The sequence below is a fragment of the uncultured Hymenobacter sp. genome, assembly GCF_964243305.1.
Taxonomy (GTDB): domain Bacteria; phylum Bacteroidota; class Bacteroidia; order Cytophagales; family Hymenobacteraceae; genus Hymenobacter.
In genome coordinates, this window is record NZ_CAXTEF010000004.1 from 114,167 (window position 1) to 171,837 (window position 57,671).

Consider the following 57,671-nt stretch of genomic DNA (forward strand, 5'->3'; position numbering starts at 1 on the left):
TGCCGTGCAGGCCGAACGCCGGGAAGTCAAGCAGCTCGCGGCGGCCGAGCAGGCGTTTGGGGAGGCGAAGCATGAGGGTACGGACGGGCTGGGCGGCGTAAGGGGGGGGTAGGGAAATCAGGGCTCAACAAAGAACGTCACACAAAATCACCTGTCATCCTGAGCGCAGCGAAGGACCTTCTCCCGCCTGAACGATTATCGTAACAACGACTCGTTCAACAGTGAGAAGGTCCTTCGCTGCGCTCAGGATGACAGGTGATTCCCTACCCCCCGTAGCTGATGCGAAACACGGCGTCGCCCTGGTCGTCGCTGACGAGCAGGCTGCCGTCTTTGAGCACCAGAAGACACACCGGGCGGCCCCAGCTTTGCTGGCCTTGCAGCCAGCCTTCGGCGAAGGGGGCGTAGCTGAGCACCTTGCGGCCCGTAGCGTCGAGCTTGGCCAGCGAGATGCGGTAGCCGCTTTTCTTGCTGCGGTTCCAGGAGCCGTGCTCGGGGATGAATAGCTGGTTGCGGTAAGCGGCCGGGAACTGCTGGCCGGTGTAGAACTTCAGGCCCAGGGCCGCGACGTGGGCGCCGAGCTTGCGGGCGGGTGCCACGAAGTCGGCGGGTGAAGTGCCGGGGCCCAGCTCCGGGTCCATCACGTCGCCGGCGAAGTAGTAGGGAAAGCCAAAGTGCAGGCCGGCCTGGGGGGCGCGGTTCAGCTCGTCGGCGGGCAAATCGTCGCCGAGCATATCGCGGCCGTTATCCGTAAACCACATTTCCTTCGTGATGGGGTGCCAGTCGAAGCCCACCGTGTTGCGCACGCCGCGGGCCACGTTCTGAAAGCCCGTGCCGTCGGGGCGCAGGCGGTTGATGGTGCCGAAAATCGGCTTTTCGGGCAAACACGAATTGCAGGGCGCGCCCACCGGCACGTAGAGCAGGCCATCGGGACCGAAGGAGATGAAGCGGTAGCCGTGCCACTCCTTGTCGGGCAGCTGATTATACACCACGACCGGCTTGGGCGACTTGCTCAGGGTCTGGGCAATGTTATCGAAGCGCAGGATGCGGCTGATTTCGGCCACGTAGAGCGCGCCGTTGCGCACGGCCACGCCGTTGGGCGAGTTCAGGCCGCTGGCCACGGTGATGACCTGGTCGGCGCGGCCGTCGCGGTTGCGGTCGGGCAGCGCGTACACCTTGCCCGGCCCGTTCGAGCCCACGTACACAGTGCCGTCGGGGCCCTGCGCCAGCTCGCGGGCGCCCGGCACGCCCTGGGCAAAGTAGCTGATGCGGAAGCCCGGCGGCAGCTTGATGAGCTTGAGGCGGTCGGCGGCCTTGGCCGGAATGGCGGGGGTAGGGATTTTGCTGGTAGTGGCCGGCGCAGTCGTTTCAACCGCTTCAGGAGGCAGGGCGGGGCCGGTGGCGGCCAGCCACGCGGGCAGCGGCAAGAGCAATAAAGCCGGCAGGAGACGAGTCATTTTCATACCCCAGCAAACCCCGCTGCCGGACGCAAGGTTGCAGTTTCGCCGCCCGCAACGACCCGCGGCTACTGCCCGCCGCGCTGGCTGAGCAGGCGCGCATACTCGCGCTCGGCGAGGCTGGTTTGGCCGAACAGGCCGTAAGTGCTCAGGCCTTGAATGGCCAGGCCGAAGCCCCAGAAAAGAGCGGTGAACACCGGCCAGGGCAGCGGGTTCGCCTCGCGCCCCGTCGAAGCCCACAGCACCCACAGCAGCGCATTCACGGCCAGGTACACGAACGAGTGGGACTTGAACTTGGCTTGGGCTTGGGCGCGGGCCTGGCGCCAGAGCTGGGCGTCGCGGGCACCAGCAGCAAGGGGGGTAGGGAGGGCAGTGGTCATGGCGAAAAGGGGCTGGGAGGTGAACGATGGGCGAAAGGTAGTCGCCGCTCCTACCCCCTCGCCACTCGCTATTACCGAAGCCGCAGCTGCTCCTGCTGAAACCCTCCAAAAACAGGATAAACTGTTCTCACCTCCCTTAGCAACGCCACCCACCTTCAAGCGCCGGAGCCCTGCCTTGTTCGGCCACGCGCCCGCCAACCTACCTCTACAGCCGCACTAAATGCAGCACGCTGGCGCGAAGGGCCCGGCGAATGCGCAGCAGATAAGGTCCCGGCGGCAGCGGCTGGGCCGAGGCGGCGGGCGCCGGCAAGGTGTCTTCGGGCTGAGTTAAATTCTTCTCGGTGGCTGCCAGCGGGTAGCGCTTTCCCGCCGCGATGGCCGCCGCTCGCAGCCGGCGCGGGACTAACTTGGGCCGAAGCGCGAGCGGGGGCGACTGCCCGGCGGCGGGCGGCAGCACCAGGCGGGGATTGGCGTCGAGGGTGTAGACGGGCCGGCCACCGGTGGCGGCATCCTGGCGGTACTCTACCACCCGCGCGTAGTAGGAACGCTGCGGGTCGAGGGCGGGCAGTGGCGTGGTGCTGGCCACACCATTGGCTATTACGATGGTGCCATCGGCCAGGCGGCTGGCGGGGGGGTAGGCGGTGCCATCGAGGGGAAAAGCGGTGCTGGAGCTGCCAGCCTTGAGCAGCAGCAGGCGGTGGGTGCCGCTGCCATTGGTCCAGCTCAGTTGGGCCGGGGCCGCCCCGGCGGCAGAATCGGCGCGCAGACCGGCGGCGTTCTGGTCGGGCGCGAACAGGTCGTGGGCCGGCCAGCTAGTCGCGGCGGCCAGCCAATCCCAGCCCAGCGCCTGCAGCTCGCGCCAGAACTGCGCCGAGCCATTGGCCGTGTTCAGCAGAATCGCCCAGGTGTAGCCGCGCGCCGTGCGCATCAGCAGGCTGGCTGTGCCGTCGAGCTGCCCGGTGTGGTACCAGTTGTTAGCCCCATCCAGCATCCAGCCCTGGCCGTAGCCGGCCGCCGCCGCCGATGGCTGGGTCATGGCGTTGAGCGTGGCGGGCGCCAGCAGGTCGGGCCGCGAGCCGAAGCCATCGGCGGCCAGCGCCAGCCGGGCCAGGTCGCGGGCCGAGAACAGCCAGCCGCCGTGCGCGCTCATGGCTTCGAGCTGATAGCCGCCGTAGGCGGCCGGCACCTGCTGGCCGGGGTCGTAGCACGAGGTCATCCGGTAGCGGCTCAAATAGCTGCTTTCCCGCTCCAGCCGGTCGGCGGGCCGGTTGCGGCCCAGGTGCGCTTCGAGCACGCCGCTGGGCTGGAGCACGTGCGCGCGCACCCAGGCTTCGTAGGGCTGCTGCGTGACGGCCTCCAGCACCTTGCCCAGCACCAGGTAGCCGATGTTAGAGTAGGCGTAGCGGGTGCCGGGGGCATAGTTGAGGCCCTGGCGCAGCAGGTAGCGGATGAGCGTAGAGTCGCCGACGGGGTTGGGCACGTGCATGACTGCGGCCACGTGGGTCGGAAAGTCGATGGGGTCGCAGCCGTCGTGGTTGTCGCAGCCGACGCGGCGGTCCCAGCCGGCAGAGTGCTCCAGCAGGTGCTGCACCGTGATGTCAAGCAGGCGCGGGTCGTGCAGCTCCCGGCTGTAGGCCGGACCGCTCAGGTAGCCTTCGGGGCCAAAGACTTTGTGCGTCAGGCTGAGTTGCCCTTCCTCCACCAGCTTCAGGATGGCCAGGGCCGTCACGGTCTTCGAGACGCTGGCTACCCGCAGCAGCTGATAGGGCTGCAAGGGCACGGTGCGGGCCGCGTCGGCGTAGCCAAAGGCCCGGTCATACACCAGCCGGCCGTCTTTGGTCAGGGCCACCGAGGCGCCCAGCACGTTCCAGCGCTGCATAAACTGCCGCACGGTTTCGTCGACCGGCGCCAGCTCAGGCACCTCAATTCCGGTTTGGGCCAGGCCGCGCAGACAAGTAAGGCCCAGCAGGAAGAGCGTAAAAAGTAGTTTCAAGCAGCAGGAGCAACGCTGTCAACCCCTCGATTTCCGCTACCCTAGCTCATCGGTTTGACCGAAACAAAATTATTGCATTGGTCTAAGAATAAAATTTCAACGTTTTCGCAATATCTTTAATTTTTCTAAGACAGCATGATTTTTGATAGCTGATGAAGCAATCGGTTCTTTTCGCAATTTTTAGTGCGTACCGCAACGCTACGCAGCTATCAGGTCGCTTAACGACGGGCGGAAATTTTAAAATTACTCCAGCATAAGCTGGCACCGTCCAAAAATCCCTATTTTAATTATTCTGCGAAGAGCAGAACCAACCCGGCAGCATTTGGCCCGCGGGGCTACGCTGCGTGGCTTGTTCGCCGCCGGCCCGGTTGAGGCAAAAACGAGGGGGTAGGGAATTGGCTGCTCAGCCTTATTATAGATTATAGCGGTCAGCTCCGCCCACAAAAAAGGCCTGCTACTTCTCGTAGCAGGCCTTTTTAAAGACTCAAACCGTTGCGCCCATTCCTATGCCGGCACCGCCACACGGTCCCTGGTCGGAGCCTGGGCACCCACCGACACCTTGGCCGGTACCACCGTCACGACCACGTACTTCGAGGTGGGCGTGTTGCTGACCTTGGCCACGCTGTTGATGGCCACCAGCGGGTTGGCCTCCGGGAAGTAGGCTGCTACGTTGCCGCGCGGAATGTCGTAGGGGATGGCCAGAAACTTCTCCACCGTGCGCTGCTGCCCGTCGTAGTGGCTCGTGATGTCGAGCTGGTCCTGGGCTTTGAGGCCGCGCTCGGCCATGTCCTGGCGGTTTATGAACAAGACCCGGCGCTCGTTGTGGATGCCGCGGTAGCGGTCGTTATACTCGTAGATGGTCGTGTTGAACTGGTCGTGGCTGCGCACGGTCATCAGCACGAGCTGGCCGGGCTCCAAGGTATGCTTATGCAGCTCGGTGGTGCTGAAGTTAGCCATGCCGTTTTTGGTCGTGAACTTGCGCTCACGGGGGCCATTAGGCAGGTAGAACCCGCCGGGGTGGCGCAGCTGCTCGTTGAACTTCTCGAAGCCCGGAATCACGCGCGAGATGTGGTCCCGAATCACGTCGTAGTTCTCGGTCATGGCCACCCAGTCGGCCACGTTGGTGCGGCCCGTGGCGCCGAGCGTGGCAATGGCCACGCCGCTCAAAATAGCGACTTCGCTCAGCATCTCGCCGGCCAGCGGCACCAGGATGCCCTTGTTCTGGCTCACCACGCCCATCGAGTTCTCGCAGCTCGTCATTTGGTGTCCTGACTTTTGCAGGTCGATATCGGCGTGGGTGAAGCAGGGCAGCAGCAGGCTGGTTTCGCCGGTCACGAGGTGGCCGCGGTTGAGCTTGGTGCCCACGAATACCGTGAGCTTCTGCTTGCGCATGGCCTCGGCGATGAACTCGGTGTCGGGGCCGGCGGCGAGCAGGTTGCCACCCAGGCTGAAGTACACCTTGATGCGGCCCTCGTGCATGGCCTTGATGCTCTCCACCACGTCGAGGCCATCCTCGCGCGGCGCCTTAAAGCTGAACTCCTTTTCCAGCGCGTCGAGGAAGCCCGAGTGCACCCGCTCCCAGATGCCCATCGTGCGGTCGCCCTGCACGTTGGAGTGGCCGCGCACCGGGCAGGTACCGGCACCGGGCTTGCCGATGGCGCCCTTCATCAGGTGCAGGTTCACGATTTCCTGAATCGTCTGCACGCCGTTGCGCTGCTGCGTGACGCCCATCGCCCAGCAGGTAATGATTTTCTGCTTGGTGCCGATGAGGTTGGCCGCCTCCAGCAGCTGCGTGCGGCTGATGCCGCTCTGCTCCTCAATGTCCGCCCAGCTCGTGCTGCGAATGTTCTGCTCGAAGTCCTCAAAGCCAGTGGTGAACTCCTTGATAAAGGCGTGGTCCACGACCCGGCCGGGGTTGCGGTCCTCGGCCTCGAAAAGGTGCTTCATAATGCCGCGCAACAGCGCCATGTCGCCGTCGACCCGCACTTGCAGGTAGAGGTCGGTAATTGGGGTGCCGTCGCCGAGCAGGGCGCCCACCGCCCGCAGCGGGTTCATGAAGTCCTGCGGATTCTTGAACGCCACCAAGCCGGCCTCAATCAGCGGGTTGATGCTGATAATTTTGGCGCCGTTGCGCTTGGCCTTTTGCAGAGCCGTGAGCTGCCGCGGGTGGTTGGTGCCGGGGTTCTGGCCGATGATGAGGATGACCTCCGCCTCGTGAATATCATTGAGCGTGACCGAGCCCTTGCCCAAGCCCAGCGTCGGGCTCAAAGCCGAGCCGCTGCTTTCGTGGCACATGTTCGAGCAGTCGGGCAGATTGTTGGTGCCAAACTGCCGGGCGAAAAGCTGGAACAAAAACGCCGGCTCATTCGGCACCTTGCCCGAGGTGTAGAACGTGGCCTCATCGGGCGAGCCCAGCGCGTTCAAATTGTCGCCGATAAGCTGGAACGCCTCCGGCCACTCGATAGGCTCGTAACGGTCGGAGTTGGGGCGCTTCACCATTGGGTGGGTGAGGCGGCCGGCGTTGTTTTGGTCACGGTCAGTCAGCCGCGACAGCTCGGCGATGCTGTGCCGGGCAAAGAACTCCGGACCGGCGGCCTTGTCGTCGGCGTCGGAGGCGGCGGCTTTGGCGCCGTTCTCGCAGAATTCAGCCACCGAGCGGTGCTCGTCGGGGTCGGGCCAGGCGCAGGAGGAGCAGTCGAAGCCATCCTTCTGGTTCATGCCCAACAGCGCCTTGGTGCCGCGGCCCACGCCGTCCTGCCCCCAGCTGAACTGCATGGACTTGATGACGGCCGTCACGCCAGCCGCCATTTTGGCGCGCTGCTCCAGCCGCAGGCCAGTAAGCTGCTCCGGCGGCTGGGCCAGCACCGGGTAGCGGTACTTGGCGCCCGCCACGTCGGGCGCGACGATAGGCGCCTCGCTCACGGGGGCGTGGGCGTTGGCCTGATGCTCTTCCTTGGTCGGATTGTCCGCGTTCGGAATCTCGTAGTCGGGCGTGGGCGCGCTGCCCTGGTCGGGCCGCTCCCCGCTCTTGGGGGCGTTGCTGGCCTTTTGTTCCTCTACTTTGCCAGCCTTGCTGGGGTCGGTCTGGGGCGAATCTTCCATTCTTCAGAGTTATAAATTATGAGTTAGAAATGAGTTTTTCAGCAGATGCAGGACGATTATAGAGCTAGCTAATATGCATTATCAGCCAGCGATATGCCAACTCATAACTCATAGATTTATAACTCATAATTGCCTGTCAATGGTGCCAGTCAAGGTCTTTCTCAACCAAGATACGCAGCTTAGCAGTTTCGGAGACAATGATTTCGGCAGAAAATCCAGTTTGGCTGGTGCTGGTCCATTTATCGGCCAGCGGCGCCGGCACGAGCACCGTGATCTGACCGGGGGCGTAGCGCAGGCCAGCAGTATCGGCCTCAATGGCTTCGGGCCCGGCGGGGGGGGTAGGGATTTTGGGGGCGGTGCGCTCCAGCGCGTAGCTCAGCAGCTGGCCGGGGCCGGGGCCCAGCCGCGTGTCGGTGGCAATGCGGCCGGTGGCGGCGAAGGTTTCGACTTCGGGGCCGGAGAGGCGCAGGCGCAGGGTGTTGTCTTCGAGGCGGAGCTTCATGAGTAAGCGGCCAAAAGGTCTGAAAATCAGCAGTTGGGTGGGCGACGAAGACTAATTTAACTTTTGCTATACATTTGCTTAGCTCTCCTCAAAAATGAAAAACCGGCTGCTTTGTTCCATCTTCACCAGTGCGCTGCTGGGCCTGGGCGGCCGGGCGCACGGCCAGGCCACTGATTCCAGCGCCTGGGCCACCGCGGCCAGCACCCTGCGCCAGCGCTACGCGGCGGGCCTGCGCTACGACTCGCGCCTCTACGACGGCCCGGAATACGTCAATTACGTGAAAGGCTACGTCCGGGGGCATCCGTTTTTCGAGTCGGCCGAGGAGCAGGAAGCCACCATCGTCTACGGCGGGGCCACCTACGTGGGCGTGCCGCTGCGCTACGATTTGCTGCGCGGCCAGCTCGTGCTCGCGCATCCGCCCAGCGGCCAGCAGCTGCGGCTGGTCAATGAAAAGGTAGCGCGCTTTCGCCTGGGCGGCCACACGTTCATTCGCCTCGTGGCCGACTCTAACGCCCAGGAATCGGTTATTCGCACCGGCTTTTATGACCTGCTGGTCGAGGGCCGGACGCAGCTGCTGGCTTTCCGCCGCAAAAGCGCGCAGGCGCGCAACACGGCGGAAGGCCGCGAAGGCGAGATAAGCCAGAAAAACGAGTTTTTCCTGCAAGCTGAGGGCCGCTACTACTCCGTAACCAGCGCCAAGCAGGTGCTGCGGCTGCTGCCGGCCGACAAGGCCGCGCTGCGCCAGTTCAGCCGGGCGCAAAAGTTGAAATTCAGCGAGGCCAGCCGCGAACAGTCGCTAGTGGCGCTGTTGCGCTACTACGATTCCCTACCCCCCCGCCTGGCGCCAACGCCCGCCAGCGGCGGTTGAGCGAACCCTGGACCGAGCCCGAATAGGGTTGATTGAAGAGCAAACGTAAAAGCAAACGGCGCGAGTGCCGGGCGGGGGCGAGCCCCGCACCCTACTGTTTATATGACTACCCTCTACCGCATTATCCTCCTTCTACTACTGGTATGCGGCGGCACTTTGCGCAGCTACGGCCAGCAGGCCGAGCCGCTCATCAGCGGCAACTTTCAGGGCCTGAGCGTGACGCAGTTCGTGCGGCAGCTCGAAGCCCAGACGCCCTACCGCTTTTACTTCGACTCGGCCGCCGTGCGGGGGGTAGGGATTAACGTGCGGGCCGAGGCGCAGCCGCTGCGCAGCGTGCTTCAGCAGGCCTTCGGTGCCACGAAGCTGCGCTTTGCCGTAGACGAGGAAAACCACGTGTTCATCACCGCCGGCGAGGCCATTACCACCGCCCTGCCCGACGACTTTTTCCGGCCCGGCGCGGGCGCCGCGGCCAGCAGCCCCGATGACGAGGAGCCCGCCGCGCCGGCTGCTGCGCCCAAGGGCCGCGCGGTGGCAGCAGCGACCGGACCGCTCTACGAGATTGGGAAGGCGGGCACCGACCGCAACGGCCGCGCCACGCTGGCCGGCCACGTGCGCGAGGCCAAGTCGGGTGAGCCGGTAATTGGGGCCTCGGTCTATATTGAGTCGCCCTCGATTGGCGTATCGACCGACCAGTTCGGGCACTTTGCCCTGACCTTGCCGGTGGGCCAGCACGTGGTGTTCGTGCGCGGGCTGGGCATCAAGAACACCGCGCGCCGGATTCAGCTGCGCGGTGACGGGCAGCTGGAAATTGAGGTGGGCGAGGATATTACCTCGCTCAAGGAAGTGGTGATTGAGGCCGAGAAGGACAAGAACGTGGCCGGCCTGCAAATGGGCGTCGAGCGGCTCGACATCAAGACCATCCGGCAGGTGCCGACGGCGTTCGGCGAGACGGACATTCTGCGCGTGATTATGACATTGCCGGGCGTCAAGTCGGTGGGCGAGGGCAGCACCGGCATCAGCGTGCGCGGCGGCGGCACCGACCAGAACCTGATTCTCTTCAACGACGCGACGGTGTACAGCCCCTCGCACCTGTTCGGCTTCTTCTCGGCCTTCAACCCCGACGTGCTCAAGACCGTGGAGCTGTACAAGAGCGGCATCCCGGCCCGCTACGGGGGTAGGCTTTCGTCGGTGCTCGACATCACGACCCGCGACGGCAACAACAAGCAGTTTGCCGGCGCCGGCGGCATCGGCGTGCTCACCAGCCGCCTGACATTGGAGGGCCCGATTATCAAGGATAAAAGCTCGTTCATCATCGGCGGGCGCACCTCGTATTCGGACTGGCTGCTCCAGCGCCTGCCCGACCGTTCCTTGCGTGAGAGCGCGGCCTCGTTTTATGATTTGAGCGCCCACATCAGCCACACGGTTGACGACAAGAACACGGTTTACGCCACCGGCTACCTGAGCCGCGACCGGTTCCGGCTGGCCACCGATACGACGTATGAATACCAGAACCGCACGGCCAGCCTCAAGTGGAAGCACCAGTTCAGCAACCTGCTCTACGGCGTGTTCACGGGCACATTCAGCCAGTATCAGTACCAGATTTCGAATGAGCGCAACCCGGTGAATGCCGCGGCTTTGCGCTTTAATTTGATGCAGTTTGGCGGGCAGGCTGACTTTAGCTACTTCTACAATGCCAAGCACACCATCGACTTCGGCGTGAGCAGCCTGCGCTACCGCATCGCGCCGGGCCAGCTGAGCCCAATGGGCAGCGAGTCCCTGATTAGCGAGAATGAGCTGCCGCGCGAGCAGGCCCAGGAAAGCGCCCTTTACGTGTCGGACCGGCTCGATTTGTCGCCCCGGCTGTCGCTGTCGCTGGGGCTGCGCTACTCGCTGTTCCAGGCGCTGGGTCCGCGCGACGTGTACCAGTACGGGGCCGAGGCGGCGCGCACGGTGGGCGGCATCACCGACACCGTGCGCTACGGCGCGGGCAAGGCCATTGCCACCTACCACGGGCCCGAATACCGGGCCTCCGTGAAGTACTCGCTCTCCGACCGCGCCTCGGTGAAGGCCAGCTACAACCGTACCCGCCAGTACATCCACCAGCTCACCAACACGGCCTCCGTGTCGCCGACCGACACCTGGAAGCTGAGCGACACCTACGTACGGCCCCAGGTCGGCGACCAGGTGTCGGTGGGCTACTACCGGAATTTCAAATCGAACACCATTGAAACCTCAATTGAAACGTACTACAAACGATTGCATGACTTCGTGGACTACAAGAGCGGCGCGGTGCTGCTGCTCAACCGCCACCTCGAAACCGACCTCGTGAACGCCGAGGGCCGGGCCTACGGGGTGGAGTTTTCCATTAAGAAAGCCACCGGCAAGCTCAACGGCTGGCTCAACTACACCTACGCCCGCTCGCTGGTGCAAGTCAATCAGGGCACGCCGAGCGAGCAGATTAACGGCGGCCGTTCCTACCCCAGCAATTTCGACAAGCCCCACGAGGTGACCTTGGCCAGCAACTACCGCTTCAGCCGGCGCTTCAGTGCCTCGCTCAACTTCAACTACAGCACCGGCCGGCCCATCACGCTGCCGCTGGCCAAGTACACCGTCGATGGCGTGCCACGGGTGTACTACTCCGACCGCAACGCCTACCGCGTGCCCGACTACTACCGGCTGGATTTTGCCATGAACATCGAGGGCAACCACAAGGTCAGGAAGCTGGCCCACAGTTCCTGGACGCTGGCCGTGTACAATCTCACGGGCCGCAAAAACCCTTACTCGGTCTATTTCAAGGCGCAGAACGGGCAGATTAACGGCTACCAGCTCTCGATTTTTGGTCAGCCCATTCCGAGCGTCACCTATAATTTCCGGTTTTAATTGAACGCGCTATGTCGCCCTTGATTCGCCATTTCTCAGCCGGCTCACTTCATCAGCCCGGATGCCGGGATACAACTCATTACGGCTTGGCGTCCGGACTACTAAAGGGGGGTAGGGAGTTAGGGGCGTACTTTCCTACCCCGCCTCGCGGCGCTCACGCGGGCAGCCGACGCGAGCGGTTGCGTCTCTACCTCCGCCGTTGCGTTCCGACTACGGTTCTTGCCCTGCTCCTACCCCTACTGCTGAGCATCAGTGGCTGCACCGACCCATATGAGCCGGAAGTCATCAACTCCCCCAAAAGCTTCTTGGTAGTCAGCGGCTTTATCAATCTTAGTGGCGTCACCACCATCCGGCTTTCGCGCACCCAAAACCTGGCGGCCACGGAAGCACCACCAGCCGAAACCGGGGCCACCGTGACCATTGAGGATGCCACCGGCACCCGCTACGGGCTCACGGAGCAAGCAGGCGGCACCTACACCGCGCCGGTCCTGCCGCTGAGCGCCGGCCAGCAGTACCGGCTGCGGCTGCGCACGAGTGCGGGCCGCGAGTACGCCTCGGACCTGGTGGCGGCGAAGGCGTCGCCGCCCATCGACAAACTGACCTGGACGCAGGATGATCGGGGCGTGCAGGTTTATGTAAGCGCTCAGGACCCGGCCGGCACCACGCGCTACTACCGCTGGACCTACCAGGAAACCTGGGAGTTTCAGTCAGCTTACAACTCCTTTTTCGAGTACGTGAACGGCGCCATACAGCGGCGACAGGAGAATATTTATCAGTGCTGGGCGACGGCAAACTCCACCAGCATTCGCCTGAGCAGCACCGCCAAGCTGAGCCAGGATGTGGTAGCCAGCTTCCCGCTCACGCGGGTGCCGCTCAATTCGGCCAAGCTGCACTTTAAATACAGCATCTTGGTCAGCCAGTACGCCCAAACGCCCGAAGAGTATGCCTACTATGAGCTGCTGCAAAAGAACACCGAGAACCTTGGCGGCCTCTACGACCCGCAGCCGAGCCAGCTCACGGGCAACGTGCATTGCCTCACCGACGCGGCCGAAACCGTGATTGGCTACGTGGGCGCCACCGGCGTCACGGAGCGGCGCCTGTTTATTGCCAGTACCGAACTACCACCCCAGGGCCGCTACGAAACCGGCTACGAAACCTGCTCGGCGGATACCATACTGCTGCAAAATCTCTCATTTCGGTTCAACAACGCCGGCTACTTACCGATTAGCGGCGTGGGCGAAGGCAGGACCGGTACCCTCATCGGCTATAGCGGCGCCCCGGCTGAGTGCGTGGACTGCCGCCTGCGCGGCACCAATGTAAAGCCCAGCTTCTGGCCCTAGCGCGGATTGACTGGCCAGTTATATTCAAAATCCCTACCCCCGCCCTTCCGATGACCGCCCGCCGCCCACCGCGCCGTACCCACTCGCGCCCCCTGCCCCGGTTGCTGCTTCTGCTGAGTGGCTGGCTGAGCATTTTGCTGGGCGCCGGGCCGGGCGGCATGAGTCCGGCCTTCGGGCAGGCCGATTCGCTGGCGGGCCTTGCCCGGCAGTTTGCCAGCTACGGCCAGCGCGTGCCGGATGAGAAGCTGTTTCTGCACCTCGACCGGCCGGCCTACGTGAGCGGCGAAACCGTGTGGCTGGCCGTCTACGCCACCGAGGGTAGCACTCACCGGCCGCTGCCGGTGAGCAGCGTGGCCTACGTGGAAGTGCTCAACGCCGCCCAAAAACCAGTGCTGCAAGCCAAAATCGGGCTGCGCGACGCCGCCGGGCAGGGCTCCCTGGAGCTGCCGGCCACGCTGGCCTCGGGCCGCTACACCGTGCGCGCCTACACCGGCTGGATGCAGAACTTCGGCCCCGAAATGTTCTTTCAGAGCCCTATTACCATCGTCAATCCCCGCCGGCCGCTGGCCCGGCCCGCGGCCCGCCCTACCCCGCCGGCCGCGGCCTACGACCCGCAGTTTTTCCCCGAAGGCGGCTACCTCGTGCAGGGCCTGAGCAGCCAGGTTGGCTTCAAAATAACCGATAGCGCCGGCCGCGGCGTGGCCGCCGAGGGCGTGGTGCTGGACCAGGCCGGCGCCAGCGTAGCGCAGTTCCGCACACTGCGCTTCGGGCTGGGCAGCTTTTCCTTGCTGCCCACCAAAGCCGGCGCCGCCTACACGGCCGTCATCAAGCTGGCTAATCAGCAGACTATTACCTGTGCCCTACCCCCCGTTAGGGAACAAGGCTACGTGCTACGCCTAATCGATACCGACCCTCAGGTGCTGCGCATCCTGGTGAAAACACGCGGCGCGGAGCTGGCCAACGAAACCGTGTTCTTGCTGGGCCACGCCGGGCAGCAGGTGCTGGTGGCGGCCGGGGAGCAGCTTTTTGATGGGCAGGTCGCCTTCACGGTGCCGCGGCAGAAGCTGGCGGCCGGCGGCGTTTCGCACTTCACGCTCTTCAACAGCCGCCGGCAGCCAGTGTGCGAGCGGCTGTACTTCCGGCCGCCTACCCAGCGGCTGGCCCTCACCGCCCGAACCGACCAGCGCCAGTACGGCTTGCGCGCGCCGGTGAGCTTGCAGCTGAGCGCCGCCGGGCCGGCTCCGGCGCGCCTGTCGGTGGCCGTGTACCAGCTTGATTCGCTGGCGGCGGGCGGCGGAGCGGATATCGGCAGCTACTTCGGGCTGACCTCGGACCTGAAGGGCACCGTGGAAAGTCCCGCCTACTACCTCAGCGCCACCGGGCCGGAAGCCGCCCAGGCCGCCGACAACCTGATGCTGACCCAGGGCTGGAGCCGCTGGCGCTGGGCCGACGTGCTCCGCGCCCGGCCCGATTCCCTACCCCACCTGCCGGAGCCCAACGGCCCGCTGCTGCGCGGCCGGGTGCTGAGCCGCGGCACGGGCGCGCCGGCCCCGAACATTCCTATCTACCTGGCCACGCCCAGCCGCCACGTGCAGCTCTACACCGCCGTGAGCCGGCGCGACGGCAGCGTGCAGGTGGAGCTGCCCGATTTTTACGGGGCCCGGCAACTCATCGTGCAGCCCGACACCCAACGCGACAGCCTCTACCAAGTAGAGCTGTTCAGTTCTTTCGCGGGGCAGCCCGCAACTGGCCGGCTGGCCGGGCCGCTGGCGCTGAGCGAAGACCTGGCGGCCAGCCTGCGGCGCCGGCTCGTGCAGATGCAGGTGCAGCCCCGCTACTTCGGCGGCCCGGCGGCCCGCTACGATGCGCCGCGCACCGACAGCGCGGCCTTCTTCGGCCGGCCTGATGAGCACTACCGCCTCGACGACTACACCCGCTTCAAGGTGATGGAGGAGGTGATGCGCGAGTACGTGCCGGGCGTGGTGGTGCGGCGCCGCCCGGATGGCTTCCACTTTCTGGTGCCCGATAAAAACTCCAAAAACCTGCTCGACGGCCCGCTGGTGCTGCTCGACGGCGTGCCGGTGTTCGACACCGACCGCATCATGGCCTTCGACCCGCTGAAGGTGCAGCAGCTCGACGTCATCACGACCCGCTACGCGCTGGGCGCCCGGCTCTACAACGGCGTGGTGAGCTACACCACCTACCAGGGTGATTTGGCGGGCTTCACCCCCGACCCGCACGCGCTGCTCACCGACTATGAGGGTCTCCAGGGCCAGCGTGAGTTCTACGCGCCGCGCTACGACACCCCACTCGATAAGCAAAGCCGCCGCCCCGACCTGCGCAACCTGCTCTACTGGAACCCGGCCGTGCGCCCTACCCCCGGTACCGGCGCCCAACTCACGTTCTTCACTTCCGACCAGGCCGGCACCTACCGGGTGGTGGTGCAGGGCCTGACCGAAAATGGCCTCGCCGGCAGCACCAGCTTTGACTTCGAAGTGAAATCCGCGCTGTAGGGCGCGGGGCTGGCCCCGCCCGGCCAACACTCGCGCCATGAGGCAAGTATCTTTTCACGCGCTAAGCACCGTGACGGTTGTTCACCCGCCGGGCGGGGGCCAGCCCCGCCCCTACCCCAGGCGCCAGCCGTGGCAGTAGATGTTATAGCGGCCCTGGCGCACGAACCCCAGCACCGTCATGCCAAACCGCTCGGCGGCCTGCACGGCGAGGCTGCTGGGCGCGCCCACGGCGGCCAGCACGCCCAGGCCCGCCGCCGCCGCTTTCTGCACCAGCTCGAAGCTGGCCCGGCCGCTGACTAGCAGCACGTGCTCGTGCAGGGGCAGCTCGCCGGCCAGCAGCGCCGCCCCGATGAGCTTGTCAAGGGCGTTGTGGCGGCCCACGTCTTCGCGCAAGCGCAGCAGCTCGCCCTGGGGCGTAAACAGCGCCGCCGCGTGCTGCCCGCCGGTTTGCTCGAAGCCGGCTTGCGCGGCGCGCAGCCGCTCCGGCAGCTGGTGGATGACCTCATGGCTCAGGCGCGGGCCGGCGGCCGGCAGCACCGGGCAGCTGGCCGTCTGCACGGCGTCGATGCTGGTTTTGCCGCACACGCCGCAGCTGGAGCTAGTATAGAAATGCCGCTCCAGGCCCTGGAAATCAACCGGCACGTGGGCCGCCAGCTCGGCGCGCACCACGTTGCCGGCTTCCTCGGGCTTTTGCACGTCGGGGCAGGGGCGCACGCCCAGCAGGTCGGTTTTCAGGTGGATAATGCCTTCGGTGAGCAGGAAGCCGGCGGCCAGCTCCTCGTCCTGGCCGGGTGTGCGCATGGTCACCGACAGGGTGCGATGCTCGCGGCGGCCAGTTTCGGGGTTGAGGTAACCGAGGCGGATTTCCAGCGGCTCTTCGGCGGCGAGCTGGTCGGAAGCGGCGACGGCCGGCCCCGCGCCGCTCACCTTGTGAATGGTGGCAAACTCGTAACTGGCTGCGGGCAGCAGAATGGCGGACTCCATAGCAGAGGTGGTGAAGGAAGGGGGGTAGGGAAATCGGAACGCCAGCGGCCAGCAGGCACAAACGCGGAATAAGGCGGGTAGTTTATAGATAATGTACCAGTTAAACAGTAGACTTGTTCCTAAATTAAGAAAATCAAGAAAAGACGGTAGTCATAGTGAGCTTGTCGAAGCATCTCTGCCGGACGACACCCGAACGAAGCGGGAGAGATGCTTCGACAAGCTCCGCAGGACGTTCTATTAACTTTTTGCTAATTCAGGAACAAGTCTAGTACATTGCAGCGGGTGGTTTCGGACTTTTTGGTTTAGCTCTTTGAGCTGCACAGCCGGGGCTTACTGCCTTACTCACCTCTTTTTCCGCCCTTTCTTTCGTTTTTTATTCCGGCGTAGCTTATCTCCTTTTCCTGGTTTCAATGCAAGTGCTTCCGCTTTCGCCAGCCCGCACCGCGCCGCCTCACGCGGCCCGGGACGACGCGGCGCTGGTGCGGGCCCTGGCCCGGCAGGACGATGAGCTGGCTTTCGCCGAAATCTACGGGCGCTACTGGGCGCCGCTGCACGCGCAGGCCTGCCGCAAGCTCGGTGGCACCACGGAGGCGGAGGAAGCGGTGCAGAACGTGTTCGTAGCCCTCTGGCACAAGCGCCGCACGGCCGCCATCGAGCAGCTCGACGCCTATCTGTTCGCGGCCCTGCGCTACCGGGCCATCGACTGCATCCGGGCCCAGCTGGTGCGCCGCGCCCACGCTGCCCTACCCCCCCCGCCCGGCCCGACCGCAGCACCGAGGAAACCGTGGCCGCCGCCGACCTGGCCGCCGCGCTGGCCCAGAGCGTGCGCAGCCTGCCCGGCCACGCCCGGCAGGTGTTCCAGCTCAGCCGCCTGGAGCACCGCTCGGTGGCCGAAATCGCGGCCCACCTGCGAGTTTCGCCCAAGACGGTGGAGTACCACCTGGCCTGCTCGCTGAAGCTGCTGCGCTGCTACCTGCGCGAGTTTCTGGTGAGCGGCCTGCTGGTACTGCTCCAGGCTACTAGGCAGTAGCGCGGACTTAATAGTCCGCGAACCTGCCGCGTGGCCGCTCAACTCGCGGCCTACATGGCCTGCAACGTCTGCGCCACGGGGGGGCTTAGATGTAGATTGATTTCCGATACTCCTCCTTACTATGAACCTGAAAAGCCTGTCCCAGAACCTGACCCTGTGGGTGCTTACGGCCATCGTGGCGGGGGCGCTGCTGGGCCACTTCGCGCCCGCCACGGCCGTGCAGATGAAGCCCTTGGGCGAGAAGTTTATCTGGGTCGTGAAGCTGTTTATTAACCCGATTATCTTCCTCACCATCACGCTGGGCATCAGCACGATGGGCGACTTGAAGAAGGTGGGGCGCATCGGCGGCAAGGCCCTGCTTTACTTCGAGCTGGTGACCACGCTGGCCCTGGCCATCGGGGTGGGCGTGGCGGCGCTGGTGCGGCCCGGCGACGGCGTGGCCGTGAGCCAGCTCGGCGGCGAGCCGCCGGACGTGGGCGAGTTCACGAAGCGGGCGGGCGAGTTTTCCTGGGGCCACTTCCTGGCCGATAACCTGACCTTGCAGGTGCTGCTCATCGCCATCGCGCTCGGCATTGTCCTGAGCAAATACGCCGGCCGCAAGCCCGTTATCGACCGCCTCAAGTGGGCCTCGAAGTACGTGTTTCGCGGCCTGCACCTGGTCATGCTGCTGGCGCCCATCGGTGCCTTCGGGGGCATGGCCTTCACCATCGGCAAGTATGGCATTGCCACGCTGCTGCCCCTGGGCAAGCTCCTGGTGACGGTGTACCTGACGATGGCCCTGTTCATCTTCCTAATTCTGGGCGGCATTCTGCGCTACGCCGGCATCGGCATGTGGAAGTTCCTCAAGTACATCAAAGAAGAGCTGTTGATTGTGCTCGGCACTTCCTCCTCGGAGGCTGGCCTGCCGGGGCTGATGGAAAAGCTCGAGCGCATGGGCTGCGCCAAGCCCGTGGTGGGCCTGGTGGTGCCCACGGGCTACTCCTTCAACCTCGACGGCACCACCATCTACCTCTCGCTGGCCACGCTGTTTCTGGCCCAGGTGTTTCATATCGACCTCTCCGGAACGCAGATTCTGACCATGATGGGCATCCTGATGGTGACCAGCAAGGGCGCGGCCGGCGTGGCCGGCAGCGGCTTTGTGGTGCTGGCCAGCACGCTCACGGCCATGAAAGTGATTCCGGTGGAGGGTCTGGCGCTGCTCTTGGGCGTCGACTGGTTTATGTCGGAGGCGCGCTCCATCACCAACTTTATCGGCAACGGCGTGGCCACGGTCTTTCTCGCCCACAACGAAAACGCCCTCGACCACGCGCAGGCCGAAGCCGCGCTCGGTGGCCGGCTGCGCCCACTGCGCCTGCGCCGCCGGGCCGAAAACCTTACCAGCGGCGAGTTCCTGGCCGAAGTAGCCGAGAAGCACGGCGATTAATAATCAACGGTTAGTGATTAGTGGTTAGTGGCCGGTGAGCCCCATTGGGGCGGCCTGTCGGCCGCATCCCTACCCCCCTCCTCTGAGCCAAAGCCCCAACGGGGCGGCCCATCGGTAGAAAACAGGGGTAGGAAATCAATAAAGCCCCGGCGGGGCGACCCAACCGCTCGCGCATTTGCACGGGCGGGTTGGGGCGCTCCACGGGGGCTTTGGGGCGGAAGAGGGGGGTAGGGATGCTGCCAATGGGTTGCCCCACCGGGGCTCACCAGCCACTAATCACTAATCACTATCTCCTTCGTATCCAGCTTGATTTGGGCGATGAGTTCGCGCAGCAGCTGGCTGACTGACTCCACAAGCGGGTGCAGCGCCTCGGGCTGGAAGCTCCCTTCCCAGCGGTCCAACGTCTCGACGGGGGGTAGGAGGTGCAGGGCCCGCAGATGAATCAGGCTGGGCCGCAGGGTGTGGGCCGCCGTCTTTACCTGCTTGATATCCGCCTCCTGCATCCCCTGGGCGAGCTTGTGCAGGGCGTCCTCGCAGCCCTCCACGAAGGTGGCCAGCATAAAGGCCACGAAGTCCAGGTCGCCCTGCCCCACTTCCAGCAGCTCGACGGTCTGGTAGAGCGGTGGGGCGGCAGCCGGCGCGGGCGGCGCGGGTGCGGCAGGCGGCGCGGCGGGCAGTGGCGCACGCCGGCTGGGCGCGGGCAGCGGCGCTTCCTCAGTTAGCGGCAGCACCCACTTGCTCACCGTTTTGAGCAGCTCTTCTTCCTTGAAGGGCTTGGCCAGGTAGCCGCTCATGCCGGCCGCCAGGCACTTTTCGCGCTCGCCCTTAATGGCATTGGCCGTCAGCGCCACAATCGGCGTGGTCAGCTCCAGCTGCTGGCGCAGCAGCGCCGTGGCCGCGTAGCCGTCCATGACCGGCATCTGGATATCCATCAAAATCAGGTCGAAGCGCTGGTGGCGGGCCAGCTCCACGGCCACGGCGCCGTTTTCAGCCTCGGTCACCTGCACGTGGGCCTGATTGAGAAAGGTCTTGGCAATCTGGCGGTTAAAGCGGTTGTCCTCGACCAGCAGCACCTGCTTGTCGCGCAAATCCAGGCGCACGGGGCTGTCGGGCGGCAGCACTTCCTTGGGCAGCAGGTCGGCGGCCGTGCCCACGGGCAGGCGCAGGGCAAAGCGCATCTCGGTACCCTGGTTTTTCTCGCTTTCCAGGTCGATGTCACTGTCCATAAGGCGCAGCAGATTGCGCGAGATGCTCAGGCCCAGGCCCGTACCGCCAAACTTGCGCGTTACCGACGAGTCTTCCTGGCTGAACTCGGTGAAGATGTTGCGCATAAATTCCGGCTCAATGCCAATGCCGGTGTCAATGACCCGAAACACGACCTCGCCCGCCGCCCCGCCCGCGCAGCCCGCAAACTCATAGTCGCAGAAGATGAGCACCCGCCCGGTTTCGGTGAACTTGATGGCGTTGCCGGCTAGGTTGAGCAGCACCTGCCGGATGCGGTAGGGGTCGCCGAGTACCACGGCCGGCACGTTCGGCGCCAGCTGCGTGACCAGGCTCAGGCCCTTCTCCACGGCCTTGTAGTGCAGGGTCTGCTCGACTTCGGCCAGGAGCTGCGCGGGCTCAAAGCCCACATTTTCCAGCGTCATCTTGCCTGCTTCGAGCTTGGACAAGTCCAGAATGTCATCAATGATAACCAGCAGGTGCTCGGCCGACGTCGTGATGGCCTGCCGGTAGGAGTCCTGGTCGGGGGCGAGCGACGTTTTGGCCAAGAGCTGGCTCATGCCCAGAATGGCATTCATCGGCGTGCGGATTTCGTGGCTCATGTTGGCCAGAAACAGCTCGCGGGCCCGCACCGCCGACTCGGCCGCCAGCTTGGCGTGGCGCAGGGCCTGCTCGGTGAGCACCCGCTCGGTGATGTCGAGGCCGTAGGCCACGATGAGGTTGAGGCGGCCGTCGGGGTGAAAAACGGGCTGCAAGCACCGGAACTGGTGGCGTGTGCCTTCGGGCCGCTGAAACGTCTCCTCGAACGTGACGAGCTGCTGCCCGGCCACGGCCTCCCGAAAACGGGCGTGGCGCTCCTCGGCCAGGCTCAGCGGGTGCCCATACTGGGCGCAGTAGTCGAAATTGTCTTTGCCGATTACCCACTCGCGCCGGGCCGGGTCCTTGATGCCGGTCGCATTCACGAACAGGTAGCGAAACTGGTCGTCGAACACGCCGATGTCGCAGGGCATCTGGTTGAGCACAAATTCGTAGAACTCGCGCTGCTGCGCCAGCTTGTGCTCGATCTGCCGGCGCTCGGTCACGTTGACGCTCGTGCCTACCACCATGCGCAACGCGCCGCTGGGCCCGAGCACGGGCGTAAAATGGCGCCGTATCTGCCGCGGCCCGTCGGCCGAAGGCAGGCATTCTTCCCAGCTCACTTCCATGCCCGTGCGGGCGGCTTCCTCAAAGACCTGCCGGCGGTGCTGGGCCAGCTCGGTGGGGCGCTGCCGGTGGGCACAATAGGCAAAGTCGTCCTTGCCAATTATCCATTCCCGCATTGCCGGGTCGCTGAAGCACCGCTGGTTCACGAACTGATAGCGGTGCTCGGCATCAAATACGGCCACCTCTACTTGCAGCTGGTTGAGGATGGTTTCGTAGAAATCCTGCTGCTCGATCAGCTGCTGCTCGGCTTCGCGCCGGGCCGCCGCGTGCACCAGCGCTTCGGCCTGCGCGGCGGCCAGGGCGCGCTGCAGCTCGGCGAGCTGCGTGGTGGCCGGCTCATAAGGGACCCTCGGCGTCTCGTTCAGCTCGATGGTGGGCGGCGCTGAGGGAGTCACAAACTCGTATTTGTAAGAATCAAGCATAGAATATAACTCATCGGAATAACCAGGTATCAAATATACTAGAATTACACAGTCTAACCCACTTATTCACTTACTGTTATGAATTATATAAATGGTATTAATCCCTCAATTTATTTAACCATAATTCCTACCCCCCCCTCCCGGCCGCAACCCCAGCCCGGACTGCTTCCGGGCCCGGCACTCGCAATCAACGCGTTACTAAACCGGTGCCTGGGCCCCGGCGGCCGGCGGGGCCCAGGCAACCGCTGAGGCAACCGCGCCAACTAATTTTTGCTGCGCCGCGCCTAGCGCCGCTACCGGCCGCTCAACTCCCGCTCAACTCCCGCTCGGCGGCTTGGCGCTCGGCGGGCGTGTTGATGTTGCGCAACTCGTCGGGCCGGGGCGCTTGCAGCAGCTCGATGTCGGAATTGATGAGCGCCTTGCGCGGGCAAGAGTAGCCCAAGCTCAGAAAGCGCAGCAAGGTCGCGTAGCTGCGCGGCTCCCAGATGGTGATGAGCGGCTCCGGGAACTCGTCTCGCGGGCTCTGGAAGGCCGTGGCGGCGCGGCCGGGCTGGCGGTGGCGCACCAGAAACTCCAGCGTGTCGGCCGTGAGGAAGGGCAGGTCGCAGGCCAGCACGAGCCAGGCCGCGTTGGGGTCGGTCTGGAAGGCGGTGAGCAGGCCCCCGACCGGCCCCAACCCCAAGAGCTTGTCGGGCAGCGGCGTCAGGCTGGCGGGCAAGTCGGCCAGCTGCTCGGGCCGGCCGGAGATGTGCACATCCTGGCACACGGCGCCGAGCAGGGCCGCGGCGTGGGCGCGCTGCTCGGGCCGGCCGGGGTAGCGCAGGCGGCTTTTGTCAGTTTGCATCCGCTGGCTCAGGCCGCCGGCCAGCACCAGGCCGCGCAGCGGCGGCACGGCCGCGGCATACCAGCCTCGCAGCCAGTCCGCGATGCCGGCCACATCGTTGAGCCGGCGCTGGGGGGGTAGGGGCCGGCCGGTAGCTGCCAGGTGCGCTCGCAGGTAGTTGGGCAGCTCGGTCTGGCTATCGGTCAGTAGAATGAGCTGCACCTCGGTGAGGCGGTCGAGCTTGCGCTCCAGCGGCTTGCGCGGGTCGAGGATGATGACTTGCTGGCGGGCGCGAAAGTGGTTGCCATTGACGAGCACCAGGCTTTCGTGGGCCAGCAGCTCGGGCTGCGAAAACCGGTCCAGGCCGCGCCGCAGGTTCAGCTGCCGAAAACTGATTTTATCGGTCAGCTCCGCTGAAAAGGCGCTTTCGGCGAAGCCTGGCGCCATCATCTGCGCGGCCGTTTCCTGGTCGTGGCCGGCGTGATCGGCATCGACGTAGGCCACGCGCAGAGCCGGGCTCAGGCGGTGGGCCAGCTCGCGGGCCAGCTGTTGAATCAGGCCGCAGGGCGCGCCCAGGAAAGCCAGCTCGTGGCGGCCAAACTCGCCGAGGTCGGGGCGGGCCAGAGCGGCGTGCTTGGTTTTTTTGGAGATGATGTCGGACATGACAGGGGCTTGGGGTGAAGCGGTGGGGTCGGCTTACGCTAACTAATTTTCAGGGATGGAGTTCAACCCTCCGTCGCCCGTCCGGTGGCGGCTTCTGCCCGGCCATTCCCTACCCCCATGCTTTCCGCCCACGACGCCTTTGCCCTGGTGCTGGCCACGGCCCGCCGCCTACCGCCCGAAACCCGGCCCTTACTGGCCGCTGCCGGCCGCGTGCTGGCCCAGGACCTGCGCGCCGACCGCGACTTTCCGCCCTTTCACCGCGTGGCGATGGACGGCATCGCCGTGGCCCACCGCGCCTGGGCCGGCGGCCAGACCACGTTTACTGTAGCCCACACGCAATACGCCGGCGCCCCCGCCCTACCCCTCGCTGACTTGGCCACCGCCGCCGAGGTGATGACCGGCGCCGTGCTGCCGCCCGGCGCTGACACCGTGGTGCGCTACGAGGATTTGGACCTGGACGAAGCCGCGCGCCAGGCCACCATCCGCATTCCGGCCCCGCCGCGGCCCGGCCAGCACGTGCACCCGCAGGCCCAGGACCGCCGCCAGGCTGACTTGCTCTTGCCGGCCGGCACCCGCCTGGGCCCCGCCGAAATGGCCGTAGCCGCCGCCATCGGCGCGGCCGAAATCCGGGTGCTGGGGCCGGCGCGCGTGGCCCTGGTGAGCACCGGCGACGAACTGGTGGACGTGGCGGCCACGCCCCTGTCCCACCAGATTCGGCGCTCCAACGTGTATGCCTTGCACGCGCTGCTCACGGCGGCCGGGGCGGCCTGCACCCTGCACCACTTCCCCGACGACCCCGGCCAGCTGCACAGCGGGCTGGCGCCGCTTTTCGCGCCCGGCGCCTACGATGCCGTGGTGCTCAGCGGGGCCGTGAGCAAGGGCCGGGCCGACCATCTGCCGGGCATTTTCCGGGAGCTGGGGGTAGAAGAGATTTTTCACGAAGTCGAGCAGCGCCCCGGTAAGCCGATGTGGTTTGGGCAGAAAAAGGATGGCGGGCCAGCCGTGTTCGGGCTGCCCGGCAACCCGGTTTCGACGCTCCTCACCGCCTACCGCTACGTGCGGCCCTGGCTGCGGGCCAGCCAGCAATTCCCTACCCCCCCCGGCCCGGCCAAGGCCTCCGAAGCGTCCTGGCTGGCAGAGCTATGCGCGCCGGCCGTGCTGGCGGCCGATGTGGATTTTCGGCCCCGGCTCACCTATTTCCTGCCCGTGCGCCTCGAAATCGACGCCGCTGGCCGGCGCCTGGCTTACCCCGCTCCCACGGGCGGCTCCGGCGATTTGGCCGGCCTGCTCGGCGCGCAGGGTTTTGTGGAGCTGCCGCCAGAACCCACGCATTTCGCCGCCGGCGAGGTGTGGCCGTGCTGGATGCTGTGACGCGGCGCTTGGCGGGCAATGAGCGATGAACGATGAGCAAACAGGCGGTCATGCAGAGCGCAGCGAAGCATCTCGCTCGCAGCACTAATCAGCTTGACCGCACGATTGGATTACTTTCCCACGCGAGATGTTTCGCTGCGCTCAGCATGACCGCCTTCTTGCATGACCGCCTTTTTGCTCGCCTTGTCCGCCGATAACTACCCGCAAAGCGCAAAGCATCCGTATCTTCGTGCCAGCTGCTTATCCAGAAAGACCGAGGGACTGGGCCCTACGACGTCTTGGCAACCGGGCTTTGAGCCGGTGCCAACTCCCATTCTGACCGGTTTTTCGGTCAGATAAAGATGACAGCCGGAACCCGCGCCTTATCCGCGCGGCTTCTCTTTCTGGATTCGCGGCGCCCTGCTTTGCCCGCGCCTTATTCCTGAAAGACCTCCATGCTGACCGAAACCGACTGTACGACCTCCCGCCTGCCCGACATCCTGCGGCAGCGCCTGCTGATTCTCGATGGGGCGATGGGCACCATGATTCAGCGCCATCCGCTCGCGGAGGAAGATTTCCGCGGTGCCCGCTTTGCCAATCACGACCGGCCGCTGCGGGGCAACAACGACCTGCTGAGCCTGACGCGGCCCGACATCATCCGCGGCATTCACGCCGAATATTTCGCCGCCGGGGCCGATATGGTGGAAACCAACACGTTCTCCGGCACCAGTATCGCGCAGGCCGATTACGGGCTGGAAAGCATTGTGTATGAGCTGAATTACGAATCCGCCCGCCTGGCCCGTGACGCGGCCGACGAGTACTCGGCTCTGACACCGGAGCAGCCGCGCTTCGTGGCCGGTGCCGTGGGCCCCACCAACCGCACGGCCTCGCTCTCGCCCGACGTGAACCGCCCCGGCTTTCGCGCCGTGACCTTCGATGAGCTGGCCGCCGCTTACCTGGAGCAGGTCCGCGGCCTCGTCGATGGTGGTGTGGACGCGCTGCTGATTGAAACCATCTTCGACACCCTGAACGCCAAAGCGGCGCTGTTCGCGGTGCAGAAGTTCTTTGACGAGGGCGGGCGCGAGGTGCCGGTCATGATTTCGGGCACCATTACCGACGCCTCGGGCCGTACGCTTTCGGGCCAGACCGTGGAGGCGTTCTGGAACAGCATCCGCCACTTGCCACTGCTCAGCGTGGGTCTCAACTGCGCCCTCGGCGCCGACCAGCTCCGGCCCTACGTGCAGGAGCTGGCGCGAATTTCCGATGTGCACATCTCGGCCTACCCCAACGCGGGTTTGCCCAATGCCTTTGGGGGCTACGATGAGACGCCCCAGGAGTTCGCGGCCGTGGTGGAAGAGTATCTGAAAGATGGGCTGGTGACGGTGGTGGGCGGCTGCTGCGGCACCACGCCCCAGCACATCGCGGAGCTGAGCCGGCTGGCGAAGCGGTATAAACCACGGCCACAACCCCACCCCCCAACCCCCTCCCCTGCGGAGGAGGGGGAGATTAACGGGATTTCAAAGGAAGACAGAGGCGCCGCCGTGGCTCCCCTCCCCCGCAGGGGAGGGGCCGGGGGTGGGGCTACCCGCCTCGCCGGCCTCGAACCCTTCAACATCACGGAAAGCAGCCTCTTCGTCAACGTCGGCGAGCGCTGCAACGTGACGGGCTCGCGCGCCTTCGCCCGCCTCATTCGCAGCGGCGACTACGATGCGGCCCTGGCTGTGGCCCGCGAGCAGGTGGAGGGCGGCGCCCAGATTCTGGACGTGAACATGGACGAGGGAATGCTCGACTCCGAGCAGGCGATGACCACGTTCCTGAACCTGATGGCCGCCGAGCCCGACATCTCGCGGGTGCCGGTAATGATTGACTCCTCGAAGTGGACGGTGCTCGAAGCCGGCCTCAAGTGCGTGCAGGGCAAGAGCATCGTCAACTCGATTTCGCTGAAAGAGGGCGAGGAGGTGTTCTTGCAGCGGGCTCGCACCGTGCGGCAGTACGGCGCGGCAATGGTCGTGATGGCCTTTGACGAGGACGGGCAGGCGGATTCGTTGGAGCGGCGCAAAGTCATCTGCCAGCGCAGCTTCAATTTATTGAGGGGGGTAGGGTTTCCGGCCGAGGACATCATCTTCGACCCCAACATCCTGACCGTGGGCACGGGCCTGGACGAGCACCGCAACTACGCGCTCGACTTCATCGAGGCCGTGCGCTGGATAAAGCAAAACCTGCCCGGCGCGCTCACCAGCGGCGGGGTGTCGAACATCAGCTTCTCGTTCCGGGGCAACGACGTGGTGCGCGAGGCCATGCACGCGGCCTTTCTCTACCACGCCATTCGCGCCGGGCTGGATATGGGCATCGTCAATCCCAATCAGCTCGCGGTCTATGATGAGGTGCCCAAAGACCTGCTCGACCTCTGCGAGGACGTGCTGCTCAACCGCCGCGCCGACGCCACGGAGCGGCTGGTCGAATTCGCTGAAACTGTCAAGCAAAAGGACGTAGTAGAAGTAGTGGCCGATGCCTGGCGCAGCCTGCCGGTGGCTGAGCGACTCCAGCACGCGCTGGTGCGCGGCATCACCGAGTTTATCGATGAGGACACCGAGGAAGTGCGCCAGCAGGTGGCCCGCCCGCTGGAGGTGATTGAGGGCCCGCTGATGGCGGGCATGAACGTCGTGGGCGACCTGTTCGGGGCGGGCAAGATGTTCCTACCCCAGGTGGTGAAATCAGCCCGCGTGATGAAAAAGGCCGTGGCTTATTTAGAGCCCTATTTGCTGGCCGACAAGCGCGGGCAGGAGCGGCAGACGGCGGGCAAGATTCTGCTCGCCACGGTGAAAGGCGACGTGCACGACATCGGCAAGAACATCGTGGGCGTGGTGCTAGCCTGCAACAATTTCGACATCGTGGACCTGGGCGTGATGGTGCCGCTGGAACGCATTCTGGATGAGGCGGTGAAGCAAAACGCCGATGTCATCGGCCTCTCGGGCCTCATCACGCCCTCACTCGATGAGATGGTGTACGTGGCCGCCGAAATGCAGAAGCGCGGCCTGAAAACCCCGCTGCTTATCGGCGGGGCCACGACCTCGCGGCTGCACACGGCGGTGAAAATCGCGCCCGCCTACCCCGGCGGCGCCGTCGTGCACGTCAACGACGCCTCGCGCTCGGTGGGCGTGGCCGCCGGCCTGCTCGGCTCCGCCGAGACGGCCTACGCCCAGGCCGTGGCCGATGAGTACGCCACGCTGCGCCACGACTACGCCGGCCGGCAGCGCGACAAAAAATTTCTGACCATTGCGGAAGCGCGCGAAAACGGCTTCCAAGCTGACTGGGCAACGGCGCCCATCACTAAACCGAGCTTTCTGGGCACCAAAGTCCTGGCAGATTATCCGCTCGAAGAGCTGGCCCAGTACATCGACTGGACGCCGTTTTTCCATACCTGGGAGCTGAAAGGCCGCTACCCGCGCATCCTGGAAGACGACACGCTGGGTGAGGCCGCGACCCGGCTTTTCGCCGACGCGCAGTCCATGCTGGCGAAGATTATCCGCGAAAAGCGCCTGAGCGCCCGCGCCGTGCTCGGCTTCTGGCCGGCTAACACCGTAGGGCACGACACCATCGAAATCTACGCCGACGACGAGCACCGCGACGAGCCGGTATCGGCGTTTTTCACCCTGCGCCAGCAGTCCGAAAAGGCGCCCGGCATTGCTAATCTGGCATTTTCCGACTTCCTGGCGCCCAAAGAATCCGGCCGGCCGGATTACCTCGGCGGCTTCGCCGTGACGGCCGGCCTGGGCATCGAGCCGCTGCTCGAAGAGTACGAGCGCGACCACGACGACTACTCCAGCATCATGCTCAAGGCCCTGGCCGACCGCCTCGCCGAGGCTTTCGCCGAGCGCCTGCATCAGCGCGTGCGCGAGGAGTTTTGGGGCTACGCGCCGAATGAAAACCTCGGGGGCGACGACCTGATTCAGGAGAAATATCAGGGCGTGCGCCCCGCGCCCGGCTACCCCGGCTGCCCCGACCACACCGAGAAAATCACCTTGTTTGAGCTGCTGGACGCCGAGAATGCAACTGGCATCTCCCTCACCGAGAGCCTGGCCATGTACCCGGCCTCGTCGGTGAGCGGCCTCTACTACGCCCACCCGGACTCGCGCTACTTCGGCCTCGGCCGCATCGGGCGCGACCAGGTGGCGGACGTGGCCGCGCGCAAGGGCATGGCCCTGAATGAGCTGGAGCGCTGGCTGATGCCAAACCTGAACTACGAGCCCACGGCCGTCCCGGCGTAGGGGCGGGGCTAGTCCCCGCCCGGCGTCCGCGCCGCTTAGCAAAATCATTTATAAGATATCGTTCAACAACGGGCGGGGGCCAGCCCTGCCCCTACCCCCATGAAAGTCACTGAACACCTGAGCCGCGCCAACGGCAAGACCCTCTTCTCCTTCGAAGTCCTACCCCCCCGCAAGGGCGAGAACATCCAGACGCTGTTCGCCAACATCGAGCCGCTGCTCGAATTCAAACCGCCGTTTATCGACGTGACGTATCACCGCGAGGAGTTCGTCTTGCGCGAGCGGCCGGGCGGCGGCTTCGTGCGGCGGGCCGTGCGCAAGCGGCCGGGCACGGTGGCCATCTGCGCGGCCATCAAAAACCGCTTCGACGTCGACACCGTGCCGCACCTGATTTGCGGCGGCTTTACGAAGGAAGAAACCGAGAACGCGCTGATTGACCTGCACTTTCTGGGCATCGACAACGTGCTGGCCCTGCGCGGCGACCCAGTGAAAACCGAGGGCCACTTCCAGCCCCACCCCGACGGCCACGCCTACGCCGACGGCCTGATTGCCCAAATCGCGGGCCTTAACAAGGGGCGCTACCACGACCACGACGAAACCTACCAGGCCGAGGGCTGCGATGCCTGGGCCGCCAACTTCTGCATCGGCACGGCCGGCTACCCCGAAAAGCACTTCGAGGCGCCCAACCTGGGCGCCGACATGCGCTACCTCAAAGCCAAGGTAGACGCCGGCGCCGACTACATCGTGACCCAGATGTTTTTCGACAACGAGGAGTTTTTCAAGTTTGAACGGCGCTGCCGGGCGGCCGGCATCCTCGTGCCCATCATCCCCGGCCTTAAGCCGCTCACCACCAAAAGCCAGCTCACGATGCTGCCGCGCACATTTTTCCTCAACATCCCGGAGGAGCTGGCCGACGCCGTGCACCACTGCCCCGACAACGAGGCCGTGCGCCGCGTGGGCGTGGAGTGGTGCCTCAACCAGAGCCGCGAGCTGATGGCCCACGGCGTACCCTGCCTGCACTACTACAGCATGGGCAAGGCCGAGAGCATCCGCAAAGTGGCTAAAGAGCTGTTTTAAGTTAAGGAGCAAGGAGCAATTAACGAATAAGAACGTCATGCTGAGCGCAGCGAAGCATCTCGCGGGCAGCAGTAATCAGCTTCTGCAACGATTAGGTTACTTTCCCCGGCCAGATGCTTCGCTGCGCTCAGCATGACGTTCTTATTCGTTAATTGCTCCTTGTTAATTATCAATCGAAAAAAGCTTCCATGCCAACTGAACTCGACGAGCTGTTTGAGCGCCTGCGCACGGCCACGGCCCCGCTGGAGATTGAGGCGCTGCAAAGCGGCATCTGGCAAATCTGGCTCAGCACCGGCGAGCCCGGCCCGGACAAGCTGTTGGAGGCCGGGATGCGCGCTATGAGCGCCGGCGACCACACGCTGGCCATTGCCGAGTTCGATGAGCTTATCGCCGCTATTCCTGACTACGCCGAGGGCTGGAACAAGCGCGCCACGGCCTACTACCTGCGCGGCGAATACCGGGCCTCGCTGCGCGACATCGCCCAGACGCTGCGCCGCGAACCGCGCCATTTTGGGGCGCTGGGCGGGCAGGCCATCATCCTGCGGCAGCTCGGCGAGGTGCGGCGGGCGCTGCGGGTGCTCAACCGGCTGGCCGGGCTGTGCCCCCACCTGCCTGGCCTGGGCGAGCAGCGCCGCGAGCTGCGCGAGCGCCTGGCCGAAAACCGGGATGGAGAAATAGGGTAGGATTTTTGGGGAAGTGCGCGGCAAACAGTAACTTTCCGCTCTTACCGGCTTCTTGCTAGTAGGAATGGGCAATTTCTAATTTACTGGCACTATTACCTATGAAAAATACAAATTATTTTTACGCTCTTCTATTTATTCTTTTTATTCCGATTCAGGTATTCGCGCAGCAAAACCGCACTACTCAGTGGGAAAGCGGGGTGATGGATAAAAAAGAAAAGGTCGGCGTCTGGGAGTACTACGGCTACACCGCCTCAAAGCGGCAGGTGACCGTGCAGCGCTACGACCACACCGAGAAAAAGCTGCTCTTCTACCGCCCCGTGGAGCAGATGAACTACAACGCGGAGATGACGGCCGGCAACTGGGCCCGCCGCCTCGTAGACCAGCCGCCGCTTTACATTGGCGGTGATGCGGCGCTGGCCGCCTACACCTCGAAAGTGGTGTATCCGCAGCAAGCGCAGGACCAGCAGCTGCAAGGCAAGGTGATAGTAGGGATGATAATTGATACGCTGGGCCACGCTTCGGGGCACCACTTGGTGCAGCGCCTGGGCGGCGGCTGCGACGAAGAGGCCCTGCGCATAAGCCAGAAAATCCCGGACCAGTGGGTTCCGGCCCGCGTGGGCACGCGGGCCGTGCCGGTCGAGTTTGAGCTGCCCTTTACGTTTAAGCTGCTCACGCGCTAGGTCGCGGCGCGCCAAACCAGCAGTCGGCGCGCCTTACCCGCCGCGGGGGGGGTAGGGAGGCCGGTGCGGGCCAAACCAACCCGGAGCCGGAGTGATTCGTTGGGGGTAGGAAACTGGAGGCTTTTGCTGCCCGGTTTCCTATCCCCTTTGCTTTTTTCCTTTTGCTATGCCCCACGCTCTTAGCTGCCGCGCACTGGCGCTACTTTTCCTACCCCCCCTGCTGCTGCTCAGCGCCTGCGACTCGACCCCGCGCGAGCGGCAGGCAGTGGCCCGCGAGGGCCTGAGCAAGCTCGACACCGTGGCCCGCAGCGCCGGCCGCAGCCTGCGCCGCGTGGGCAGCGCCGCTGCCCGCCTTGACTCCAGCAACCGCGCCCGCAAAAGCCAGCCCCTGCAAACCAGCAAGCAGGTGGCCGCCGACCAATACCTGCTAGGCCCCTATCAAAACCAGCTTGGTGCCCTGACGCCCGCCACCATCGGCAGTGCCTACGCCCAACTGCTGCGCCAGACCCGCGCCAGCCGCCGGCAGTGGAGCGCCCGCGACTGGGACTACGCCGCCGACACCTATAAGCGCCTCAACGCCGAGTTGGCCCGCGTCCGCCTCGACCTGCCCGCCCGCGACGAGGTGCGCATTCGCGCCTGGCAGGCCGAGTTCAAGGCCCTGCAAGCCAACCGCAGCGTGAAAGAGCTGCGTACCCTGACCGGCTCGCCCCCAGCCAACGCGCCCGCCGCCCACCGCTGAGGACGCCGGTGTCCGCCGCCGAAACCGAGCCGCCGCCGGGCTACTATAGCTAATTAGCAAAGTTTCTAACTTCATAAACCTGAAACCCCGTAAAAGGCCGCTACCTTGCTGACGCTCAACCTGACCCGGTTAGGCGACCGGCAGCGCAGCGGGCTTTTCGCGTCTCAACTTTTGCCGGGCTGCCTCACTTGCTCACTTCTCACTCTTCATCCAAATCCCTACCCCCCCGCATGGCCGAAAACGCTTCTTCCTTTCTAGACCGCAGCCGCACCGTGGCCGGCCCCGGCTACAACCGCTGGCTGGTGCCGCCCGCCGCGCTCGCCATCCACCTGGCCATCGGGCAGGCCTACGCCTTTAGCGTGTTTAAAAAACCTATGGGCGCCCTCATTAGCGGCAACGTGGACCAGCCCGACGCCCTGGACTGGACGCCGGGCCAGCTGGCCGTGATTTTTTCTATCGCCATCGTGCTGCTGGGGCTCTCGGCGGCCGTGTTTGGCAAGTGGCTCGAGCGGGTGGGGCCGCGCAAGGCCATGCTGGCCTCGGCCCTGTGCTTTGGCGGCGGCTTCCTGATTGCCGCGCTCGGCGTGCACCTGCACAACCTCTGGCTCGTGTATTTCGGCTACGGCTTCGTGGGCGGCATCGGCCTGGGCATTGGCTACATCTCGCCCGTCAGCACCCTGATTAAGTGGTTTCCCGACCGGCCCGGCGTGGCCACGGGCATGGCCATCATGGGCTTTGGCGGCGGCGCCATGATTGGCTCGCCGCTGGCCGTGGCCCTCATGGCCTACTTCAAAGGCCCCAACGCGCCGATGGGCGTGGCGCCCACGTTCATCACGATGGGCATTATCTACCTGCTGTTCATGCTATTCGGTGTGTTCACCATCCGGGTGCCGGCCGAAGGCTGGAAGCCCGCCGGCTACGTGCCCAACGCCCAGCACAGCGCCCTGATTACGACCTCGAACGTGGACGCCGACAACGCCATCCGCACGCCGCAGTTCTGGCTGCTGTGGGTGGTGCTGCTCTGCAACGTGACGGCCGGCATCGGCGTGCTCGAAACGGCGTCGCCGCTTATTCAGGAAACCTTCTCGGATGCGAACCTGGGCGCGGGCCGGGGCGTGACGGCTGCCGCCGCCGCCGGCTTCGTGGGCTTGCTCAGCTTGTTCAACCTGCTGGGCCGCTTTTTCTGGTCGTCGGCCTCCGATAAGCTGGGCCGCAAGCCCACGTACATGATTTATTTCGGGTTGGGCGTTCTGCTCTACGCCCTGGCGCCCACCCTGATGGCGGGCGCCTCGCTCACCTTGTTTGTGGTAGTGTGCTGCGTTATTCTGAGCATGTACGGTGGCGGCTTTGCCACCATTCCGGCGTATCTGCGCGACTTGTTCGGCACCATGCAGGTGGGCGCTATCCACGGGCGGCTGCTCACGGCCTGGTCCACGGCCGGTATCCTGGGGCCACTGCTGGTCAATTACTTGCACGATAATCAGAAGGCCAAGGGCCTGACCGGCGCCGCCGCTTATCAGACCGTGTTTTACACTATGGCCGGCTTGCTCGTCGTCGGCTTCATCGCCAATATGCTCGTGACAGCCGTCAATGAGCGCTACGCTTATAAAGGCGTCGTGACGGCCGCCTCGGCCGGGCACTAAGCTCCCGTTTTCACTTGCCTAATCTCCTCTCAAGATGACTCCGCAAACCGATTCTTTCACGCCCGTGCCTTCCACGAAGGCGGCGGGCTCCGGCGGCTCAGCCGTATTGGCCTGGCTGTTCGTGGGCATTCCCCTGGCCTGGGGCGTTTCCCAAACGTTCATTAAAGCACTGGCCTTGTTCCAGTAAGTAGCGTAGACTCGGTAGTCCGCGCCCGTACCAGTTGAGTTGCCCAAGCGCGGACTACTAAGTCCACGCTGCTGCGAGAAAATCAAAAAAGCACCCGACCGGGTGCTTTTTTGTTACTGGTCCAATCCCTACCCCCTCCCCGCCGCCATGCCCGCCCACGCCATCGTCGTCCTGACTTCCTTCTACAACCTGATGAGCGCCCACGTGGCCCGTACCCGCCTCGAAGCAGCCGGCATCCGCTGCTTCCTGAGCAACGAAACCCGGCCCTACGGCGTCACCATCGGCGGGCAGGTGCGCCTGCACGTGCGCGAGCAGGATGCGGCCGAGGCCCAGCGCATCCTCAGTGAGGACGCAGCCCCGATGTTCGTGCTGCCCGACGAGGAATAAGCGCGCCACCCAGTCCGCTAGCCTTTGCCAAACCATTCGGGGCCGCCGCGGCTTCTAGAGCCGCATTTTCATTTCTCGCTTATGACAACGGATAAGAAAGTAGCGCTCATCACGGGCGCCAACAAAGGGCTGGGCCTCGAAATCGCCCGCCAGCTCGGCCAGCAGGGCATCAGCGTGGTGCTCGGCGCCCGCCAGGGCAAGGCTGAAGCGGCTGCTGCCGAGCTTCGCCAGGCTGGCCTCGATGCTTACGCCGTAAATCTCGACGTGACCAGCGCCGCCGACATTGCCGCCCTACCCCCCTTCCTGGAGGAGAAGTTCGGCCGGCTCGATATTCTCGTCAACAACGCCGGCGTGCAGCACGATTTCGACCAGGAAAATGGTGAGGTGAGCGTCGACTCGCTGCGTCAGACCTACGAAACCAACGTCTTCGGCCCCTACGCCATCACGCAGGCCGTGCTGCCGCTGCTGAAAAAATCGCCGGCCGGGCGCGTCGTCAATCACTCCTCCATTCTGGGCTCGATTTCAGCGATTAGCTCGGGGCAAGGCGGCACCTGGGCCACGCCCGGCTACACCTCCAGCAAGGCCGCGCTCAACATGCTCACGGCCGTAGCCGCCCAACAATTGGCTAATACAAATGTGAAAGTTAACGCCGCCCACCCCGGCTGGGTCGCCACCGATTTGGGCGGCCCCGGTGCCCCGCTCAGCCCCGCCGAGGGCGCCCGCACCGCCGTGCGCCTGGCCCTGCTGCCCGCCGAAGGCCCCACGGGCGGCTATTTTCATCAGGAAGAAACCCTGCCCTGGTAAGTACAAGGAAGTTAAAAGTGAGGAGTTAAAACCAGTTATCTGACTTTTAACTCCTCACTTTTAACTCAAAAAACGCCGTTCTCGCGCCATGATCTGGCTGGGAGAACGGCGTTTTCTACTGCTCCTGCTGGCCCCGACGGGCGCGGCAACGCCAACCCCGGCCCAAATCCCTACCCCCCATCCCACCGCCAACCCGGCTCAACCCACGCCGCTGCCGAACTCGGCCGCGCGGCTGGGCGCGGCGGCCGGGGCCTGATTGGCAGAGAATCAGCCCGTGGTGCTACCGGCGCTGTACTTCGGGCAAAGCCAGGCCCGGTGGCCCGCCGCCCTGCGCCAACGCCCCGGCCCGCGCCTCGAAGTGCAGGGCCACACCGACAACCAGGGCAGCGCCGAACTGAACCACCAGCTTTCGCAGCAGCGCGCCGAAGTGGTATGCCTCTACCCGGCGCCCACAGCGTGGCTGCGGAGTGCCGGCGGCCCCGAGGCTACGGCGGCGCTCCGGCGGCACCCAGCCCGTCGCTAAGTCGCCAACAACGCCGACCCCACCCAGCGCCCGCGCAACTGCCGCGCGGTACTTGTGCCGCTGCCGTGAGAACTAGGCGAAGACGCCCTACAGGCCAGCCGGAGCGGTTTGGCGCGGCCGACAGAAATTATTAGCTAGCGCTTCGGAACCTGCCGATATCGTGGCACGTGTTGCCTAATTTGCAAGGCAATCAGCCCTTGTTTAAATTGCTACGCCCCTATCAGCTCATTTAATGAAAATTCTGACGTTGCTGTTGCTGCTGGCACTGCTGGGCGCGCAGCCGGCCCTGGCCCAGCGCCTCGTCATTAGCGGGCAGGTGGTGGAGGCGGCTAGCGGCGAGCCGGTGCCGTTCGCGTCGGTGTTCGTGCCCGGCACCAGCAGCGGCGCCACAGCCAACTTGGGGGGTCGCTTTCGGCTGGTGCTGGCGCTGAGCGGGCCCACGCCCGATTCCATCGCGGCCTCGGCGCTGGGCTTTGCTACCCAGCGGCGCAAGCTCGCAATCGATACCAGTGCCACCACCCAGACCGTGCTTTTCCGGCTGCGGCCGGGCGGCGTGGCGCTGGCCGAAGTCGTCGTCTTGTCGCGCCAGCCCGAAAACCCGGCCTTCCGCATCCTGCGCGAAGTGCAGCGCCACCGCCCCCAGAACGACCGCGCCACGCTCCAGGCCGCCGAGTTCGACTCTTATAACCGCACCGAAGTAGCCCTGGCCAACCTGCCCGCCCGCCTGGCCAAGCGCAAGGCCGTGCAGGACATGCGGGCGCTGGCCGTGCGCCGCGGTGCCGCCGCCGCCGCCGACCCCGACGCGCCTCTGCCCATCTTCGCCTCCGAGGTCGGCTCGCGCATGTATCAGAAATACAGCCCCCTGCGTCGCCGCGAAGACATTCAGCACCGCCAGATGCGCGGCCTGGGCCCGCGCGAAGGCTCGGTGCTCTCGCAGCTGCTGGGCTCTAATATTCAGAACTTTGACTTCTACCCGAACTGGCAGAATATCCTCAGCAAGGACTTCATCTCGCCCATCGCCGAGGGCGGGCGCCTGACGTACGACTACGAGCTGGTCGACTCGGTGAATGTTGATAAGGATTGGTGCTATCAGATTGCCGTCAAGCCCAAACGCAGCCACGACTTGGCGTTTCGGGGCACTATTTGGATTACGGCCGGCACCTACGCCCTGCGCCGCGTGGACCTGGTAGCCAACGCCAATGCTAACATCAACTTCATCACCGATTTGCGCATCTTCCAGGACCTGACCCCGCCCGACCAGGGGCCGGGCCTGCCCACCCGCACCCGCCTCGTGTTCGGGGTGCAACCCTACCAGGGGCAGGCCGCCATGCGCGTGCGCCTGACCACCATCAACTCCAACTTCGCCCGCAACGTAGCCCACGAAGCCGGCTTCTACGATGTGCCGGTGAACGTGGCCGGGCAGGTGAGCGACCCGCTGAGCGCGCCCAGCGGCCCTGGCGACGACGCGCTGACCAGCGCCCTGACCGGCCAGGGCCCCACCGGCCCCGGCTACTTCGACCAGCACCGGCCCGACACGCTAAGTTTGAGCGAGCAGCAGACGTTTGCCGTGCTCGACTCGGCCAAGCAGCTGCCCTCGGTGCGCAATGTGCTCGACTACGTGGAGCTGTTCGTCAACGGCTACAAGCGGGTGGGCAAGCTGGAGCTGGGCCCGATACTAAACACCTACGCCTACAACGATTTCGAGGGCCACCGCTTCCGGCTGGGCTTCCGCACCACGCCCGACATCAGCAAGCGCACCGTCACGCAGGGCTACCTGGCCTACGGCACCCGCGACGGGCGCTTTAAGTACGGCCTGAAAACCAGCCGCATCGTCGAGCGCCGCCACTGGACGGTGCTGAGCCTGGAATACCGCCACGACGTGGAGCAGATTGCCTTGCTCGACAATGATTTTCTCTCTGACAACAACCTGTTCGTGGCCGCTTCGCGCTGGGGGCGCTTCCGGCAGGGCCGGCCGGTGCTGCGCGACCTGACGGCCGTCTCGGCGCAGCGCGACCTGTTTCACGGCTTCACCCAGACCCTCACGCTGCGCCACCAGCACTTCAATCCGCAGCACGATTTCGCCTATTATCCCGGCGGCGAGCCCCGGCCCGCGCCCGGTCCGGGCCCTACCCCCCCCGGCCTAGGCCGCGAGTTCAACCTGGCCGAGGTGGTGCTCGAATCGCGCTACGCCCGCGACGAAAACCTGGTGCAGAGCGAAAACCGCCGCCGCGCCATTGGCCTCAAAAAGTGGCCCGTGCTCACCTTGCGCTACACCATCGGCCTCAACCGGGTGCTCGGCGCCGACTTCGGCTACCACAAGCTGAACCTGCTGCTGACCCATAGCGTGGCCACCGGCCAGCTCGGGCGCCTGAGCTACCGCCTCGAAGGCAATTACATCCCGACCCCGGTTCCCTACCCCGTCCTCAAGACGCCGCTCGGCAATCAAACGCCCTTCCTGAATCAGAACTCGTTTAATCTGATGCGCTACTTCGAGTTCGTCACCGACCGCTCGGTGTCGGTGCGCGTCGAGCAGCACTTCGAGGGCCTGCTGCTCAATTCCCTACCCCTGGTCCGGCGCCTGAACTGGCGTCTGGTGGGCTCGGCCAACCTGCTCTACGGCGACCTGAGCGGCGCCAACCGCCGCCTCCTACCCCCCACCGACCAGGCCGGCCGGCCCCTCACCCGCCTCAATTCGCTGGGCCGGCTGCCCTACGCCGAAGTCAGCTACGGCGTCGAGAACATCTTCAAGGTAGTGCGCCTCGATTTCCTGCACCGCGTCACCTACCGCCACCTGCCCGGCGCCAACAACTTCGGCATCAAGGCCGGCTTCCAGTTCCGCCTTTGAACAGATTAGATTCATTCCCTACCCCCTGCCGTTGGCGCAGCCAATAGATAAATAAGCCGAGCAGCAACCACCCCGCTGGGTCAAGCCCCGAACCGCCCTGGCTCAGCCATAAAGCACGAAGAAGCCCCTTCCAAAACAAGTAGTCTCACTTGCTTTAAAAGGGGCTTCCCAGCTTGCTAAGCAAAGGCGCACGCGCCTTCACTTATTACCTTAAAACTGCGTGACGGCGCGCAGGGCGTTGATGCGGCCGTAGCCGTAGAACTCATCGCGGCCGGGCTTGCCTAGGTCGTCGGCCGAGGCCCGCAGCGTGGCTTCCACGCGGGCGGGGTCCATGTGGCCGCCGTTTTTGCCGATGATGAGGGCCGCTACGCCGGTGGCGTGGGGCGCAGCCATGCTCGTGCCAGCCATCCAGGTGTAGCCGCCGTTCTTGGCCGTGCTCAGCACCATGTCCAGGGCCCAGGTGTACTGACGCACGCCGCGGAAGACTACCAGTTCATTGGTGGGGTAGGCGAAGTCGCCGCCGGGAGCCGCGAAATCGATGGCCGACGTGCCGTAGTTCGAGTAAGAAGCGAAGCGGTCCAGGTTGGTGGTCAGCGGCGCATTGGCCCAGCCTATCGGGGCCGTCGAGGAGATAGAGATTACACCCGTCGCGTCAGCCGGGATGTGGGCCAGCGACTGGTCCTGGTTGCCGTTGTTGGCGTCGTTGCCGGCCGAGGCAATGATGGTAACCCCCTGCCGGGTAGCGTAGCCAGTGGCTTTGCTGATGGCGACCAGCAGCTCCTGCGTGGCTTTAGTATCGTTGATGATAAAGTCGTCCGACAGGTCGGTGGGCGTGCCGTTGTCGTCCAGGTACCGGCCATTGCGCGGAATGGCTGCGCCCAGGCTCATGTTGATAACGGCCGCGTTTTGCTGCACTGCGTACAAAATGCCTTGGATCATCCAAGAAAACGAGCCCGAGCCAGAATCACGCAGCACCTTGACCAACAGTAGCTTGGCTTTCGGGGCAATACCAATCACGCCCCGGCTGTTATCGACGGCGGCAATGGTGCCGGCCGTGTGGGTGCCGTGGCTGGAGCCCGCGCCCCGGAACTGCGCGCCTTCGCCAGTCACGAAGGAAGCACTGCCAACAATATTGGGCTGCAAATCGGGGTGGGTCAGGTCGAAGCCGCTGTCGAGGTCAGCCACCACGACGCCCTCACCCTGAGCGCCGGTGTTCCAGGCCTCAGGTGCCTGAATGGCCGTTGCGCCCCACTGAAGCGGGAAGAAGGGGTTGCTGTCGCCAGTGCTCGCCGGGTTGGTGTTGTCGGCTGTTGCGTCCACCGAGCGCTCTTTTTGCGGGTCGAAACCCTGGTAGGTGAAGTCGCGCACCACTGAGCGCACGCCCGAAATGCGGGCCGCTTTGGCCGCGAAGTTTGGGTCATCGGAACTGGCCGTAGCCAAGCCGATTTCGCTCAGCAAAGCCGTCACGGTGCCGTTAGCCGACTTGGTTTGCTCGGCAATGTCAGCGGGCAGCTGGTCGCCGCTGGCAATGATAATGTAGTTTTTGGCGTGCAGCGTCACCGCGGCAGCATCCTGGCTTACGGCCTGCTGCGTCGTGCGGGCAGTCGTATTGTCGGTGGGCTGCAAATCTTCTTTGCTGCATCCGAAGGTAAAGAGCAGGCCCAGGCCCAGCACAGGTAGAAATTTGTGAGTGGAGAACTTATTATTCATGTACTGAAGTAAGTGGTGGATGTTGCGCTGACAGACGTTGAAGAATTGCAGTAAAGTTTCCCAAAGTTTAAATTTATTTCTTAAATCACCTAATTATTTCAGGATAAATAGTAACTACAACTTTTGGTTATTTAATATTATAAGCAGGCCCACATAGCCTAAAAAACCCGAAAATGACACTATATATACTAAAAATTAATTTAATTTTACCTCGCTTGCCAATAAGCAAACTGTTTTACTTTCTCCTGCTACAAACAGTCACTTAATTAAATGTAAATTAATTAAGTGACTGTTTGTAGCAGTTATACTACTTAATTTTCAAGAACAAAATTTCAATGTCTGATTTCCCTACCCCCCTTAACTGGCTCAACGAGGCCCAGACCTTCGGCCGCCTGCACCTCGTGCAAGCCGATATTACCCGGCTCAATACCACGGCCATCGTCAACGCCGCCAATTCCAGCCTGCTCGGCGGCGGCGGAGTCGATGGCGCTATTCACCGCGCCGGCGGCCCGCAGATACTGGTCGAGTGCCGCGCCATCCGGGCCCGGCAGGGTGGCTGCAAAACTGGCGAAGCGGTTATCACGACGGGTGGCCGGCTGCCAGCCGAATACGTCATTCACACCGTTGGCCCGGTCTGGCAAAACGGCCGCCACGGCGAACCGGAATTACTGGCCGGCTGCTATCGCCACAGCCTGCGCCTGGCCGCCGAAAATGAGTTGGAAAGCGTGGCTTTCCCTGGCATCAGCACTGGCATTTACGGCTACCCGAAAGCCGAAGCGGCAGCCATTGCCGTGCGCGAGGCGCAGGCATTCTTAGCCGAAAATGACTTCCCCGGAATAGTAGTTTTCGTGGCTTTTGATGAGGCCAGCCGACAGTTGTATGAGCAGGAACTGAGTAGAATATCCACTTAATCTGCATTTCCTACCCCCTGCTGTTTGTCATGCTGACGAAGGAAGCATCTTCTCGCCGGAGAACGAGCGGCAATCGTTGATTACTGCGTGTTCTGACCTGATAAGATACTTCGCAAGCTCAGCATGACAAACGGCAGGGGGTAGGAAATGCCCGCCAGCTTTACACTGCCACCGGTGCCACGCGCCCGGCCACGCGCTCCATGAGCCAGAGCGGCGTGCTGGTGGCCCCACAAATGCCAACCGACTGTGCGCCCTCCAACCACTCATCGAGTACTTCGGCTTCGTTCTCAATAAAATAGCTGCGCGGATTCACCCCATTGACAACTGAGAACAGAGCCTTGCCATTAGAGCTTTTGCGCCCGCTTACGAATAAGATTACGTCGTGCTCGGCGGCAAACTTATTCAGGGCCGGCTCGCGGTTGCTTACCTGCCGGCAGATGCTGTCGTTGGCGTCGAAGCTGTCCAGTGACCCGCCGGCGGCCTGAATGCGGGCCTCCATCAGGGCCTTCATGCGGTAGAAGCCGGCCGTGCTCTTGGTGGTCTGGCTGAAAAGCGTGACGGGCCGGCTGAAATCGACCTGGTCGAGGTCAGCCTCGTTCATCACGATGAGGGCGCGGTTGCCGGTCTGGCCGGTCAGGCCCGCCACTTCGGCGTGGCCGGGCTGCCCGTAAATCACAATCTGGCCGTCTTGCCGCTGGCTGGCGTCGAAGGCGTGCTTGACCCGGTTTTGGAGCTTGAGCACCACCGGGCAGGAGGCGTCAATCAGCTCCAGGTTGTTGGCTAGAGCCAACTGATACGTTTCCGGCGGCTCGCCGTGGGCGCGGATGAGGACCTTGGTGTCGTGCAGCGTGCCGAGCTGCTCGCGGTCGATGATGCGCAAACCCAGCGCGTGCAGGCGTTCGACTTCCATGCGGTTGTGCACGATGTCGCCGAGGCAGTAGAGCTGCTGCCCGTGGGCCAGCTCATCTTCGGCCATCTGAATGGCGAACTCGACGCCGAAGCAGTAACCGGAATTCTTATCAATCGTGACTCTCATGCTGGCAGGATAACACCCCGCGCCGGGGCCGGGTTCGGGCCCCGCAAAGGTAGGGCCGGAAGTAGCGCGGAGTCTGCGAGCCCGCAAGTGGAAGTAGCGCGGACTCTGTAGTCCGCGGGTCAACGACACTAGCGGCGCACTCGCGGACTACAGAGTCCGCGCTACTTCCCTACCCCCCTTCCTTCAACCAAACAGCGCGGCCGACACCCGTTCCAGCACGAAATCGACCTGCTCATCAATCGTGATGTGCGTCGTGTCGAGCAAGACGGCGTCGGCGGCGCGGCGCAGCGGGCTTTCGGCGCGGGTCGAGTCGATGCGGTCGCGCTTGCGCAGGTTTTCGATAATGACCTCCAGTGGCACGATTTCGCCTTTGGCCGCCAGTTCCTCTTCGCGGCGACGGGCGCGCACCTCCACGTCGGCGGTCATAAATACCTTGACCTCGGCATCGGGGAAAACGGTGGTGCCAATATCGCGGCCGTCCATCACCACGCCGCGCCGGCGGCCGATGCGCTGCTGCTGGGCCACCATCGCGTGGCGCACCACCGGAATCACCGACACCTCACTCACGGCGTTGGAAATGCGCATCTGACGGATGTCGTCTTCCCGGATTTTGTCGTTGAGATACACCTCGTTGCGGCCGGTGCGGCGGTGGCGGCGGAAGCTGATGTGCAGCTCGTGCAAGGCCTGCTCGATGCGGGGTAAATCGTCGAAGCTGATGTTGTTTTCGAGCAAATACAGCGTCACGGCCCGGTACATGGCGCCCGTGTCGAGGTAGGCGTAGTGCAGCACGGCGGCCACCGCTTTGGCGGTGGTGCTTTTGCCGCACGAGGAGTAACCATCAATGGCGATGACGAGCTTTTTCAACGAGCTTTTTTGATAGGGTGCGCGGCCATTGGCCCCGCAAGATTACAAAATTCAGCCCTTACGCGGCGCCGCCCGCGCCGCCAGCCGCGCCGGCACCGACTGAAAAAAGGCCAGCACCGAAGCCTCTTCACCCTGGTTCAGGTGCCGTTCCACCAAATAAAACGGGTTGAAAAACAGCTGGCCCGCCAGCCCTACCCCCGTGGCCCCGCCGGGCCCGGCGGCCCACTCGGCCCCGTAGGTCTGCACCAGGCACTCGCCCAGAAAGCAGCCCAGCGCCGTCACCACGGCCTGATGCTGCTCGGTTTTGGGCCGTAGCTCCCGGCGCTCCACGGCCACGAAGCGCGCCAGCTCGGCCACGGCGGCGAGGTTATAGGCTGGCACGCGCAGCTGCTGGCGCACAATTTCGGCGGCGGCGGCTAGCTCGGCAGCCGGCGGGGGGGTAGGGGTCATCGGGCGGGCAGAAAAGGAGTCGAAAATGCCCGTTGAGGCGACAAATAGTGGGCGGTAGGCTGGCAAGTGGCTGGCCGCCGGGCCAGCCCGGCCGCGCCACGCACTGGCTTAGGCTGTGTGGTCAGTAAGTAGAAAGGTAGTTTTCAACGCAAAAAGAGCGTCATGCATCGCTCTGCTCAGCATGACGCTCTTTTTCCATTCCAGTCCACACTCTCTAGCTGGTAGCTAGCAGTCGTGCGTTGGGCAGGGAATACGGCCGCCGGGCTTGTGCTGGCGCTGGTAGCGCTGAGTTTTCTTCTGCTGGGCCGTGCGCGGAGCGCAGCCGCTCAGGGCGCTGCTGCCCAGGCCCAGCAGCAGGGAAAGCAGCACCAGCACCGACCAGGATTTTTTCATAGTGAGCAGCATTTACGTCAAAGTTAAGGTTCTTTGCCGGCCGGGCCGCCGGGTTTTTCGCTTTTCGCTCAACGCATGACTTCTGCCTTTTCGCTTGTCGCCAACGTCGTCGATATCCCGGGCCGCACCATTCGCCCGGCCAGGGTGCACGTCGCCGACGGCCGCATTCAAGCCATCGTCCCTACCCCCCTCGCCGCGCCCGGCCCGGCCCGGCCCTACGCGCTGCCCGGCTTCGTCGATGCCCACGTGCACGTGGAAAGCTCGCTGCTCGTGCCCACCGAGTTTGCCCGAATGGCCGTCGCGCACGGCACGGTGGCCTCCGTCTCGGACCCCCACGAAATCGGCAATGTGCTCGGCGTGGCCGGCGTGGAGTACATGCTGGCCAATGCGCGCCACTCGCCGTTCAAGTTTTGCTTCGGCGCGCCGAGCTGCGTGCCGGCCACGCCCTTCGAGACGGCGGGGGCCGAAATCACGGCCGCCGACATCGCGCGGCTGTTCGAGAACCCGGAAATCGGCTACCTGGCCGAGATGATGAACTGGCCCGGCGTGCTGAGCCGGGACGCGGGCGTGATGGAAAAAATAGCGCTGGCCCACCGCGCCGGCCGCCCCGTCGATGGGCACGCGCCCGGCCTGCGCGGCGCCGATGCGGCCCGCTACGCCAGCGCCGGCATCAGCACCGACCACGAGTGCTTCACGGCCGCCGAGGCCCGCGACAAGCTCGCCGCGGGCCTGAAAGTGCTCATCCGCGAAGGCTCCGCCGCCCGCAACTTCGACGCCCTGATTGAGCTGCTGCCCGAGCATTACCAGAGCCTCATGTTCTGCTCCGACGACAAGCACCCCGACACGCTGCTGCTCGGCCATATTAATCAGCTTGTGCGCCGGGCCGTGGCCCTGGGCCACGACGTGTTCCAGGTGCTGCAAGTGGCCTGCCTCAACCCCGTGGCGCATTACCGGCTGCCCGTCGGCCAGCTGCGCGAAGGCGACCCGGCCGACTTTATTCTGGTTGATAACCTGACCGATTTTCGGGTTCAGCAAACCTACCTCAACGGCGAGCTGGTGGCCGAAAGCGGCCAGGCCAAGCTGCCGGCCGCGCCGATTGAAGTCGTGAATAATTTCCACGCCCAACCCGTGCGGCCAGCTGATTTTGAGTTGCGATATGAGGAGTTAAGAGTTAAGACTGAAGAGTTAAAAATTCCTACCCCCTCTTCTTCCGGGCCTGAAGGGGGGGTAGGGATTTCGCTTAACGTCATCGAGTGCTTCGATGGACAGCTCATCACTGGCCGTTTTCCCTACCCCCCCCGCGTGGCGCAAGGCCGGCTCGTGCCCGACGGGGCGGCCGACGTGCTCAAGCTGGCCGTGGTGAATCGCTACGCGGCGCAGGCGCCGCCGGCTGTGGCGTTCATTCACGGCTTTGGCTTGAAGGCCGGCGCGCTGGCCAGCAGCGTGGGCCACGATTCGCACAACATCACTGCCGTGGGCTGCGACGACGAAAGCCTGGCCCGCGCCGTGAACCTGGTCATTGCGGCGCAAGGCGGTCTCGCGGCCGTAGGCCCCGACGGCCGCGAGCTGCTGCTCCCCCTGCCCGTGGCGGGCCTCATGTCCGACCAGCCCGGCCCGGCCGTGGCCGCCGCCTACACGGCCGTCGATAAGCTGGCCAAGGAGCTGGGCTCCGGCCTCGAAGCGCCGTTTATGACGCTCTCATTTATGGCGCTGCTCGTCATTCCCAGCCTCAAGCTCAGCGACTTAGGCCTGTTTGACGGCGAGGCGTTCCGGTTTGTGGGAGTGGTGGGAAGCTAAATGAAAAAAGGCGGTCATGCTGAGCGCCAGCGAAGCATCTCGCTCGGGGAAGTAATCCAGCTGCCAGAACAACGATTGGATTACTACCCGCCCGAGATGCTTCGCTGGCGCTCAGCATGACCGCCTTTATGGCAAATTATTGCTTTTCTAAAATCGCTTTTGCAGCAGCTTCTGCATCTTTTCCTCGGTCAGCGGCTTGGTCAGGTATTCCACATTCGGGTATTCGGCCACGCGGGCGGTGTCGGCGGCGTGCATGGAGGTGGTGAGCACGGCCATCACGGTTTTTTGCTGCACCGGCTCGGGCAGGTCGCTGTACATCTTCAGGAACTCGAAGCCATTGACGCCGGGCATCTTCAGGTCCACGAATACCAGCTCCGGCAAATCATTCGTGGCCTCGCCGCGAGCCGCCGCCTCGCCAAAAAGCTCCGTGAACGCCTCATCGGCCCGCGAGAAGGTTTGCACCTCCTCGGCTACGTCGAGGCGGCCCAGCAGGCGGTTGTTCAGAAAGCTGGTTGTCTCGTTGTCGTCAATCAGCACGACGTGGCGGAGTTTGGTCGTCAGGGACATAGGCCGTACAATGCAGAAGTTACCGCAAATCAGACGCGCTCGAACGCGCCTTTCCAACGGTGAAGGTACGCCAAAACCAGCTAAAAGCCAACTCTACTCCAGCCAGCCCTGCGCCCGCATCCAGTCGTCGTTGTAGATTTTGGCCAGGTAGCGGGTGCCGTGGTCGGGCAGCACGATGACCATCGTGTCATCCTCTTGTAAGTGCTCGCGCGCGTATTCCAGCGCCCCAAACACGGCCGAGCCGCACGACCAGCCCACGAACAAGCCCTCCTCGCGGGCCAGGCGCCGCGTCATCAGGGCCGCGTCCTGGTCGGCTACTTTGATGAAGAGGTCAATCTGGTCAAAATCCACATTTTTCGGCAGAATGTCTTCCCCGATACCCTCCGTTTTGTAGGGGTATATTTCGTTGGGGTCGAAGATGCCGGTTTCCTTGTACTTTTTGAACACCGAGCCGTAAGTATCGATGCCCACGGTGACCAAGGTTGGGTTTTGCTCGCGCAAATATTTGCTCGTGCCGCAGATGGTGCCACCCGTGCCGACGCCGCAGGCAAAGTGCGTGATTTTGCCCTCGGTTTGCTGCCACAGCTCCGGGCCGGTGCCCTCGTAGTGGGCGGCGGTGTTGGAGAGGTTGTCGTACTGATTGGGGTGGAACGAGTTGGGCGTCTCGCGGGTCAGGCGCGCGGCCACCGAGTAGTAGGAGCGCGGGTCGTCGGGGGCCACATCGACGGGGCAGACCACCACCTCGGCGCCCACGGCGCGCAGGATGTCCTGCTTTTCCTTGCCCTGCTTGTCGCTCATCACAAAAATGCACTTGTAGCCCTTGGCAATGGCGGCCAGCGCCAGTCCGAAGCCAGTGTTGCCGCTCGTGCCCTCGATGATGGTGCCGCCGGGCCGCAGGCGGCCGTCCTTCTCGGCGTCGGCTATCATGCGCACGGCCATGCGGTCTTTCACCGACTGGCCGGGGTTAAAGTACTCAACCTTAGCGAGAATAGTGCCGCGAATGCCGGCCGCGACGCTGTGCAGCTTCACCAGCGGCGTCTGGCCGATGGCGTCAATTACGTGCTCGAAATACATTAATAAGCTATGGGGGTGGGATAGGCAAATGGAAAGGGCAAAGGTACGGCGCCTGGTTCCGCCGGGCCGGCTCAACGGTATTCCCTACCCCCTGCCCACCTGTTCTGTCATCCTCATCTGGCGTCCGCAAAGCGAAGGACCTTATCACCGTCGAACGACTTGCAATAATCCATTGCTTAGTGCTCGCCCTCACCTGAAAAGGTCTTTCGCTTTGCGGACGCCAGATGAGGATGACAGACGGGGTAGGCGGCACGGGGGCGAAACGGAGTTTCGCGGTACTGGTTCTACTTTTGCCCCACCAATCCCCCATCCCTACCCCCCTCCGTATGTCCGTACTCGTTCATAAAGATTCCAAAGTCATTGTGCAGGGCTTCACCGGCGCCGAGGGCTCGTTCCACGCTGGGCAGATGCTCGATTACGGCACCAACGTGGTGGGCGGCGTGACGCCCGGCAAGGGCGGCACCCAGCACTTGGAGCGGCCCGTGTTCAACACCGTGGCCGAGGCCGTCGAGAAAGCTGGCGCCGACACCAGCATCATCTTCGTGCCGCCGGCCTTTGCCGCCGACGCCATCATGGAAGCGGCCGACGCGGGCATCAAGGTCATCGTCACCATCACCGAGGGCATTCCGACCAAGGACATGATTGCGGTGAAAAACTACCTCCAGAACTTTCCCGACACCCGTATGATTGGCCCCAACTGCCCCGGCGTGATGACGGCCGGCGAGTGCAAGGTGGGCATCATGCCGGGCTTCATCTTCCAGAAAGGCAAAATCGGCATCGTCAGCAAGTCGGGCACGCTAACTTATGAGGCGGTTGACCAGCTCACCAAGGCCGGCCTGGGCCAGACCACGGCCATCGGCATCGGCGGCGACCCCATCATCGGCACCACCACTAAAGAGGCGGTGGAGCTGCTCATGAACGACCCCGAAACCGAGGGCATCGTCATGATTGGCGAAATCGGCGGTGGCATGGAAGCCGAAGCTGCCCGCTGGATTCGCGAAACCGGCAATCAAAAGCCCGTCGTGGGCTTCATCGCCGGGCAGACCGCCCCGCCCGGCCGCCGCATGGGCCACGCCGGCGCCATCGTCGGCGGTGCCGACGACACGGCCGCCGCCAAGATGGCCATCATGCGCGAGTGCGGTATCCACGTCGTGGATTCGCCGGCCGAGATTGGCGAAACCATGCTGCGCGTGCTGAACGGGTAATAGTCAGCCAGGCCTTCCTTTATTTCAACGAAAAGCCTTGGTTTACACCAGGGCTTTTTTGGCGCCTGGCATTTTATATTTGGCACCTACGTTACTTGACTCCTACCCTATTCTCTTCGCTATGTCTCGCACTGAACAACTCATTCAGGAAATCAGCCAGCTTACGGACCGTGAGGCGCAGGCTGTGTATGAGGCACTAGCACAACGCTTGGCCCCGCAAAACCGGGTCGCCCAACTCTTGGCACAGGTAAGCGGCAGCGGCGCCGGAGTCTGGGGCCTGGATGCGCAGCAGTACGTGACCGAGATTCGGGAAAATGACCGTTTCTAGCGTCTATTTTGATACTTCTCCCTTCATCTATCTGGTAGAAGGCCATTCTCAATTTGCTCCTGTGGTAGCCGCTTTCGTTCAGGAATGCGTTGCTGGCAATACCATGTTCAGCACCAGCGTGCTCACTGTTATGGAGTTTGGGGTAAAGCCTTTGCAGCTAGGCCGCACCGATTTGCTTGGAAAATTCGATGAGTTAATTCGCGAATTAAATTTTATTGTGCAGCCAATAACAGAGGAAATTGCTTTTAACGCGGCTCAGTTGCGTGCTTCGTATTCATTTTTGAAATCGCTGGATGCCCTGCACCTTGCCGCCGCTCAGAAAATGAGCTGCGAACTATTCTTGACTAACAACTGACAACTTACCCAGGTCCGTAGCATCAACGTTAGGCTTTTGACCGACATAGTTTAGTCAGCGTAATCAAATCTGTTTCTTGTCAATTTTCTACTCGGTGGCCTGCCCACCCAGGTTGATAATCAAGCCGACCTGAAACACGGAGTTGGCCGCTTTCAAGTACTTATTGCGCTTGAGGCCAATGTTTTGCCCGCTCATGAGCTGCAATTGCAGCGGGCCCGTCAGGTGCAGGCGCGTGAAGGTGATGGGCTCGAAGAACACGTTGGTGGCCGGGTCTTGCAGCTGGCCGTTAATCTTGAAGTTGGTGAGCTGCACGTGGCTCAGGCGCCAGGCCGCGCCGTAGCTCAGGGGCAGGTCGCGGCCGAAGAGGTGGACGGGGCGCTGCTTTTTCTTGGCATAGTTGACTTGCACGAAAAACTTGGTCAGCGACCCGTCGAGCTTGGTGCCGGGGACGGTGGGCGTGTCCTCGTCGGGGCGGTCTAGGCGCTGAGTGCGGCCGGCGCCGAGGCCGCCGTAGATTTCCAGCACCCGGCGGTCGGGCAGGCGGGTGAAGTAGCCCAGGGCAGCCTCGCCAAAGTCGTAGTTTTCGGTGCGGCGCTTGCGGTTGTTGTGATACGAGGAGAACGTGCCCGCCGCGGCCACATGATCAGCAAAGGCGTAGGCGCCCTGCACGGCAAAGTTGCCACGCTGATTGGTGCTTATTCCGCCGTAGAACTCGCCTTTCTGGGTGAGCAGCGAGGCCGGTGGCGGCGCCGGAAAGTAAACCGACGCGCAGCCGCTCGCGGCTAGCAAAACCAGAAATAAAAGCGGGCGGAGAGGCTTCAGCATAGAAGAAAGTGCGGATGCGTGAGAGGCCGGCAACGCCAGCAGGCGGCTTTTGTTGCGGCCTGAGTTGCCCCCTACCCCCGCTGTCTGAGTCAGGCCCGGCTACCGACCGGCCGGGCGGCGGCTTACCAGTACTTCTTGCAAAGGTTGTATAAAATCCGGTTGTCGGCCTCGCTCAACGGCAACGCGGCAGTTTCGGGAATAAAATGCCGCTTGAAAGCCCGGATGGCGGCCGGCAAGTCCCGCGTGTCGTAGCCGATGATGCGTAGGGCGTTGGCCGGGTCGAAGGGGGGTAGGGATGGGCGGTTCAAACGCGCCAGCAGCGCATCCAAAACCAAGCTGTCGGCGATGGGGACGGCGAGGCGGGGTAGGGACGGGCTGGCGGCCAGCACGATGCTGCTATCGGCGGGGGCGGCGGGCAGCGCGGGCAGCGGCCCGGCATCGTACCAGAGCCCAAAACCTCTTTCGGCCAGCCGCGGCCAGGGAAACAGGGCGCTGGGGTCGTTTTTGCGGGTTGGGGCAATATCGCCGTGACCGATAAAGTTGGCCGTGGGGATGTTATAAGCCTTTTTCAAACCAGCCAGCAGCTTCAGCAAACTAGCTACTTGCGCTTCGGCAAACGGCTCGGTGCCGTTGTTGTCCAGCTCAATGCCGATGGACGAGGAATTGATATCGGTATCGTTGCCCCACCTGGCCGCGCCGCCGTGCCAGGCCCGCAGGTAGTCGTTCAGCAGATGGTACACCCGGCCGTCGCGCCCAATCACATAGTGCGCGCTCACCTGCGTGCGGGTCAGGGTGAAGGTGCGCAGGGTCTGCGCCGTCGAATCCTGGGCCGTGTGGTGAATGATGACGAAGTTGGGCTTGCGCAGGTTGAAGTTGGTGGTGCCCACCCAGGGCTGCCCCAGCGCGAGACTATCGGCTCCCGGCGTAGGAGGGGGTAGGGAACGCAGGCTGCGGGCGTAGGCGCGCACCTGCTGCCGGTAGCTGCGGTTGGTGGCGGTGTAGGGGTTACGTTGCACGGCGCAAGCCGTGAGCAAGCTGCTGAATAGCAGCAGATAGATTTTAGGGGAAAGTTGCAAAGTGCTGGCCTTATCTTGACGGCTCAATTTGGACTGGGCTTCCTTCAACCTTACCCTTAAAAAACACATGAGCCGCGTCATCAAAATCATCTTTCTTTTAGTCGTCTCGCTTCTGCTGTTAGCAACTAGCGCTGATGCCCAAATGCGTAACACGCTGACGCCGGCAGACAAACTTTATGGGCTCTCCAAGTTCTGGCAGGAAGTGAACTACAATTTCGTTTACCTCGACAAAGTTGATGAAGCCAAGTGGGACGAGGCTTACCGCCAATTGCTGGCCTCTGTGCCGCAAACGCCTAATGACTACGCCTACTACCGCGAGCTACAGAAATTCTGTGCCTTATTAAAAGATGGGCACACCAACGTATATTTTCCGCAGGGCATCGAACAGATGACCACCAATTTCGGCGACTACCGCTTGTTTGTTCAAAATATTGATAATAAGGCCATTATTATTAGAACGAATGCAAGCAAGCAAGATGAGATTCCGGTTGGCAGCGAAATAACTGAAGTGAATGGGCAGCCCACGGCCGCTTATATCACCGAACACGTCGCCCCTTACATTTCCTCCTCAACCGACTATATCTTGAAGGATTGGGGCATCCGCGACTTACTGAAGGGCGTTGCGGGCGACACCTACAAAGTAAAAATCAAGAAACCTAAAGGAGGCATTGTTTCATTAAATCTAACCCATCAGCTAACGGAAGAAAAAGCAGTTTATCCAGAATTTGAGCCGGAAAGAGGCTTATTAGATTTCAAATGGCTACCGAACGGGGTGGCCTACGTAGCCCTGAACTCCTTCGGTAATCCTAAAATAGACAGCCTGTTCATTCAGAAGCTGCCGGAGTTGTACACGGCCAAAGGGCTGATTGTTGATTTGCGCTACAACGGCGGCGGCAATACCGAGATAGGCACTGCCATTTTAAAATACCTTACTACCGATAAACTGCTCTACAATGCCAAGAGCCGGACCCGGCAGCACGTAGCGACCTACAAAGCCTGGGGCGGCTATGTCGAGCCTAAAGACACGGTAGCAGGTAACAAGGATTGGGGCATTACTAAGCAGGAAGCTCTTAAATACTATCAGGTTGCTCACGGCAACTTTTATCAGAATTTAGACTCCGCGCCTGACACTGTAAAACTGAGCGCGAAAAGAATTATCGTGCCCACGGTAGTGCTAATTGGCCATTACACGGCGTCAGCCGCCGAGGATTTTTTGATTGCTGCGGCGCCGCAAAAGCACCTGCTGACGATGGGCGAAAACTCCTTCGGCAGCACCGGGCAGCCCCTGTCGTTTGGCCTACCTGGCGGCGGCTCCGCGCGGATTTGCACCAAGCAGGACACTTATCCCGACGGACGGGAATTTGTGGGCTACGGTATAAAGCCCGCCGTAGAGGTCAAACCTACTTTAAAGGATTACCTGGCTAAGCGAGACCCGGTTTTGATTAAAGCACTGGCGTATCTGAAAACCAAGATTCGTTAAATAGAAAAGTCCTCGCAGCATGTGCTGCGGGGACTTTTCTATTTAACGCGCAAACTCAGGCGGATGCTACTTCGCATACGCTACGGCGCGCATCTCCCGAATTACGGTGATTTTAATCTGCCCCGGATACTGCATTTCCTTCTCGATTTTCTGCGAGATTTCGTGGCTTAGCTCGGCGGCGCGGTCGTCGGTCACGTTCTCGGCGTCCACCATCACGCGCAGCTCGCGGCCGGCCTGAATGGCGAAGCACTGATTGACGCCTTTGAAGCCGTTGGCGGTTTCTTCGAGCTGCTTGAGGCGCTTGATGTAGCTCTCCATCATCTCGCGGCGGGCGCCGGGGCGCGAGCCGCTGATGGAGTCGCAGGCCTGCACCAAGGGCGAAATCATGGCCGTCATTTCCATCTCGTCGTGGTGGGCGCCGATGGCGTTCACCACGTCGGGGTGCTCCTTCCACTTCCGGGCCATGTCGGCGCCCAGGATGGCGTGGGGCAGTTCGGGTTCCTCGGTGCTGACCTTGCCGATGTCGTGCAGGAGGCCGGCGCGGCGGGCCTTCTTCACGTCGAGGCCCATCTCGGCGGCCATCGTGGCGCAGAGGTTGGCCACCTCGCGCGAGTGCTGAAGCAGGTTCTGGCCGTAGGAAGAGCGGAAACGCATCCGGCCGACCATCTTAATCAGCTCCGGGTGCAGGCCGTGGATGCCGAGGTCGATGATGGTGCGCTCGCCGATTTCAACAATTTCCTCCTCAATGTTCTTACGGGTTTTGGCCACGATTTCCTCGACGCGGGCCGGGTGAATGCGGCCGTCCTTGACGAGCAGGTGCAGCGAGAGGCGGGCAATTTCGCGGCGCACGGGGTCGAAGCCAGAGATAATGATGGCTTCGGGCGTGTCATCGACGATAAACTCAACGCCAGTGGCAGCTTCGAGGGCGCGGATGTTGCGGCCCTCGCGGCCGATAATTTTACCCTTCACGTCGTCGGACTCGATGTTGAACACCGACACGCAGTTCTCAATGGCGTGCTCCGAGGCGGTGCGCTGAATCGTTTCCAGCACAATTTTCTTCGCGTCCTTGGTGGCCGTCAGCTTGGCCTGCGCCACCGTGTCTTTCACGAACGAGCTGGCCTGAATCTGCGCCTCATTCTTGAGGCTTTCCACCAACTGCTCGCGGGCTTCGGCGGCCGTGAGATTAGCAATCGTTTCCAGCTGGCGCTGCACGCTGCTAAGCTGCTCTTCGGCTTCGGCCTGCTGGGCTTCCAGCTCGGCGAGCTTGGTTTCGTGCTGGGCGCGGCGCTTTTCTTCCTGGCTGTCCAGCTTTTCGCGCAGCTGTTGCGTGCTGGCTTCGAGCTTTTCGCGCTGCTGCTGGGTTTCAGTTTGCAGCCGGTCGCGGGTGGCGTCCAGCTCTTTTTCGCGGCGCTGAAGCTGCTCCAGCTGGCTCTGCGTGGTTTCGGTGAGCTGCTTAATGCTGCGCTCCTGCTCCACGACGCCCTGGCGGCGCTCGGTCAGTTCCTGGTCCAGGGCCTGCTTCTGGCGCTTGCTTTCCTGCTCGAATTCACTTTTGAGTTGGCGAAAACGGTCTTTGGACTGCTGAATTCGCTCGTCGCGGATGCGGGTGGCCTCGGCGTCCGCGTCGGCTAGTAGCTTTTGGGCCTTTAGTTGGGCCTGACCTTCCAGGTCTTGCCGGGCTTTGCCGGCCAGCTGCCTACCCAGCAGCACGCCTGCCACGAGGGCGACGACGGCAGCGAGCAGGCAGTATAAAATAAGTTGGGACATGAACGTATGGTTTTGGGTGAGTCAAAAACCATAGCTCAGGAGAAAAGGCCCGTCCGGATGGCGGCCCCAGCAGCGGCCAATTGCCGCACCTGGGGCTGGCCGGAGCCAACATGTAGCAAAGTGAAACTGAAGGCCTTACGCCGCCAGCACCACTCCTGAAAGCAGCCCGTCGAGACGGGTCAGCCGCTCGGTCAGCGCCGCGTCGGTGCCATCCTTTTCCTTGCTGACCCGCAACTGGTCAGCCATTGTGGCGAGGGCAACCATCGCCAGCAGGTCCTGTTTGTCCTGAATGCCGTACTGCTCGCGAAACTCGCGCAGCCGCTCGCTGAGCTGCCGGCCAGCTAGGCGCAGGCGCTCCTCATCGGCCACGTCCACGCGCATGGGATAGTCGCGCTCAGCAATTCGGATTTTGATGGACAACTCGCTCATAAGGCGGGGGTAGGGACGGCCGGCTAGCGTTAGAAATCAGACGGTAAAAGCTTCAGGAAAAAATAGTATTTGTCTTATTCTTAGTGACTTCGGGACGGCCCTTTACCAAAGGAAAGTTTATTCTTTCAAATAGGAAAGGCACTTATCTAGCTCGCGGATGTACTCGTTGAGGCGTTGTTTCAGCTCGTTGGCGTGGGTGGGGTCCCCCGCTATGGTTTGTACAAGTTTAACAATATTTTCTTCATTTTGATACTCCTTCACCTGCCGGTCGCGCTCGCGGATGTCGGCGCGCAGCTGCTGCACGGTGGTGTTAGCGTCGGCCAGGTCTTCGCGCAACTGCTGATAGGCAGCCACTAAGGTCGTTACCTGCCGTTCGAGGCGGTCGAGTTGGGCAAGCTGCTGGGAGGAGGCCACGGCGGGAAATAAACTTGTTGCGGTGGCGAATGTAGGGCGCAAGCGGGGGTTTGGCGACGTGCGGGGGGGTAGGCGGCGCGGATGTCATTTCCCGCAGAGGGCACAGAGGCAGGCGCGGAGGTTCGCTGAGCGCGCACGTCTTCTTATGACGTCGTTTACCCGGCCTCGAACACAAACGACACGAGGCGCGGCGGCGTGGCTCGCTCGTGCTCATCAAACCACTCGCGCAGCTGCTGGCAGCGCAGGCCGTAGCGGCGGGCGCTTTCGGTGAAGTCGGAGACGTGGTGCACGTAGGTTTCCGGCTCCACTACGCCACCCGGCGCGGCGAAGCGGGCCTTGCTGCCGAGGTATTGCTTGAAGGGGTGCAGCTCGCCGAGGTAGAAGAGGCCGCCGGGGCGCAGCGCCTGCCGGACCTGAGCGAAGATAAAATCCAGGTTTTGGATGTGCTCCAGAACTAGGCTGCACGTGATGACATCAACTGGCGTGGGCACGAAAAACCAGGGCTGGGTGATGTCAGCCTGCGCAAAATTAACGGGCGGCTGGTGGCCGGCCAGCTGGTTTTGCGCCTGACGGAGCATTTCGGCCGAGAAATCGACGGCCGTGAGGTGGGTGGCCCGCTCGGCCAGCCAGGCGGTGTTTTTGCCGGTGCCGCAGCCCAGCTCCAGCACGTTGCCGAGCGCGGAGGGGGGTAGGGATTCGCGCAGGGCGCGGGCTTCGAGGTCACGGGTTTGGTTGACGACGGTGTCGTAGCTGGCGGCCCATTGGTTGTAGGCTTCGGCGATGGTCATGGGGGTAGGGATTTAGCGAAGGCGTCTGTCATTGTGAATCGTCTGTCCTGCTGAGCCCCGCGAAGCATCCTATCACACCTCAACGAGTAGTATTCACTTGATTACTGCCTTGTTTGGACGTGGTAGGATGCTTCGCGGGGCTCAGCAGGACAGCCGTTTTTAGGAACGTTGTTCAACAAGAAAACGGGCAGCTGGCCTGACGCTAGCTGCCCGTTTTCTTGTTGCTAAGAGCGCTGCTTATTTCCCAGCTTTAGTTTTAGTCTTCACCTTCATCCCGTCCGACTTTGACTTGGCTTTATCGTCCGCAACGGGGGTAGGGGCCGCGGTAGCCGAGGCGGCGGTCACGCGGTTGCCTTCCAAATCCAGCTCCACCACTTCGTAGCCCAGCTCGCCCAGCGAGGGCATCACCTTGGCGCGGTCGCCGACCACGACGACGTACATCTGGCTGGCGGGCAGCGTTTTGCGGGCGGCGGCCTGCACGTCTTCCTTGGTCAGCTTCTTCAGGATTTGCTGCTGCTCATCCACGAACGTGGGCGCGAGGTTGTACTCGACGAGGCGGCTGAGGAAGGCGGCTTTCTGCTGGCCGGTTTCGTACTTGAGGGCATCGCTCTGGCCGATGGAGGTTTGCAAAAAGGCCAGCTCCTCATCGGAAATGCCGTTGGAGTAGTTCGTGATTTCGCTCATAAACTCCTTCACCGACGGGGCCGTGGCATCGGCGCGCACGCCGGCGCGGGCCGTGAACGGGCCGGGGTAGGCGCTGCTGCGGAAGCCGGTGAAGGCGCCGTAGGTGTAGCCCTTGTTTTCGCGCAGGTTCAGGTTGACGCGCGAGTTGAAGGCGCCGCCGAGCAGGTAGTTGGCCAGACCGGCGCGGTAGTAGTCGCCGGTGGCGTCGAAAGGCAAACCCGTGAGGTAGCCGACGCGAATTTCCGACTGCGCAGCGGCCTCTTTGTTCACAAAGTAGATGCGGGTTTTGTCGGGCTGGGTAGCGGCCACGGCGGGGGGTAGGGAAACCGGCTTCTGGGCCCAGGTTTTCAGGAAGCCGAGCTGGGGCGTGAGCGCGGCCTGGTCCACGTCGCCCACCACCGTGAGGAAGCTCACGTTGGGCGCGTAGCTCTGCTGGTAAAATTGCTTCACGTCGTTCAGGGTCAGGCTGTTGGCGGTGGCCATCGTGCCGCTCGTGGGAATGCGCATCACGTCCGATTCGCCGTAGAGCAGGCGGGCGTAGGTTTTATCGGCGATGGTGACGGGCTGGGTATTCTGGTTGGCAATCAGCTCCAGCGTCTGCTTCTTAAGGCGCTCAAAATCATTCGGGTCGAAGCGCGGACGCAACAGGCGCTCTTCCAGCAGCGCCAGCGTGGCGGGCAGGTTCTGAGTCAGGCTCTGCACGTAGACCGTGGTGCGGTCCTCGCCGCCGCTCACCTGCACGGTGCTGCCGAGCTTGTCCAGCTCGGCCGCGAACTCCTCGCTGGTGTACTTCTGCGAGCCCTCATTCAGCATGGAGGCGGTGAGGGCGGCCACGCCAGCCTTGCCGGGGTTGGCCTGTTCCAGCCGGTGCCCGCCCTTGATGGTGAGCAGCATGGTCACGGCCGGCACTTCGGTGTTGCGGGTGCCAATGATTTTCAGGCCGTTATCCAGCGAGGCCTGGTAGAGCGCGGGCACTTTGATGACCGGGTTGGCGCCGGCGGCAGGCTGCTTGCCGCGGTCGAAGGTGTCCGTCGCCTTGGCGTATTTGAGGCCCGCGTAACCGTAGTCGGGCTCCTTGTAGCCGGCTTTGGCTATGGTGTAGTTGTCGGCCTTGGCGGGCTTCACGTCGCCGGTTTTGGGCAGCACGCTCAGGATGACGGCCTTTTTGCCGCGCAAATACTGGTCGTAGACGCGCTGCACGTCGGCCTTGGTCAGGGCCTTGAGGCGGCGCTGCTCGACGGCAATATAATTAGGATTGCCAAAGAAGGTTTGGTTGGCCGCGAGCTGGCTGACCTTGCCGCTCACGCTGGCCAGGCCGTTCACGGTCTGGGCCTGGGTCTGGGCCTTGAAGCGCGTCAGGTCATCATCGGTCACACCGCGCTTTTCAAATTCGGCCATCGTGTTGCGGGCAATGATTTCGAGGCTGTCGAGGCTTTTGCCCGGAAATGGCAGCGCGATAAACGTCAGCTCGCCGCTCAACTCCGTATTTTGCTGATACACCTGGGCCTGCACGGCCTTCTGGTTTTTCACCAGG

Annotated in this window: 46 protein-coding genes, 3 pseudogenes and 1 riboswitch (2 of these 50 running past the window's edge); of the genes and pseudogenes, 26 read left to right on the top strand and 23 right to left on the bottom strand. The window is 63.3% G+C overall.

Annotated features, from left to right (window positions below; genetic code table 11):
- From ACFE70_RS04310 to ACFE70_RS04335, 6 genes are all read right to left on the bottom strand, one after another.
- On the bottom strand, positions 1-73 hold the start of the coding sequence (locus tag ACFE70_RS04310) for an ATP-dependent zinc protease (protein ID WP_375416489.1). Its footprint begins 395 nt before the window's first position; only the first 73 of its 468 coding nucleotides appear in the window; its start codon is at positions 71-73; its stop codon lies off the left edge, out of view.
- Between the two features lie 190 nt (positions 74-263).
- Entirely contained in the window at positions 264-1,454 is a 1,191-nt protein-coding gene (locus tag ACFE70_RS04315) for a PQQ-dependent sugar dehydrogenase (protein WP_375416490.1), read from the bottom strand.
- A 68-nt stretch (positions 1,455-1,522) separates the two neighbouring features.
- Positions 1,523-1,834, bottom strand: a complete 312-nt coding sequence (locus ACFE70_RS04320; RefSeq protein ID WP_375416491.1) for a 2TM domain-containing protein — start codon at positions 1,832-1,834, stop codon at positions 1,523-1,525.
- A gap of 205 nt (positions 1,835-2,039) precedes the next feature.
- Positions 2,040-3,827, bottom strand: coding sequence for a serine hydrolase domain-containing protein (locus ACFE70_RS04325; protein WP_375416492.1), 1,788 nt, complete (start codon positions 3,825-3,827; stop codon positions 2,040-2,042).
- A gap of 504 nt (positions 3,828-4,331) precedes the next feature.
- Positions 4,332-6,929: an FdhF/YdeP family oxidoreductase gene (locus ACFE70_RS04330; protein WP_375416493.1), complete on the bottom strand. Its 2,598-nt coding sequence runs from the start codon at positions 6,927-6,929 to the stop codon at positions 4,332-4,334.
- Positions 6,930-7,065: 136 nt separating this feature from the next.
- Positions 7,066-7,431, bottom strand: coding sequence for a DUF7009 family protein (locus tag ACFE70_RS04335; RefSeq protein ID WP_375416494.1), 366 nt, complete (start codon positions 7,429-7,431; stop codon positions 7,066-7,068).
- Positions 7,432-7,525: 94 nt separating this feature from the next.
- Between ACFE70_RS04335 and ACFE70_RS04340 the strand changes: the two genes are divergently transcribed.
- The 4 genes from ACFE70_RS04340 to ACFE70_RS04355 all read left to right on the top strand — a co-directional run bounded on the left by ACFE70_RS04340 (position 7,526) and on the right by ACFE70_RS04355 (position 15,032).
- Positions 7,526-8,299 carry a hypothetical protein gene (locus ACFE70_RS04340; protein ID WP_375416495.1) on the top strand — a complete coding sequence of 258 codons (774 nt, stop codon included), beginning with the start codon at positions 7,526-7,528 and terminating at the stop codon, positions 8,297-8,299.
- 102 nt (positions 8,300-8,401) lie between these two features.
- On the top strand, positions 8,402-11,179 hold the full coding sequence (locus ACFE70_RS04345; RefSeq protein ID WP_375416496.1) for a carboxypeptidase-like regulatory domain-containing protein: 2,778 nt from the start codon (positions 8,402-8,404) through the stop codon (positions 11,177-11,179).
- A gap of 179 nt (positions 11,180-11,358) precedes the next feature.
- Complete coding sequence (locus ACFE70_RS04350; protein WP_375416497.1) at positions 11,359-12,519, top strand: DUF4249 domain-containing protein; 1,161 nt, start codon at positions 11,359-11,361, stop codon at positions 12,517-12,519.
- 50 nt (positions 12,520-12,569) lie between these two features.
- Positions 12,570-15,032 carry a hypothetical protein gene (locus tag ACFE70_RS04355; RefSeq protein ID WP_375416498.1) on the top strand — a complete coding sequence of 821 codons (2,463 nt, stop codon included), beginning with the start codon at positions 12,570-12,572 and terminating at the stop codon, positions 15,030-15,032.
- Positions 15,033-15,143: 111 nt separating this feature from the next.
- Here the strand turns inward: ACFE70_RS04355 and fdhD are convergent, their stop codons facing one another.
- Positions 15,144-16,016, bottom strand: a complete 873-nt coding sequence (gene fdhD / locus ACFE70_RS04360) for a formate dehydrogenase accessory sulfurtransferase FdhD (protein ID WP_375416499.1) — start codon at positions 16,014-16,016, stop codon at positions 15,144-15,146.
- Between the two features lie 410 nt (positions 16,017-16,426).
- Here fdhD and ACFE70_RS04365 point away from each other — a divergent pair.
- From ACFE70_RS04365 to ACFE70_RS04375, 3 genes and pseudogenes are all read left to right on the top strand, one after another.
- Positions 16,427-16,723, top strand: a pseudogene (locus ACFE70_RS04365) (RNA polymerase sigma factor); the annotation flags it as partial.
- Positions 16,724-16,869: 146 nt separating this feature from the next.
- Positions 16,870-16,923: pseudogene (locus ACFE70_RS04370) on the top strand (hypothetical protein); the annotation flags it as partial.
- Positions 16,924-17,173: 250 nt separating this feature from the next.
- The gene (locus ACFE70_RS04375; RefSeq protein ID WP_375416560.1) at positions 17,174-18,469 is read left to right on the top strand and encodes a cation:dicarboxylate symporter family transporter; all 1,296 of its coding nucleotides are present in this window, start codon (positions 17,174-17,176) and stop codon (positions 18,467-18,469) included.
- 272 nt (positions 18,470-18,741) lie between these two features.
- Here the strand turns inward: ACFE70_RS04375 and ACFE70_RS04380 are convergent, their stop codons facing one another.
- Positions 18,742-21,315, bottom strand: coding sequence for a response regulator (locus ACFE70_RS04380; protein ID WP_375416500.1), 2,574 nt, complete (start codon positions 21,313-21,315; stop codon positions 18,742-18,744).
- A 304-nt stretch (positions 21,316-21,619) separates the two neighbouring features.
- Positions 21,620-22,801: an NTP transferase domain-containing protein gene (locus ACFE70_RS04385; protein WP_375416501.1), complete on the bottom strand. Its 1,182-nt coding sequence runs from the start codon at positions 22,799-22,801 to the stop codon at positions 21,620-21,622.
- Positions 22,802-22,918: 117 nt separating this feature from the next.
- Here ACFE70_RS04385 and ACFE70_RS04390 point away from each other — a divergent pair, with 117 nt between their 5' ends.
- The 13 genes from ACFE70_RS04390 to ACFE70_RS04450 all read left to right on the top strand — a co-directional run bounded on the left by ACFE70_RS04390 (position 22,919) and on the right by ACFE70_RS04450 (position 37,984).
- Entirely contained in the window at positions 22,919-24,172 is a 1,254-nt protein-coding gene (locus ACFE70_RS04390; RefSeq protein ID WP_375416502.1) for a molybdopterin molybdotransferase MoeA, read from the top strand.
- A 237-nt stretch (positions 24,173-24,409) separates the two neighbouring features.
- Positions 24,410-24,520: riboswitch (SAM riboswitch) on the top strand.
- 86 nt (positions 24,521-24,606) lie between these two features.
- Complete coding sequence (gene metH, locus ACFE70_RS04395) at positions 24,607-28,419, top strand: methionine synthase (protein ID WP_375416503.1); 3,813 nt, start codon at positions 24,607-24,609, stop codon at positions 28,417-28,419.
- 99 nt (positions 28,420-28,518) lie between these two features.
- Positions 28,519-29,493 (top strand): methylenetetrahydrofolate reductase [NAD(P)H], encoded by a 975-nt coding sequence (gene metF / locus ACFE70_RS04400; protein ID WP_375416504.1) that lies wholly within the window; start codon positions 28,519-28,521, stop codon positions 29,491-29,493.
- A gap of 188 nt (positions 29,494-29,681) precedes the next feature.
- Entirely contained in the window at positions 29,682-30,176 is a 495-nt protein-coding gene (locus ACFE70_RS04405) for a tetratricopeptide repeat protein (protein WP_375416505.1), read from the top strand.
- 98 nt (positions 30,177-30,274) lie between these two features.
- Positions 30,275-30,856, top strand: a complete 582-nt coding sequence (locus ACFE70_RS04410; protein WP_375416506.1) for an energy transducer TonB — start codon at positions 30,275-30,277, stop codon at positions 30,854-30,856.
- 166 nt (positions 30,857-31,022) lie between these two features.
- Complete coding sequence (locus ACFE70_RS04415; protein ID WP_375416507.1) at positions 31,023-31,595, top strand: hypothetical protein; 573 nt, start codon at positions 31,023-31,025, stop codon at positions 31,593-31,595.
- Between the two features lie 188 nt (positions 31,596-31,783).
- Positions 31,784-33,238 carry an OFA family MFS transporter gene (locus tag ACFE70_RS04420; RefSeq protein ID WP_375416508.1) on the top strand — a complete coding sequence of 485 codons (1,455 nt, stop codon included), beginning with the start codon at positions 31,784-31,786 and terminating at the stop codon, positions 33,236-33,238.
- Between the two features lie 34 nt (positions 33,239-33,272).
- Positions 33,273-33,425, top strand: coding sequence for a hypothetical protein (locus tag ACFE70_RS04425; protein WP_375416509.1), 153 nt, complete (start codon positions 33,273-33,275; stop codon positions 33,423-33,425).
- Between the two features lie 147 nt (positions 33,426-33,572).
- On the top strand, positions 33,573-33,812 hold the full coding sequence (locus tag ACFE70_RS04430; RefSeq protein WP_375416510.1) for a putative signal transducing protein: 240 nt from the start codon (positions 33,573-33,575) through the stop codon (positions 33,810-33,812).
- 81 nt (positions 33,813-33,893) lie between these two features.
- On the top strand, positions 33,894-34,616 hold the full coding sequence (locus tag ACFE70_RS04435) for an SDR family oxidoreductase (RefSeq protein ID WP_375416511.1): 723 nt from the start codon (positions 33,894-33,896) through the stop codon (positions 34,614-34,616).
- Positions 34,617-34,704: 88 nt separating this feature from the next.
- Positions 34,705-34,872 carry a hypothetical protein gene (locus ACFE70_RS04440; protein ID WP_375416512.1) on the top strand — a complete coding sequence of 56 codons (168 nt, stop codon included), beginning with the start codon at positions 34,705-34,707 and terminating at the stop codon, positions 34,870-34,872.
- An 18-nt stretch (positions 34,873-34,890) separates the two neighbouring features.
- The gene (locus ACFE70_RS04445; protein ID WP_375416513.1) at positions 34,891-35,139 is read left to right on the top strand and encodes an OmpA family protein; all 249 of its coding nucleotides are present in this window, start codon (positions 34,891-34,893) and stop codon (positions 35,137-35,139) included.
- A gap of 232 nt (positions 35,140-35,371) precedes the next feature.
- Complete coding sequence (locus ACFE70_RS04450) at positions 35,372-37,984, top strand: DUF5686 family protein (protein WP_375416514.1); 2,613 nt, start codon at positions 35,372-35,374, stop codon at positions 37,982-37,984.
- Positions 37,985-38,194: 210 nt separating this feature from the next.
- On the opposite strand, the gene ACFE70_RS04455 is transcribed toward ACFE70_RS04450, so the two are convergent.
- Positions 38,195-39,694 carry a S8 family serine peptidase gene (locus ACFE70_RS04455; protein ID WP_375416515.1) on the bottom strand — a complete coding sequence of 500 codons (1,500 nt, stop codon included), beginning with the start codon at positions 39,692-39,694 and terminating at the stop codon, positions 38,195-38,197.
- Between the two features lie 335 nt (positions 39,695-40,029).
- Here ACFE70_RS04455 and ACFE70_RS04460 point away from each other — a divergent pair, with 335 nt between their 5' ends.
- Complete coding sequence (locus ACFE70_RS04460) at positions 40,030-40,605, top strand: O-acetyl-ADP-ribose deacetylase (protein ID WP_375416516.1); 576 nt, start codon at positions 40,030-40,032, stop codon at positions 40,603-40,605.
- Between the two features lie 160 nt (positions 40,606-40,765).
- On the opposite strand, the gene ACFE70_RS04465 is transcribed toward ACFE70_RS04460, so the two are convergent.
- From ACFE70_RS04465 to ACFE70_RS04480, 4 genes are all read right to left on the bottom strand, one after another.
- A complete protein-coding gene (locus ACFE70_RS04465) occupies positions 40,766-41,641 on the bottom strand; it encodes a 4-hydroxy-3-methylbut-2-enyl diphosphate reductase (RefSeq protein ID WP_375416517.1) in 876 nt (291 codons plus the stop codon).
- 183 nt (positions 41,642-41,824) lie between these two features.
- Positions 41,825-42,505: a (d)CMP kinase gene (gene cmk / locus ACFE70_RS04470; protein WP_375416518.1), complete on the bottom strand. Its 681-nt coding sequence runs from the start codon at positions 42,503-42,505 to the stop codon at positions 41,825-41,827.
- 51 nt (positions 42,506-42,556) lie between these two features.
- Positions 42,557-42,955 carry a hypothetical protein gene (locus tag ACFE70_RS04475; RefSeq protein WP_375416519.1) on the bottom strand — a complete coding sequence of 133 codons (399 nt, stop codon included), beginning with the start codon at positions 42,953-42,955 and terminating at the stop codon, positions 42,557-42,559.
- Positions 42,956-43,180: 225 nt separating this feature from the next.
- Complete coding sequence (locus ACFE70_RS04480; RefSeq protein WP_375416520.1) at positions 43,181-43,348, bottom strand: hypothetical protein; 168 nt, start codon at positions 43,346-43,348, stop codon at positions 43,181-43,183.
- 75 nt (positions 43,349-43,423) lie between these two features.
- Between ACFE70_RS04480 and ACFE70_RS04485 the strand changes: the two genes are divergently transcribed.
- Positions 43,424-45,145, top strand: a complete 1,722-nt coding sequence (locus ACFE70_RS04485; RefSeq protein ID WP_375416521.1) for an adenine deaminase — start codon at positions 43,424-43,426, stop codon at positions 45,143-45,145.
- A 147-nt stretch (positions 45,146-45,292) separates the two neighbouring features.
- Here ACFE70_RS04485 and ACFE70_RS04490 read toward each other — a convergent pair whose 3' ends face one another.
- Positions 45,293-45,712, bottom strand: coding sequence for a response regulator (locus tag ACFE70_RS04490; protein WP_375416522.1), 420 nt, complete (start codon positions 45,710-45,712; stop codon positions 45,293-45,295).
- Positions 45,713-45,808: 96 nt separating this feature from the next.
- A pseudogene (locus ACFE70_RS04495) lies at positions 45,809-46,786 on the bottom strand (PLP-dependent cysteine synthase family protein); the annotation flags it as partial.
- A 326-nt stretch (positions 46,787-47,112) separates the two neighbouring features.
- On the opposite strand from ACFE70_RS04495, the gene sucD reads away from it, so the two are divergent.
- From sucD to ACFE70_RS04510, 3 genes are all read left to right on the top strand, one after another.
- Positions 47,113-47,991, top strand: coding sequence for a succinate--CoA ligase subunit alpha (gene sucD, locus ACFE70_RS04500; RefSeq protein WP_375416523.1), 879 nt, complete (start codon positions 47,113-47,115; stop codon positions 47,989-47,991).
- Positions 47,992-48,112: 121 nt separating this feature from the next.
- Positions 48,113-48,319 carry a hypothetical protein gene (locus tag ACFE70_RS04505; protein ID WP_375416524.1) on the top strand — a complete coding sequence of 69 codons (207 nt, stop codon included), beginning with the start codon at positions 48,113-48,115 and terminating at the stop codon, positions 48,317-48,319.
- A complete protein-coding gene (locus ACFE70_RS04510) occupies positions 48,306-48,674 on the top strand; it encodes a type II toxin-antitoxin system VapC family toxin (protein ID WP_375416525.1) in 369 nt (122 codons plus the stop codon). The genes ACFE70_RS04505 and ACFE70_RS04510 overlap by 14 nt, the downstream gene beginning before the upstream one ends.
- 87 nt (positions 48,675-48,761) lie before the next feature.
- Here the strand turns inward: ACFE70_RS04510 and ACFE70_RS04515 are convergent, their stop codons facing one another.
- Together ACFE70_RS04515 and ACFE70_RS04520 are read right to left on the bottom strand one after the other, a co-directional pair.
- Positions 48,762-49,499, bottom strand: coding sequence for a hypothetical protein (locus ACFE70_RS04515; protein WP_375416526.1), 738 nt, complete (start codon positions 49,497-49,499; stop codon positions 48,762-48,764).
- Positions 49,500-49,621: 122 nt separating this feature from the next.
- Positions 49,622-50,515: an N-acetylmuramoyl-L-alanine amidase gene (locus ACFE70_RS04520; RefSeq protein WP_375416527.1), complete on the bottom strand. Its 894-nt coding sequence runs from the start codon at positions 50,513-50,515 to the stop codon at positions 49,622-49,624.
- A 127-nt stretch (positions 50,516-50,642) separates the two neighbouring features.
- Between ACFE70_RS04520 and ACFE70_RS04525 the strand changes: the two genes are divergently transcribed.
- Entirely contained in the window at positions 50,643-52,055 is a 1,413-nt protein-coding gene (locus tag ACFE70_RS04525) for a S41 family peptidase (RefSeq protein WP_375416528.1), read from the top strand.
- Between the two features lie 66 nt (positions 52,056-52,121).
- Here ACFE70_RS04525 and rny read toward each other — a convergent pair whose 3' ends face one another.
- The 5 genes from rny to ACFE70_RS04550 form a co-directional block, all read right to left on the bottom strand.
- Entirely contained in the window at positions 52,122-53,822 is a 1,701-nt protein-coding gene (rny, locus tag ACFE70_RS04530; RefSeq protein WP_375416529.1) for a ribonuclease Y, read from the bottom strand.
- Positions 53,823-53,957: 135 nt separating this feature from the next.
- On the bottom strand, positions 53,958-54,251 hold the full coding sequence (locus ACFE70_RS04535) for a cell division protein ZapA (RefSeq protein WP_375416530.1): 294 nt from the start codon (positions 54,249-54,251) through the stop codon (positions 53,958-53,960).
- Positions 54,252-54,368: 117 nt separating this feature from the next.
- Complete coding sequence (locus ACFE70_RS04540) at positions 54,369-54,707, bottom strand: hypothetical protein (protein ID WP_375416531.1); 339 nt, start codon at positions 54,705-54,707, stop codon at positions 54,369-54,371.
- 113 nt (positions 54,708-54,820) lie between these two features.
- Entirely contained in the window at positions 54,821-55,453 is a 633-nt protein-coding gene (locus tag ACFE70_RS04545; RefSeq protein ID WP_375416532.1) for a class I SAM-dependent methyltransferase, read from the bottom strand.
- Positions 55,454-55,690: 237 nt separating this feature from the next.
- Positions 55,691-57,671: the 3' portion of a M16 family metallopeptidase gene (locus ACFE70_RS04550; RefSeq protein WP_375416533.1), read on the bottom strand. It continues 1,046 nt past the right edge of the window; 1,981 of the gene's 3,027 nt are visible here — the last part of the coding sequence; its start codon lies off the right edge, out of view; the stop codon is at positions 55,691-55,693.

Coding starts and splice junctions, on each gene's coding strand:
- ACFE70_RS04315 (WP_375416490.1), bottom strand. CDS start 1,454: ATGACTCGTCTCCTGCCGGCTTTATTGCTCTTGCCGCTGCCCGCGTGG.
- ACFE70_RS04320 (WP_375416491.1), bottom strand. CDS start 1,834: ATGACCACTGCCCTCCCTACCCCCCTTGCTGCTGGTGCCCGCGACGCC.
- ACFE70_RS04330 (WP_375416493.1), bottom strand. CDS start 6,929: ATGGAAGATTCGCCCCAGACCGACCCCAGCAAGGCTGGCAAAGTAGAG.
- ACFE70_RS04335 (WP_375416494.1), bottom strand. CDS start 7,431: ATGAAGCTCCGCCTCGAAGACAACACCCTGCGCCTGCGCCTCTCCGGC.
- ACFE70_RS04340 (WP_375416495.1), top strand. CDS start 7,526: ATGAAAAACCGGCTGCTTTGTTCCATCTTCACCAGTGCGCTGCTGGGC.
- ACFE70_RS04345 (WP_375416496.1), top strand. CDS start 8,402: ATGACTACCCTCTACCGCATTATCCTCCTTCTACTACTGGTATGCGGC.
- ACFE70_RS04355 (WP_375416498.1), top strand. CDS start 12,570: ATGACCGCCCGCCGCCCACCGCGCCGTACCCACTCGCGCCCCCTGCCC.
- fdhD (WP_375416499.1), bottom strand. CDS start 16,016: ATGGAGTCCGCCATTCTGCTGCCCGCAGCCAGTTACGAGTTTGCCACC.
- ACFE70_RS04380 (WP_375416500.1), bottom strand. CDS start 21,315: ATGCTTGATTCTTACAAATACGAGTTTGTGACTCCCTCAGCGCCGCCC.
- ACFE70_RS04385 (WP_375416501.1), bottom strand. CDS start 22,801: ATGTCCGACATCATCTCCAAAAAAACCAAGCACGCCGCTCTGGCCCGC.
- ACFE70_RS04390 (WP_375416502.1), top strand. CDS start 22,919: ATGCTTTCCGCCCACGACGCCTTTGCCCTGGTGCTGGCCACGGCCCGC.
- metH (WP_375416503.1), top strand. CDS start 24,607: ATGCTGACCGAAACCGACTGTACGACCTCCCGCCTGCCCGACATCCTG.
- metF (WP_375416504.1), top strand. CDS start 28,519: ATGAAAGTCACTGAACACCTGAGCCGCGCCAACGGCAAGACCCTCTTC.
- ACFE70_RS04405 (WP_375416505.1), top strand. CDS start 29,682: ATGCCAACTGAACTCGACGAGCTGTTTGAGCGCCTGCGCACGGCCACG.
- ACFE70_RS04410 (WP_375416506.1), top strand. CDS start 30,275: ATGAAAAATACAAATTATTTTTACGCTCTTCTATTTATTCTTTTTATT.
- ACFE70_RS04415 (WP_375416507.1), top strand. CDS start 31,023: ATGCCCCACGCTCTTAGCTGCCGCGCACTGGCGCTACTTTTCCTACCC.
- ACFE70_RS04425 (WP_375416509.1), top strand. CDS start 33,273: ATGACTCCGCAAACCGATTCTTTCACGCCCGTGCCTTCCACGAAGGCG.
- ACFE70_RS04430 (WP_375416510.1), top strand. CDS start 33,573: ATGCCCGCCCACGCCATCGTCGTCCTGACTTCCTTCTACAACCTGATG.
- ACFE70_RS04435 (WP_375416511.1), top strand. CDS start 33,894: ATGACAACGGATAAGAAAGTAGCGCTCATCACGGGCGCCAACAAAGGG.
- ACFE70_RS04440 (WP_375416512.1), top strand. CDS start 34,705: ATGATCTGGCTGGGAGAACGGCGTTTTCTACTGCTCCTGCTGGCCCCG.
- ACFE70_RS04450 (WP_375416514.1), top strand. CDS start 35,372: ATGAAAATTCTGACGTTGCTGTTGCTGCTGGCACTGCTGGGCGCGCAG.
- ACFE70_RS04455 (WP_375416515.1), bottom strand. CDS start 39,694: ATGAATAATAAGTTCTCCACTCACAAATTTCTACCTGTGCTGGGCCTG.
- ACFE70_RS04460 (WP_375416516.1), top strand. CDS start 40,030: ATGTCTGATTTCCCTACCCCCCTTAACTGGCTCAACGAGGCCCAGACC.
- ACFE70_RS04465 (WP_375416517.1), bottom strand. CDS start 41,641: ATGAGAGTCACGATTGATAAGAATTCCGGTTACTGCTTCGGCGTCGAG.
- ACFE70_RS04475 (WP_375416519.1), bottom strand. CDS start 42,955: ATGACCCCTACCCCCCCGCCGGCTGCCGAGCTAGCCGCCGCCGCCGAA.
- ACFE70_RS04480 (WP_375416520.1), bottom strand. CDS start 43,348: ATGAAAAAATCCTGGTCGGTGCTGGTGCTGCTTTCCCTGCTGCTGGGC.
- ACFE70_RS04485 (WP_375416521.1), top strand. CDS start 43,424: ATGACTTCTGCCTTTTCGCTTGTCGCCAACGTCGTCGATATCCCGGGC.
- ACFE70_RS04490 (WP_375416522.1), bottom strand. CDS start 45,712: ATGTCCCTGACGACCAAACTCCGCCACGTCGTGCTGATTGACGACAAC.
- sucD (WP_375416523.1), top strand. CDS start 47,113: ATGTCCGTACTCGTTCATAAAGATTCCAAAGTCATTGTGCAGGGCTTC.
- ACFE70_RS04505 (WP_375416524.1), top strand. CDS start 48,113: ATGTCTCGCACTGAACAACTCATTCAGGAAATCAGCCAGCTTACGGAC.
- ACFE70_RS04510 (WP_375416525.1), top strand. CDS start 48,306: ATGACCGTTTCTAGCGTCTATTTTGATACTTCTCCCTTCATCTATCTG.
- ACFE70_RS04515 (WP_375416526.1), bottom strand. CDS start 49,499: ATGCTGAAGCCTCTCCGCCCGCTTTTATTTCTGGTTTTGCTAGCCGCG.
- ACFE70_RS04525 (WP_375416528.1), top strand. CDS start 50,643: ATGAGCCGCGTCATCAAAATCATCTTTCTTTTAGTCGTCTCGCTTCTG.
- rny (WP_375416529.1), bottom strand. CDS start 53,822: ATGTCCCAACTTATTTTATACTGCCTGCTCGCTGCCGTCGTCGCCCTC.
- ACFE70_RS04535 (WP_375416530.1), bottom strand. CDS start 54,251: ATGAGCGAGTTGTCCATCAAAATCCGAATTGCTGAGCGCGACTATCCC.
- ACFE70_RS04545 (WP_375416532.1), bottom strand. CDS start 55,453: ATGACCATCGCCGAAGCCTACAACCAATGGGCCGCCAGCTACGACACC.